Annotated in this window: 59 protein-coding genes and 1 riboswitch (1 of these 60 only partly in view); of the genes, 34 read left to right on the forward strand and 25 right to left on the reverse strand. The window is 62.8% G+C overall.

The window, feature by feature from the left end; translation table 11 throughout:
• Window positions 1-499, reverse strand: partial view of a cystathionine beta-lyase gene (locus AC1DYJ_RS24220; protein ID WP_477282240.1) — the 5' end (the start) only. Its footprint begins 674 nt before the window's first position; the window shows 499 of its 1,173 coding nt (coding positions 1-499); the start codon lies at window positions 497-499; its stop codon lies beyond the left edge, outside the window.
• A gap of 469 nt (window positions 500-968) precedes the next feature.
• Between AC1DYJ_RS24220 and AC1DYJ_RS24225 the strand changes: the two genes are divergently transcribed.
• From AC1DYJ_RS24225 to AC1DYJ_RS24245, 5 genes are all read left to right on the forward strand, one after another.
• Window positions 969-1,997, forward strand: a complete 1,029-nt coding sequence (locus AC1DYJ_RS24225; RefSeq protein WP_477282242.1) for an amino acid ABC transporter substrate-binding protein — start codon at window positions 969-971, stop codon at window positions 1,995-1,997.
• A gap of 63 nt (window positions 1,998-2,060) precedes the next feature.
• On the forward strand, window positions 2,061-3,248 hold the full coding sequence (locus AC1DYJ_RS24230; protein ID WP_477282243.1) for an amino acid ABC transporter permease: 1,188 nt from the start codon (window positions 2,061-2,063) through the stop codon (window positions 3,246-3,248).
• Window positions 3,249-3,252: 4 nt separating this feature from the next.
• Window positions 3,253-4,416, forward strand: a complete 1,164-nt coding sequence (locus AC1DYJ_RS24235; RefSeq protein WP_477282244.1) for an amino acid ABC transporter permease — start codon at window positions 3,253-3,255, stop codon at window positions 4,414-4,416.
• A gap of 24 nt (window positions 4,417-4,440) precedes the next feature.
• On the forward strand, window positions 4,441-5,244 hold the full coding sequence (locus AC1DYJ_RS24240; RefSeq protein ID WP_023671483.1) for an amino acid ABC transporter ATP-binding protein: 804 nt from the start codon (window positions 4,441-4,443) through the stop codon (window positions 5,242-5,244).
• 99 nt (window positions 5,245-5,343) lie between these two features.
• The gene (locus tag AC1DYJ_RS24245; RefSeq protein ID WP_477282245.1) at window positions 5,344-6,009 is read left to right on the forward strand and encodes a TIGR02117 family protein; all 666 of its coding nucleotides are present in this window, start codon (window positions 5,344-5,346) and stop codon (window positions 6,007-6,009) included.
• Between the two features lie 28 nt (window positions 6,010-6,037).
• Here AC1DYJ_RS24245 and AC1DYJ_RS24250 read toward each other — a convergent pair whose 3' ends face one another.
• Window positions 6,038-7,261, reverse strand: coding sequence for an FAD-dependent monooxygenase (locus AC1DYJ_RS24250; RefSeq protein WP_477282246.1), 1,224 nt, complete (start codon window positions 7,259-7,261; stop codon window positions 6,038-6,040).
• A 19-nt stretch (window positions 7,262-7,280) separates the two neighbouring features.
• The gene (locus tag AC1DYJ_RS24255) at window positions 7,281-7,526 is read right to left on the reverse strand and encodes a zinc-finger domain-containing protein (RefSeq protein ID WP_436259442.1); all 246 of its coding nucleotides are present in this window, start codon (window positions 7,524-7,526) and stop codon (window positions 7,281-7,283) included.
• A gap of 236 nt (window positions 7,527-7,762) precedes the next feature.
• Here AC1DYJ_RS24255 and AC1DYJ_RS24260 point away from each other — a divergent pair, with 236 nt between their 5' ends.
• From AC1DYJ_RS24260 to AC1DYJ_RS24270, 3 genes are all read left to right on the forward strand, one after another.
• Window positions 7,763-9,964 carry an RNA degradosome polyphosphate kinase gene (locus AC1DYJ_RS24260; RefSeq protein WP_477282247.1) on the forward strand — a complete coding sequence of 734 codons (2,202 nt, stop codon included), beginning with the start codon at window positions 7,763-7,765 and terminating at the stop codon, window positions 9,962-9,964.
• Window positions 9,964-11,496, forward strand: a complete 1,533-nt coding sequence (gene ppx / locus AC1DYJ_RS24265; protein WP_477282249.1) for an exopolyphosphatase — start codon at window positions 9,964-9,966, stop codon at window positions 11,494-11,496. The genes AC1DYJ_RS24260 and ppx overlap by 1 nt, the downstream gene beginning before the upstream one ends.
• Before the next feature lie 63 nt (window positions 11,497-11,559).
• On the forward strand, window positions 11,560-12,183 hold the full coding sequence (locus tag AC1DYJ_RS24270) for a hypothetical protein (protein WP_477282251.1): 624 nt from the start codon (window positions 11,560-11,562) through the stop codon (window positions 12,181-12,183).
• 20 nt (window positions 12,184-12,203) lie between these two features.
• Here the strand turns inward: AC1DYJ_RS24270 and AC1DYJ_RS24275 are convergent, their stop codons facing one another.
• From AC1DYJ_RS24275 to AC1DYJ_RS24300, 6 genes are all read right to left on the reverse strand, one after another.
• Entirely contained in the window at window positions 12,204-12,617 is a 414-nt protein-coding gene (locus AC1DYJ_RS24275; RefSeq protein ID WP_477282253.1) for a DoxX family protein, read from the reverse strand.
• A 139-nt stretch (window positions 12,618-12,756) separates the two neighbouring features.
• Window positions 12,757-13,179 carry a DoxX family protein gene (locus tag AC1DYJ_RS24280; protein ID WP_477282255.1) on the reverse strand — a complete coding sequence of 141 codons (423 nt, stop codon included), beginning with the start codon at window positions 13,177-13,179 and terminating at the stop codon, window positions 12,757-12,759.
• A gap of 230 nt (window positions 13,180-13,409) precedes the next feature.
• The gene (gene fumC, locus AC1DYJ_RS24285) at window positions 13,410-14,807 is read right to left on the reverse strand and encodes a class II fumarate hydratase (protein ID WP_477282257.1); all 1,398 of its coding nucleotides are present in this window, start codon (window positions 14,805-14,807) and stop codon (window positions 13,410-13,412) included.
• A gap of 123 nt (window positions 14,808-14,930) precedes the next feature.
• The gene (locus tag AC1DYJ_RS24290) at window positions 14,931-15,917 is read right to left on the reverse strand and encodes a glycosyltransferase family 10 domain-containing protein (RefSeq protein ID WP_477282259.1); all 987 of its coding nucleotides are present in this window, start codon (window positions 15,915-15,917) and stop codon (window positions 14,931-14,933) included.
• A 94-nt stretch (window positions 15,918-16,011) separates the two neighbouring features.
• Complete coding sequence (locus AC1DYJ_RS24295) at window positions 16,012-16,773, reverse strand: SDR family NAD(P)-dependent oxidoreductase (protein ID WP_477282261.1); 762 nt, start codon at window positions 16,771-16,773, stop codon at window positions 16,012-16,014.
• 112 nt (window positions 16,774-16,885) lie between these two features.
• Window positions 16,886-17,659, reverse strand: coding sequence for an NIPSNAP family protein (locus tag AC1DYJ_RS24300; RefSeq protein ID WP_477282263.1), 774 nt, complete (start codon window positions 17,657-17,659; stop codon window positions 16,886-16,888).
• A gap of 84 nt (window positions 17,660-17,743) precedes the next feature.
• On the opposite strand from AC1DYJ_RS24300, the gene AC1DYJ_RS24305 reads away from it, so the two are divergent.
• Complete coding sequence (locus tag AC1DYJ_RS24305; RefSeq protein ID WP_477282265.1) at window positions 17,744-18,382, forward strand: TetR/AcrR family transcriptional regulator; 639 nt, start codon at window positions 17,744-17,746, stop codon at window positions 18,380-18,382.
• Window positions 18,383-18,716: 334 nt separating this feature from the next.
• Here AC1DYJ_RS24305 and AC1DYJ_RS24310 read toward each other — a convergent pair whose 3' ends face one another.
• A complete protein-coding gene (locus AC1DYJ_RS24310; RefSeq protein WP_477282267.1) occupies window positions 18,717-19,310 on the reverse strand; it encodes a hypothetical protein in 594 nt (197 codons plus the stop codon).
• A 125-nt stretch (window positions 19,311-19,435) separates the two neighbouring features.
• On the opposite strand from AC1DYJ_RS24310, the gene AC1DYJ_RS24315 reads away from it, so the two are divergent.
• Entirely contained in the window at window positions 19,436-20,554 is a 1,119-nt protein-coding gene (locus tag AC1DYJ_RS24315; protein ID WP_477282269.1) for a metallophosphoesterase, read from the forward strand.
• A 64-nt stretch (window positions 20,555-20,618) separates the two neighbouring features.
• Here AC1DYJ_RS24315 and AC1DYJ_RS24320 read toward each other — a convergent pair whose 3' ends face one another.
• Window positions 20,619-20,798, reverse strand: a complete 180-nt coding sequence (locus tag AC1DYJ_RS24320) for a CsbD family protein (protein WP_477282271.1) — start codon at window positions 20,796-20,798, stop codon at window positions 20,619-20,621.
• 167 nt (window positions 20,799-20,965) lie between these two features.
• Between AC1DYJ_RS24320 and AC1DYJ_RS24325 the strand changes: the two genes are divergently transcribed.
• The 8 genes from AC1DYJ_RS24325 to AC1DYJ_RS24360 all read left to right on the forward strand — a co-directional run bounded on the left by AC1DYJ_RS24325 (window position 20,966) and on the right by AC1DYJ_RS24360 (window position 24,805).
• On the forward strand, window positions 20,966-21,619 hold the full coding sequence (locus AC1DYJ_RS24325) for a glutathione S-transferase family protein (protein WP_477282639.1): 654 nt from the start codon (window positions 20,966-20,968) through the stop codon (window positions 21,617-21,619).
• A gap of 23 nt (window positions 21,620-21,642) precedes the next feature.
• Window positions 21,643-21,972 (forward strand): YciI family protein, encoded by a 330-nt coding sequence (locus tag AC1DYJ_RS24330; protein ID WP_477282273.1) that lies wholly within the window; start codon window positions 21,643-21,645, stop codon window positions 21,970-21,972.
• Between the two features lie 473 nt (window positions 21,973-22,445).
• Window positions 22,446-22,655 (forward strand): cold-shock protein, encoded by a 210-nt coding sequence (locus tag AC1DYJ_RS24335; RefSeq protein ID WP_023671502.1) that lies wholly within the window; start codon window positions 22,446-22,448, stop codon window positions 22,653-22,655.
• Window positions 22,656-22,950: 295 nt separating this feature from the next.
• Window positions 22,951-23,175 carry a hypothetical protein gene (locus AC1DYJ_RS24340; protein WP_477282274.1) on the forward strand — a complete coding sequence of 75 codons (225 nt, stop codon included), beginning with the start codon at window positions 22,951-22,953 and terminating at the stop codon, window positions 23,173-23,175.
• Window positions 23,175-23,582, forward strand: coding sequence for a hypothetical protein (locus AC1DYJ_RS24345; protein WP_192252739.1), 408 nt, complete (start codon window positions 23,175-23,177; stop codon window positions 23,580-23,582). Before AC1DYJ_RS24340 ends, AC1DYJ_RS24345 begins: the two co-directional genes overlap by 1 nt.
• Window position 23,583: 1 nt before the next feature.
• Entirely contained in the window at window positions 23,584-23,745 is a 162-nt protein-coding gene (locus AC1DYJ_RS24350; protein WP_455859720.1) for a hypothetical protein, read from the forward strand.
• A 46-nt stretch (window positions 23,746-23,791) separates the two neighbouring features.
• Window positions 23,792-24,124, forward strand: a complete 333-nt coding sequence (locus tag AC1DYJ_RS24355; protein WP_477282641.1) for a YkgJ family cysteine cluster protein — start codon at window positions 23,792-23,794, stop codon at window positions 24,122-24,124.
• A gap of 69 nt (window positions 24,125-24,193) precedes the next feature.
• The gene (locus AC1DYJ_RS24360; protein WP_477282276.1) at window positions 24,194-24,805 is read left to right on the forward strand and encodes a LysE family translocator; all 612 of its coding nucleotides are present in this window, start codon (window positions 24,194-24,196) and stop codon (window positions 24,803-24,805) included.
• Between the two features lie 18 nt (window positions 24,806-24,823).
• Here AC1DYJ_RS24360 and AC1DYJ_RS24365 read toward each other — a convergent pair whose 3' ends face one another.
• The 3 genes from AC1DYJ_RS24365 to AC1DYJ_RS24375 are packed head-to-tail and all read right to left on the reverse strand — an operon-like array spanning window position 24,824 to window position 26,734.
• Window positions 24,824-25,210, reverse strand: a complete 387-nt coding sequence (locus AC1DYJ_RS24365; RefSeq protein WP_477282278.1) for a nuclear transport factor 2 family protein — start codon at window positions 25,208-25,210, stop codon at window positions 24,824-24,826.
• Between the two features lie 16 nt (window positions 25,211-25,226).
• The gene (locus AC1DYJ_RS24370) at window positions 25,227-25,676 is read right to left on the reverse strand and encodes an OsmC family peroxiredoxin (protein ID WP_477282280.1); all 450 of its coding nucleotides are present in this window, start codon (window positions 25,674-25,676) and stop codon (window positions 25,227-25,229) included.
• Window positions 25,673-26,734, reverse strand: a complete 1,062-nt coding sequence (locus AC1DYJ_RS24375; RefSeq protein ID WP_477282282.1) for a zinc-dependent alcohol dehydrogenase family protein — start codon at window positions 26,732-26,734, stop codon at window positions 25,673-25,675. Before AC1DYJ_RS24375 ends, AC1DYJ_RS24370 begins: the two co-directional genes overlap by 4 nt.
• Before the next feature lie 100 nt (window positions 26,735-26,834).
• Between AC1DYJ_RS24375 and AC1DYJ_RS24380 the strand changes: the two genes are divergently transcribed.
• Window positions 26,835-27,446 carry a TetR/AcrR family transcriptional regulator gene (locus tag AC1DYJ_RS24380; RefSeq protein ID WP_477282284.1) on the forward strand — a complete coding sequence of 204 codons (612 nt, stop codon included), beginning with the start codon at window positions 26,835-26,837 and terminating at the stop codon, window positions 27,444-27,446.
• A gap of 75 nt (window positions 27,447-27,521) precedes the next feature.
• Here AC1DYJ_RS24380 and groL read toward each other — a convergent pair whose 3' ends face one another.
• From groL to AC1DYJ_RS24395, 3 genes are all read right to left on the reverse strand, one after another.
• Window positions 27,522-29,177 carry a chaperonin GroEL gene (groL, locus tag AC1DYJ_RS24385; RefSeq protein WP_112564873.1) on the reverse strand — a complete coding sequence of 552 codons (1,656 nt, stop codon included), beginning with the start codon at window positions 29,175-29,177 and terminating at the stop codon, window positions 27,522-27,524.
• Between the two features lie 62 nt (window positions 29,178-29,239).
• Entirely contained in the window at window positions 29,240-29,536 is a 297-nt protein-coding gene (groES, locus tag AC1DYJ_RS24390; protein WP_006203049.1) for a co-chaperone GroES, read from the reverse strand.
• A 208-nt stretch (window positions 29,537-29,744) separates the two neighbouring features.
• A complete protein-coding gene (locus AC1DYJ_RS24395; protein WP_477282286.1) occupies window positions 29,745-30,542 on the reverse strand; it encodes a class I SAM-dependent methyltransferase in 798 nt (265 codons plus the stop codon).
• Window positions 30,543-30,625: 83 nt separating this feature from the next.
• On the opposite strand from AC1DYJ_RS24395, the gene AC1DYJ_RS24400 reads away from it, so the two are divergent.
• Window positions 30,626-31,483, forward strand: a complete 858-nt coding sequence (locus tag AC1DYJ_RS24400) for a hypothetical protein (protein ID WP_477282288.1) — start codon at window positions 30,626-30,628, stop codon at window positions 31,481-31,483.
• Between the two features lie 108 nt (window positions 31,484-31,591).
• Here the strand turns inward: AC1DYJ_RS24400 and AC1DYJ_RS24405 are convergent, their stop codons facing one another.
• Window positions 31,592-32,218, reverse strand: a complete 627-nt coding sequence (locus AC1DYJ_RS24405; RefSeq protein ID WP_477282290.1) for a TetR/AcrR family transcriptional regulator — start codon at window positions 32,216-32,218, stop codon at window positions 31,592-31,594.
• 159 nt (window positions 32,219-32,377) lie between these two features.
• On the opposite strand from AC1DYJ_RS24405, the gene AC1DYJ_RS24410 reads away from it, so the two are divergent.
• Both AC1DYJ_RS24410 and AC1DYJ_RS24415 read left to right on the forward strand, forming a co-directional pair.
• A complete protein-coding gene (locus tag AC1DYJ_RS24410; protein WP_477282292.1) occupies window positions 32,378-33,562 on the forward strand; it encodes an MFS transporter in 1,185 nt (394 codons plus the stop codon).
• A 112-nt stretch (window positions 33,563-33,674) separates the two neighbouring features.
• Window positions 33,675-34,610, forward strand: coding sequence for a bifunctional helix-turn-helix transcriptional regulator/GNAT family N-acetyltransferase (locus tag AC1DYJ_RS24415; protein WP_477282294.1), 936 nt, complete (start codon window positions 33,675-33,677; stop codon window positions 34,608-34,610).
• Window positions 34,611-34,614: 4 nt separating this feature from the next.
• Here AC1DYJ_RS24415 and AC1DYJ_RS24420 read toward each other — a convergent pair whose 3' ends face one another.
• Window positions 34,615-35,448: an AraC family transcriptional regulator gene (locus AC1DYJ_RS24420; protein WP_477282296.1), complete on the reverse strand. Its 834-nt coding sequence runs from the start codon at window positions 35,446-35,448 to the stop codon at window positions 34,615-34,617.
• 141 nt (window positions 35,449-35,589) lie between these two features.
• On the opposite strand from AC1DYJ_RS24420, the gene AC1DYJ_RS24425 reads away from it, so the two are divergent.
• On the forward strand, window positions 35,590-37,119 hold the full coding sequence (locus AC1DYJ_RS24425) for a winged helix-turn-helix domain-containing tetratricopeptide repeat protein (protein ID WP_477282298.1): 1,530 nt from the start codon (window positions 35,590-35,592) through the stop codon (window positions 37,117-37,119).
• Here the strand turns inward: AC1DYJ_RS24425 and AC1DYJ_RS24430 are convergent.
• From AC1DYJ_RS24430 to AC1DYJ_RS24440, 3 genes are all read right to left on the reverse strand, one after another.
• Window positions 37,095-37,427 carry a hypothetical protein gene (locus AC1DYJ_RS24430; protein WP_477282300.1) on the reverse strand — a complete coding sequence of 111 codons (333 nt, stop codon included), beginning with the start codon at window positions 37,425-37,427 and terminating at the stop codon, window positions 37,095-37,097. The genes AC1DYJ_RS24425 and AC1DYJ_RS24430 overlap by 25 nt on opposite strands.
• 25 nt (window positions 37,428-37,452) lie before the next feature.
• Window positions 37,453-37,860, reverse strand: a complete 408-nt coding sequence (locus AC1DYJ_RS24435; RefSeq protein ID WP_112622985.1) for a hypothetical protein — start codon at window positions 37,858-37,860, stop codon at window positions 37,453-37,455.
• A gap of 128 nt (window positions 37,861-37,988) precedes the next feature.
• Complete coding sequence (locus tag AC1DYJ_RS24440; protein WP_477426278.1) at window positions 37,989-39,563, reverse strand: FAD-dependent monooxygenase; 1,575 nt, start codon at window positions 39,561-39,563, stop codon at window positions 37,989-37,991.
• Between the two features lie 485 nt (window positions 39,564-40,048).
• A riboswitch (cobalamin riboswitch) is annotated at window positions 40,049-40,254 on the forward strand.
• Window positions 40,255-40,347: 93 nt separating this feature from the next.
• Between AC1DYJ_RS24440 and AC1DYJ_RS24445 the strand changes: the two genes are divergently transcribed.
• The 8 genes from AC1DYJ_RS24445 to AC1DYJ_RS24480 all read left to right on the forward strand — a co-directional run bounded on the left by AC1DYJ_RS24445 (window position 40,348) and on the right by AC1DYJ_RS24480 (window position 50,154).
• Complete coding sequence (locus AC1DYJ_RS24445; RefSeq protein ID WP_477282304.1) at window positions 40,348-40,737, forward strand: DUF1636 family protein; 390 nt, start codon at window positions 40,348-40,350, stop codon at window positions 40,735-40,737.
• Complete coding sequence (locus AC1DYJ_RS24450) at window positions 40,734-41,522, forward strand: ABC transporter ATP-binding protein (RefSeq protein ID WP_477282306.1); 789 nt, start codon at window positions 40,734-40,736, stop codon at window positions 41,520-41,522. The genes AC1DYJ_RS24445 and AC1DYJ_RS24450 overlap by 4 nt, the downstream gene beginning before the upstream one ends.
• 38 nt (window positions 41,523-41,560) lie before the next feature.
• Window positions 41,561-42,508, forward strand: a complete 948-nt coding sequence (locus AC1DYJ_RS24455; RefSeq protein WP_477282308.1) for an ABC transporter substrate-binding protein — start codon at window positions 41,561-41,563, stop codon at window positions 42,506-42,508.
• Between the two features lie 55 nt (window positions 42,509-42,563).
• Window positions 42,564-43,550: a FecCD family ABC transporter permease gene (locus AC1DYJ_RS24460; RefSeq protein WP_477282643.1), complete on the forward strand. Its 987-nt coding sequence runs from the start codon at window positions 42,564-42,566 to the stop codon at window positions 43,548-43,550.
• 112 nt (window positions 43,551-43,662) lie between these two features.
• Window positions 43,663-44,133: a MarR family winged helix-turn-helix transcriptional regulator gene (locus AC1DYJ_RS24465; RefSeq protein ID WP_477282310.1), complete on the forward strand. Its 471-nt coding sequence runs from the start codon at window positions 43,663-43,665 to the stop codon at window positions 44,131-44,133.
• On the forward strand, window positions 44,130-45,299 hold the full coding sequence (locus tag AC1DYJ_RS24470; RefSeq protein WP_477282312.1) for an HlyD family secretion protein: 1,170 nt from the start codon (window positions 44,130-44,132) through the stop codon (window positions 45,297-45,299). Before AC1DYJ_RS24465 ends, AC1DYJ_RS24470 begins: the two co-directional genes overlap by 4 nt.
• Window positions 45,300-45,641: 342 nt before the next feature.
• Entirely contained in the window at window positions 45,642-47,174 is a 1,533-nt protein-coding gene (locus AC1DYJ_RS24475; protein ID WP_477282314.1) for a DHA2 family efflux MFS transporter permease subunit, read from the forward strand.
• Between the two features lie 358 nt (window positions 47,175-47,532).
• Complete coding sequence (locus AC1DYJ_RS24480; protein ID WP_477282316.1) at window positions 47,533-50,154, forward strand: EAL domain-containing protein; 2,622 nt, start codon at window positions 47,533-47,535, stop codon at window positions 50,152-50,154.
• A gap of 28 nt (window positions 50,155-50,182) precedes the next feature.
• On the opposite strand, the gene AC1DYJ_RS24485 is transcribed toward AC1DYJ_RS24480, so the two are convergent.
• A complete protein-coding gene (locus AC1DYJ_RS24485) occupies window positions 50,183-50,617 on the reverse strand; it encodes a CAP domain-containing protein (protein ID WP_477282645.1) in 435 nt (144 codons plus the stop codon).
• A gap of 254 nt (window positions 50,618-50,871) precedes the next feature.
• Here AC1DYJ_RS24485 and AC1DYJ_RS24490 point away from each other — a divergent pair, with 254 nt between their 5' ends.
• Complete coding sequence (locus AC1DYJ_RS24490) at window positions 50,872-51,429, forward strand: GNAT family N-acetyltransferase (protein WP_477282318.1); 558 nt, start codon at window positions 50,872-50,874, stop codon at window positions 51,427-51,429.
• A gap of 61 nt (window positions 51,430-51,490) precedes the next feature.
• Complete coding sequence (locus tag AC1DYJ_RS24495; RefSeq protein WP_477282320.1) at window positions 51,491-51,889, forward strand: VOC family protein; 399 nt, start codon at window positions 51,491-51,493, stop codon at window positions 51,887-51,889.
• Between the two features lie 12 nt (window positions 51,890-51,901).
• On the opposite strand, the gene AC1DYJ_RS24500 is transcribed toward AC1DYJ_RS24495, so the two are convergent.
• On the reverse strand, window positions 51,902-52,267 hold the full coding sequence (locus AC1DYJ_RS24500) for a winged helix-turn-helix transcriptional regulator (RefSeq protein WP_477282322.1): 366 nt from the start codon (window positions 52,265-52,267) through the stop codon (window positions 51,902-51,904).
• Between the two features lie 108 nt (window positions 52,268-52,375).
• Between AC1DYJ_RS24500 and AC1DYJ_RS24505 the strand changes: the two genes are divergently transcribed.
• A complete protein-coding gene (locus tag AC1DYJ_RS24505) occupies window positions 52,376-53,080 on the forward strand; it encodes a glutathione S-transferase family protein (protein WP_477282324.1) in 705 nt (234 codons plus the stop codon).
• Between the two features lie 94 nt (window positions 53,081-53,174).
• Here AC1DYJ_RS24505 and AC1DYJ_RS24510 read toward each other — a convergent pair whose 3' ends face one another.
• Window positions 53,175-53,807, reverse strand: coding sequence for a LysE family translocator (locus AC1DYJ_RS24510; protein ID WP_477282326.1), 633 nt, complete (start codon window positions 53,805-53,807; stop codon window positions 53,175-53,177).
• Window positions 53,808-53,834 lie beyond the last annotated feature (27 nt).

A 53,834-nucleotide genomic window follows, 5' to 3' on the forward strand; every position in this document is an offset into this window, starting at 1 on the left:
CCGGTATGTCCTGCACCTCGAAAGTGTTGGAGGCTGGCGATTCCGTGAACACGACCTTGGTGTTGGGCCTGATCAGCTTGGCGATGCCGGCACCGGCATGCGGATCGTAATATTCGACCTCGACGCCCAGCCGCTTCAGCATCGTATCGGCGAAATTGCGGGTCGGGTGATAGACGGAATCGACGATCAAAACGTGGTCGCCTGCCGAGAGAAACGCCAGCAGCGGGATCGTTACCGCCGCCAGGCCCGACGGCACGATTATCGTGCCGGCCGAGCCTTCCAGGGCATCGATCGCATGCGCCAGCGCGTCGGTGGTCGGCGTGCCGCGTGTGCCGTAGGTGTATTTCTGACTGCGCGCCGCCATCGTCGCCGCATTGGGATAGAGCACGGTCGAGGCATGCACGATCGGCGGATTGACGAAGCCGAAATAGTCGTGCGGATCGTTGCCCGAATGGGCAAGCCGCGTGTTGATGCCCAGTTCGGTGCCGTCTGTCGCCATGGTTCGCCGCCTGTCAAAGGATGTTTGGAGATCAGCCATAAAGCGGCGGCAGAGCCCGCGCAACAGCCGTGGACCCGCCAAGCGGTGGGGTTTGCATAGGCCAAACCATCGCTTCGCGCCTCCGGCAAAGCATAGCTGTAGTGATGGCGGAGTTTGCCGGGAGCTATGGACTTGGTCGGCTGCTTCTTTGACTGATTTGTTTGCACGGGTTGCCGATTTCCTGGTGTCCCTGTGCGCATTTCAGGCATTCGCGGCAATTGGTTTTCAAAGCTGTCGTGAAACGGTCATTTCCCTTGACCTCACAGGAATAATCGCCTTCGATGCAGTTCGTGAATGGGAGGGGCCGGGCGTCGGTTACGACGCGGGGTTCCGGAATGCACCGGATGGGAGCCGGGTTCACGCGGGAAAAAAGATCAGGATTTGCCTGAGGATCAGGGTTTACCTGAAAACAGAAAAGGGTCTGTGGGTTATGAAACACATTGCAATTGGCATTCTCGGCGCCGCTGCGCTTGGATGGATGGCTTCGTCTGCGTCGGCGACCACGCTCGACACAGTCAAGGCGAAGGGCTTCATCCAGTGCGGTGTCTCGACTGGTCTGGCCGGTTTCTCGGCGCCTGATGACAAGGGTGAGTGGAAAGGCATCGATGCTGATTTCTGCCGCGCTGTCGCGGCTGCCGTCTTCGGCGACGGCACCAAGGTCAAGTTCACCCCGCTTAGCGCCAAGGAGCGCTTCACAGCGCTGCAGTCGGGCGAGATCGATATCCTGTCGCGCAACACCACCTGGACCATCAATCGCGATACGGCGCTTGGCCTGAACTTCATCGGCGTCACCTACTATGACGGCCAAGGCTTCATGATCAACGCCAAGAAGCTGCCGGGCGTCAATTCGGCGTTGCAGCTTTCGGGTGCGGCGGTCTGCGTGCAGAGCGGCACCACGACCGAGCTCAACCTCGCCGACTACTTCAAGGCGAACAAGATGGAGTACAATCCGGTCGTCTTCGAAAAGCTGGAAGAGGTCAACGCCGCCTATGACGCCGGCCGTTGCGACGTCTACACCACCGACCAGTCGGGTCTCTACGGCATTCGCCTGACGCTCAGCGCGCCGGCCGATCATGTCGTGCTGCCCGAAATCATCTCCAAGGAGCCGCTCGGTCCGGCCGTGCGCCAGGGTGACGACCAGTGGTACCACATCGTCAAGTGGACCTACTTCGCGCTGTTGCAGGCCGAGGAACTGGGCATCACCCAGGCCAATGTCGAAGAGATGAAGGCCTCGGACAGCCCTGAGATCAAGCGCGTGCTCGGCCAGGAAGCAGATACCAAGATCGGTACCGATCTCGGCGTCTCCAATGACTGGGTCGTCAACATCGTCAAGGCTGTCGGCAACTATGGCGAAATGTTCGAACGCAACGTCGGTTCGGGCAGCCCGCTGAAGATCGCGCGCGGCATCAACGCACTGTGGACCAAGGGCGGCCTGCAGTACGCTCCGCCGATCCGCTGATCGAAATGTGATCCGGAAGGCAGATTCTCTGCCTTCCGGTTTCTCTTTCCAGGGGACGGTCAAATGGCATCGCAGGAAGTTCTTCGCGAGGAGCCGAGCCGCGGTTCCTTCATCAACGATCCAAAAGTCCGCAGTTTTGTCTTCCAGACTGTGGTCGTCGTCCTGCTGGTGGGTGGCGTCTACTGGATCGTCAACAACGTCATCGACAATTTGACACGACTTCACATCGCATCGGGCTTCGGCTTTCTGAGAGGGCGCGCCGGCTTTGACATCAGCGACAGTGCGATCGCCTATACGTCCGATTCGACCTATGGCCGGGCCATCCTCGTCGGCATCATCAACACGCTGATCGTCGCCGCCGTCGGCATTGTCACAGCCAGCATCATCGGTTTCTTTGTCGGCATCGGCCGGCTGTCGCACAACTGGCTGATCCAGAAGATCTGCACGGTCTATGTCGAGGTTTTTCGCAACATCCCGCCGCTGCTGGTCATCTTCTTCTGGTATTCCGGCGTGCTGGCCGTGCTGCCGACACCGAAGGAAAGCATTCATCTGCCCTTCGGCTCCCTTCTAAATCAGCGCGGCGTCTACTTTCCGCGCGCTGTCTGGGGCGACGGCTCCTGGCTGATCTTCGTCGCTTTTCTGGTCGGCATCGCGATGGCGTGGTTCGTCGCCCGCATGGCGCGTCAGCGGCAGATGGCGACCGGCCAGCAATTCCCCGTGTTCTGGACATCGCTGGCGTTGATCGTCGGACTGCCACTGCTGGCATACGCGCTGGCCGGCTTCCCACTAAGCTTTGATTTTCCAAAACAATCGACCTTCAACCTGACCGGCGGCTTCGTGGTGAAGCCGGAGTTCCTGTCGCTCTATCTGGCTCTGTCTTTCTATACGGCAGCGTTCATCGCCGAGATCGTGCGCGCCGGCATTCGCGGCGTGGCAAGGGGCCAGAGCGAGGCCTCGGCAGCGCTCGGCCTGCGGTCGGGGCAGGCGTTGCGCCTGGTCGTGGTGCCGCAGGCGATGCGCATCGTCATCCCGCCGCTGGCGAGCCAATACCTCAACCTGACCAAGAACTCCTCGCTGGCCATCGCCATCGGCTATCCCGATCTGACGGCAACCGCTGGCACCGTGCTCAACCAAACCGGCCAGGCGATCGAGTGCGTGCTGATCATGATGACGGTCTACCTGTCGATCAGCCTGCTCACCTCGCTTTTCATGAACTGGTTCAACGCCAAGATGGCGCTGGTGGAGAGGTAGGGCCATGCAAGAACACGATATGTCTTGGGTCCGCACCGAAATGGTGCTGGCGCAGCCTGCCCCAGCAGGCGTAACCGGCATGGGCGCCTGGGTTCGCAAGAACCTGATCGGTTCGGTCAGCGATACTGTCATGACGATCATCGGTATCGCTTTGGTGGCGCTGATCGTGCCGCAAATTATCAACTGGGCTTTCATCAATGCCCAGTGGACTGGCCCTGACCGTACGGTCTGTCTCACGGCAGCGCAGGCGCAGGGCGGCATCCAGCCGGACGGCTGGTCCGGCGCCTGCTGGGCCTTCGTCAACGCCAAGTTCGGCCAAATCATGTTCGGCACCTACCCGATCGAGGAGCGTTGGCGGCCGATCGTGGTCGGCATATTGCTGGTCGTGCTGCTGGTGCCGATGCTGATGCCTAAGGCGCCGCGCAAGGGCCTCAACGCGGTCCTTCTGCTCGTCGTCTTGCCGATCGTGTCCTTCTTCCTGCTTTCCGGCGGGGCGTTCGGATTGCCTCACGTCGAGACACCGCGCTGGGGCGGTCTGCTGATAACGCTTAGCTTGTCCTTCGTGGCGATCGTCGTGTCACTGCCGCTCGGCATCGTGCTGGCGCTCGGCCGGCGCTCGAAGATGCCGATCGTCAAGATGCTGTGCGTGATTTTCATCGAGGCGGTACGCGGCGTGCCGTTGATCACCGTGCTGTTCATGGCCAGCGTCATGCTGCCGCTGTTCCTGCCGGCCGGCGTCACTTTCGACAAGTACCTGCGCGCGCTGATCGGCGTGTCCCTGTTCTCGGCCGCCTATATGGCCGAGGTGGTTCGCGGCGGGCTGCAGGCCATTCCGAAAGGCCAGTATGAAGGCGCCGACTCGCTCGGCCTTGGCTATTGGCAGAAGATGTATTTCGTCGTCATGCCGCAGGCGCTGAAGCTGGTCATTCCAGGCATCGTCAACACCTTCATCGGCATGTTCAAGGACTCCAGCCTGGTCTCGATCATTTCGATGTTCGACCTGCTGGGCATCGTCAAGCAGAACTTCTCCGACCCCAACTGGGCGACGCCGGTAACGGCCAAGTCCGGTCTCATCTTCGCAGCCTTCGTCTTCTGGCTGTTCTGCTTCGGCATGTCGCGCTATTCCATGTACACGGAACGCCGGCTCGACACCGGCCACAAACGCTAAACAAAAGAACAAGGGGAACCTGCCATGGTCATAGAAAACGCCGTCAGCGCCGAAGAGATCAAGGTCGATGCCAAGAAGATGCACATCTCGACCACCGATGTCGCCATCGACATCATCGGCATGCACAAATGGTATGGCGAGTTCCATGTGCTGAAGGACATCAACCTGAAGGTGATGCGCGGCGAGCGCATCGTCATCTGCGGCCCCTCGGGCTCCGGCAAATCGACCATGATCCGCTGCATCAACCGGCTGGAAGAGCACCAGAAGGGCAAGATCATCGTCGACGGCAAGGAGCTGACCAACGATCTCAAGAAGATAGACGAGGTGCGCCGTGAGGTCGGCATGGTGTTCCAGCACTTCAACCTGTTCCCGCATCTGACCATCCTGGAGAACTGCACGCTGGCGCCGATCTGGGTGCGCAAGACGCCGAAGAAACAGGCCGAGGAAATCGCCATGCATTTCCTCAAGCGCGTGAAAATCCCGGAACAGGCCAACAAATATCCGGGCCAGCTGTCGGGCGGCCAGCAGCAGCGCGTGGCGATCGCCCGTTCGCTGTGCATGAACCCGCGCATCATGCTGTTCGATGAGCCGACTTCGGCGCTTGATCCCGAAATGATCAAGGAAGTGCTGGAGACCATGGTGGGCCTTGCCGAGGAAGGCATGACCATGCTGTGCGTCACCCACGAGATGGGCTTTGCGCGAAAAGTCGCCAACCGGGTGATCTTCATGGATCAGGGCCAGATCGTGGAACAGAACACGCCGGCCGAGTTCTTCGACCACCCGCGCCATGAGCGCACGAAACTCTTCCTTTCGCAGATCCTGCACTGAGCATTTTTATGCAAACCAGAAAGAGCCCGGCCGCAATGCGGCCGGGCTTTTTTGCTATTTGGGTCCGGCGATGACGACGGGAGACCACAAGGCCGCCGCATGAGAAAAGCCCTGCGTTTCCTCGCCATGCTGGTTGTCGCGGTCGCGCTTGCCGCCGCGCTCGGGACGCTGGTGCCGCGCCCGCTCTGGCCGGCATCAGCAGCGGGCGAGGGCACGCGCCATATTCTGGTGCTGAAGAACCCGATCCACACCGACATCGCCATTCCGGTCGACGATGCCGTGCGCCAGCGTTTTCGTTTCCTGGTCGATGCCGGCATCCCTGCCGACGCTCCCGAGGTGCGCTACATCGTCTTCGGCTGGGGCGGCCGCGCCTTCTATCTGGAGACGCCGACCTGGTCTGAGCTGAAGGCGGTGCCGGTGCTCAAGGCGCTGACGCTGGACGCCTCGGTCATGCATGTCGATATCGCCGGGAACATCGCAGAGCCGCATCCCGCCGTCACCGGCTTCAACATCGATGAGCAGCGTTTTGCAGCACTGCTCGATTACATCGACGCGAGTTTCCAGCACGGGCCGAACGGTCCGGTTGTCATCGAGAACGCCGCATATTCCCGCTTCGACCGCTTCTTTGAGGCGAACGGCCATTTCAACGCGCTGGTTGGCTGCAACACCTGGACGGCTGCAGGCCTGCGCACCGCCGGTCTGCGCACCGGCTGGTGGAACCCGCTGCCGGCCTCGCTCGGCCTGTCGATGCGGCTTTACAACTAGATGAAAGCTTTCGGCACGCCGGCGACGTCTAGCGCCGGATGACTTTCTGCGGCTCCCATCCATAAAGCCAGTCGAGATCGGCGGCGAGCTTTTGGGGCGAGCGCATGGACAGGAACAGGTTGCGGGCGACAGCCACCGGGCCGGCGGCATGCCAGGCAAGGCGGTTGACGGCGCCGCGACGTGCGGCTTTGGCCACACGCGGCCGCCGCAGGTTTTCCCAGATTTGAAGACTGCCCGCCACATCGGCTGGGAAATCGGCGAAGACGTCAGCCAGCGTCACGGCATCCTCGATCGCCATGGCCGCACCTTGCGCCGCAAACGGCGTCATCGCATGCGCTGCATCGCCGATCAAAGCGATGCCCTGCGGGCTCGTCCACCGCTGTTGCACAACCGTATGGATCGGAAAGGCTGTCCACGGGCCGGCCAGCGCCACAAGCTTGGCCAGGCTGGGCGCAGTGCTACGGGTGGCGCCGACGAGGATGGCTGGGTCGGCATGGCCCGACCAGCCTTCGGCAATACGCTCGCCCTTGGTGAAGGCGGCGAGATTGAAGGCGCGGCCGTTGCTGACGGGATAGGCGACCATGTGGAAGCCGGGATGCAGGAACGTGGTGACGCAGTCCGCGGCGCCGATGGCGGCAAAAGCTTCGCCAGCGGCGCTCTCGGCTGCGATCGTTGCCCGCCAGGCGAGCTCGCCCGAGAAGCGGCTTTTGCCGAAGCCTGCGAGCTGCGCCCGGACCGACGACCAGACGCCATCGGCGCCGACCAGGAGCCGGCCGCTTGCCTCGATCGCGCGGCGATCCGCTTCGGCGGTCACGACAACACCTTGCGGATTGATGACGAGCCTGCTCACCCGTGCACCGGTGACGAGCTCAATCTCCGGACGTTCGGCCACCTGCGCCAGCAGGGCCGCCTGAAGGTCGGCGCGGTGGGCGACGAGATAGGGCGCCTGCCAACGCGCCTCGGCGGCTTGCCCAAGCGGCACCCGGGCCAGTTCGCGCAGCGTCTTGGCGTCCTTCAACACCACCGCTTCCGGCTGCAAGGCCGCCGGCAGCAGGCGGTCGAGCACGCCGAGTTTTCGAAGGATGCGTGTTGCATTGGGCGAAAGCTGGATACCGGCGCCGGCCGCTTCAAGGCGCTGCGCCTGTTCCAAAAGCTTTACGGGATAGCCGCGTTCGGCAAACGCAAGGGCAGCCGTCAGCCCGGCGATGCCAGCCCCGGCGATAATGACCTGCCGGGCCTGTGCGTCCTGCATCGGGCTTGTCGCGAAAGGCTCAGGCGGCCTGGTCGATATAGAGGCAGCCGGGTGGCTGGGTTTCCGTCGCCTTCAGCTTCGCCGAATAGCGGTAGAGCGTCGAGCAGTAGGGGCAGACCTTTTCATTGTCGTCGCCCATGTCGAGAAACACATGCGGGTGGTCGAAGGGCGGGTTGGCGCCGGTGCACATGAATTCCCTGACACCGATGTCGATCGCCGGATGGCCGGCATCGTTCTGGAAATGGGGAATGGAACCGCCTGCCATCGTCGTCTCCTTAACGCAGTCTCGTCTGCATCTGGATCATAACAGCTCTCTTTGCAAGATCGATGAAATGAAACTGTCGCAAAAGGCTGGCAGAGGATAAGTTGAGCCGGTTAAGCGCATGACCCCGGAAGCCGAGCGATTCCGCGACGGATCGTGCGTCACAAAGACATGTTAGAGCGTCCATGGCCATCTCGGCGATGCGGCGCTCCAAAAGGAACGGTTGCGGGCAGGAAATCATGAATGAACTGAAGCCGGTGTTGAGCGAATTCATCAATGTCGAGGTGGCGAGCCCCGAGGGCGGCAATCCCGACCGTTTCGTCAACCGCGAATTCTCCTGGCTGCAGTTCAACCGGCGCGTGCTCGAGGAATCGCAGAACGCGCACCACCCGCTGCTCGAGCGTGTCCGCTTCCTGTCGATCTCGGCCGCCAATCTCGACGAGTTCTTCATGGTCCGCGTCGCCGGCCTTGCCGGCCAGGTGCGCGAAGGCATTGCGCTGAAGAGCCCGGACGGGCGTACGCCCGAGCAGCAGCTCGAACAATTGCTGCGCGAGGTCGAGCGGCTGCAGGAGGACCAGCAGAACAGCCTGTCGGCGCTGATGCTGCTGCTCAACAAGGAAGGCATTGAGAGCATCACCCGCGACGCCCTGACCAAGGATGAGAAGGTCTGGCTGGAAGACCATTTCCAGGACCAGGTGTTCCCGGTGCTGACCCCGCTGTCGATCGATCCGGCGCATCCGTTCCCGTTCATTCCCAATCTCGGCTTCTCGATGGCGCTGCAATTGCGCCATCGCAAGAATGGCGAGGAGATGAGCGCGCTTCTGCGCCTGCCGGTGGCGCTGAAGCGCTTCATCCGTCTGCCCGACCGCAAGCAGAATGTCCGCTTCATTCCGCTCGAGGAGGCGGTCGGCCTCTATATCGGCAAGCTGTTCCCCGGCTACGAGGTCAAGGGTTCCGGCACCTTCCGCATCATCCGGGACAGCGATATCGAGGTCGAGGAGGAGTCGGAAGATCTCGTGCGCCTGTTCGAGACGGCGCTGAAGCGCCGCCGCCGCGGTTCGGTCATCCGCATCGAATTCGACAGACTGATGCCCGGCGAATTGCGCGAGTTCGTTGCCGGCGAACTTGGTGTCTCGTCGAGCCGCATCAGCGTTCTGACCGGCCCGCTGGCGCTCAGCCAGATTTCCGAGATCGTTGCCGTGCCGCGCGACGACCTCAAGTTCACGCCTTACAATCCGCGCTTTCCCGAGCGCATCCGCGAGCATGGCGGCGATTGCTTCGCGGCCATCCGCGAGAAAGACATCGTCGTCCACCACCCCTATGAATCCTTCGACGTCGTGGTCCAGTTCCTGCGCCAGGCGATGGCCGACCCGGAAGTGGTGGCGATCAAGCAGACGCTCTATCGCACCTCCAACGACAGTCCGATCGTGCGCGCGCTGGTCGACGCCGCCGAGGCCGGCAAGTCGGTGACAGCACTTGTCGAGCTCAAGGCGCGCTTCGACGAGGAAGCCAACATCCGCTGGGCGCGCGACCTCGAGCGCGCCGGCGTCCAGGTCGTGTTCGGCTTCCTCGAGTTGAAGACCCACGCGAAAATGTCGCTGGTGGTGCGGCGCGAGGACGGCAAGCTGCGCAACTACGTGCATCTGGGCACCGGCAACTACCATCCGGTCACCGCGCGCATCTACACCGACCTGTCCTTCTTCACCACCGATCCAACGATTGCGCGCGATGTCGCGCAGCTGTTCAACTTCATCACCGGCTATGCCGAGCCGACCGATGAGATGCGGATCGCCATTTCGCCGTTTACGCTGCGCAGCCGCATCCTGAAGCACATTGCCGACGAGATCGCCCATGCGCTGGCGGGCCGGCCGGCGCGCATCTGGATGAAGATGAACGCGCTCGTCGATCCGAACATCATCGACGCGCTCTATGATGCCAGCCGCGCCGGCGTCGAAATCGACCTCGTCGTACGCGGCATTTGCTGCCTGCGGCCGCAGGTGCCGGGCCTGTCGGAGAACATCAGGGTCAAGTCGATTGTCGGCCGCTTCCTCGAACACAGCCGCATCTACTGCTTCGGCAACGGCCATGGCTTGCCGTCGGACGAGGCGATCGTCTACATCTCCTCGGCCGACCTGATGCCGCGCAACCTCGATCGCCGCGTCGAGACCATGGTGCCGATCACCAATCCAACTGTGCATGAACAGATACTGGGGCAGATCATGCTGGGCAACATCATGGACAACCAGCAAAGTTTCGACGTATTGGCTGACGGGACCTCCCGGCGCGTGGTGCTGGAGGAGGGGGAAGAGCCGTTCAACGCGCAGGAATATTTCATGACCAATCCGAGCCTGTCCGGACGGGGTGACGCGCTGAAGTCGCATGCGCCCAAGCGCATCGCGCAGTTCAAGCGTCGCAAGAAAAACGCTGCAGCGTCCGGCTGATGATTTCAACTTCCCAGGGCCGGCTGCAGGATCGCCGACCGCTGTCCATCATCGACATCGGCTCGAACTCGATCCGCCTTGTCATCTATGAAGGGCTGGCGCGCTCGCCGACCGTGCTGTTCAACGAAAAGATGCTGGCCGGCCTCGGCCGCGGCATCGTTTCGACCGGCAAGCTCGATCCCGAGGCGGTGACCCGCTCGATGGAAGAGTTCCGCCGCTTCCGCGCGCTGTCGAACCAGGCCGGCGCGGAGCATATGTATGTGCTGGCAACGGCCGCGGCCCGCGAGGCGATCAACGGCCCCGACTTCATCCACCGCGCCGAGGATGTGCTCAAGACCGAGATCCGCGTGCTGACCGGCCGGCAGGAGGCGCATTATTCGGCGCTCGGCGTTATCTCCGGCTTCCACCCCGCCAACGGCATTGCCGGCGACCTTGGCGGCGGCAGCCTGGAACTCATCGACATCAATGGCGAGGCGATCGGCGACGGCATCACGCTGCCGCTGGGCGGCCTGCGGCTGCAGGATATGGCCAAGAATTCGCTCGCCCAGGCGGCCAAGATCGCCCGCGAGCAATTGGCGCGGGCCAGGCTTTTGAAGGGCGGGCAGGGCAGGCCGTTCTATTCCGTCGGCGGCACCTGGCGAAACCTTGCCCGGTTGCACATGGAAATGACCAACTATCCGCTTGGCGTCATGCACCACTACGAGATCGGTGTCGAAAGCGCCGCCAACTTTCTGCGGCAAGTCGCGAAAGGCGAGATCGAGAAGGTCAAGGGTATCGAAGGCGTCTCCAAGAACCGCCGCTCATTGCTGCCCTATGGCGCGGTCGTGCTGCAGGAGATCATGGCGGCGATGCAGCCGTCGAAGATCATCGTTTCGGCGCTCGGCGTGCGTGAAGGCTTCCTCTATTCGCTGCTCGACCAGGCCGAGCAGAAGGCCGATCCGCTGGTCTCCGCTTCGGAGGAACTGGCCCGGCTGCGCTCGCGTTCGGTCACCCATGCGCATGAGCTTGTCGAATGGACGGGTAAGACCTTTGCCGCCTTCGGCATCGACGAGACCGAGGACGAGGCGCGCTATCGTCATGCCGCCTGTCTGCTGGCTGATATAGGCTGGCGCGCGCACCCGGAATATCGCGGCAAGCAGTCGCTCAACATCATCGCCCACGCCTCCTTCATCGGCGTCGATCATCCCGGCCGCGCTTTTCTGGCGTTGGTCGGCCTGTTTCGCCATGAGGGTGTGCTCAACGATGCCGCCCCGGAAATTCGCGGCCTGGCGACGCCGCGCTATCTCGAACGCGCCCGCATCCTGGCGGCGGTGCTGCGCGTCGTCTATCTGCTCACGGCGGCCATGCCCGGCGTCATGCCAAGACTGAAATGGGAAAACCGCGGCAACGGCACGCTGGCGCTGGTGCTGCCGGCAGCACTTTCCGACCTCTACGGTGAGCGCCCGGCCGGACGTCTGGCGCAACTGGCGCGGATTACCAACCGCCGGCTTGTGCTGGCGGTCGAGGGCGGGCAGAGCGTGTCGGTGAAGTAGTTTTGGGTATGGTGCCTGGTTGGACGTGCCGAGCCGGATGATCCGGAACTGTGGAGGGGGACCATGAAATCCGGTAAAATCTTGCCCTTGCTGCTTTCCGTCCTGTCACTCCTGATTATTGATGGAGCCAAAGCGCAGACAGTTTCCAATGTGTCTCTTGTCGCAAAAGGTGCGTTTGAGCTCGACGGAAATTACCCAAAAGGTAGAGACGGCAAGGCGTTGCTCAATCTTCTTCCAGGTTTTTTGAAACCTGAGAATGGGCAAAAGATAAACTATTTTGTATTGGGAATGAGCGATGAAATGGTCAAATTTCAAAGCTCAATTTCAACAAACGCGTACGCGGACATCAACCCGTGTTCTGGTGCTGTCGATCGATCTCTCTCCGACATCGCCCAGCCGCTTGGCGGCTTTCTTGAGCCTGTCGTGGGTCGAAACGACCTGTTGCCTTACCTGAAGCGGTCAAGCGTGATCAAATCAGGCAACTACCTCTACATCGCGCTCGACAGCAATCTTCGTAGCTACTCCAAGGGCACAAACGAGTACGGGTATGAATGGCTGCCCCCTGCGGTTCAAAGCAAGCAAGTTTGCCTGACCATCAGCGTCGGTCGAATGGGGCACGGCGCCTTCCTCTCCCAACCGATAAACATCAGCAAGCTTGCCGAGTTCGTCTTTCTCGACAGCGAATGAACCGGGGTTGGGCGCCTCGCTCAGCTGCGGCCCGCAGCCATCCGCCCGTCGATCGACCAGGCGCCGGCACCAGCCACGGCCAGTGCCAAAAAACCGCCGGCGATGGCAATGTCCTTCATCAGCATCTGCTGGTGCAGGAAAGCCAGCATCGGATCGTCGCCGCCCTGGCCGTAGTGGCCAATGGAGCCTGCGGCGATGCAGAAGGCGGCAAGCAGCAACGCGACCACCGGCGTCTGAAAGCCGACCACGATCAACAGCCCGGCGATCAGCTCGAACAGCCCTGTGCCCCAGGCGGCAAGCGTCGGCAGCGGCAGGCCGAGATCGGCGAAATAGCCAGTCGTGCCGGCAATGTCGGCAAGCGCATGATAGCCGGACGGAATGAACAGGGCGGCGAGCAGCAGCCGGGAAAGCAGAATTAGTGCATTGCGGGGCATGGTCATTCTCCGTTGTCTGTCCGTCGGCTGTTCTGCCATCGATCCTAGCAGGGATGGGAGGCGGACGCGCTTGGACAGACAACGAAAAAGCGGCGCGGAAAATTCCGCGCCGCTCTTTTTCAGGCTTGGGAGGGAAAGCTCAGCCGCGCCTGGCGTCGATCGAGTAGGCGCCGGGGCCAGACGAAGCCAGCAGCAGAAAGCCGCCGGTGATGGCTACGTTCTTCAGGAAGTGGATCATCTGGTTCTGGTCGGCCCAGCCGGTGTGGGCCACAAGAGCCGTTGCGATGGTGAAGATGGCAAGCACCCAGGCGGCGATACGGGTCTGGAAACCAACGAGGATGGCAAGGCCGCCGACCAACTCGATCAGGCCGACGACAATAGCCGTTACGGTCGGCACCGGCAGACCCATGGCGCCGAAGTAACCGGCGGTGCCGGCAATGGCGGTGAGCTTGCCGAAGCCGGAAAGCAGGAAGATGGCGGCGAGCAGAATGCGGCCAAGCAGGATGGTGGTGGAGCTGTTGGACGCGGTGCCGGCGCCGGCGGTGGAAGTGTTGATGGACATGGTGGCTCTCCGAAATGGGTTGATGCCCTGTCAGATAGACCAAGCCAACTGTTCACCAAAGCCGTCAGTTCGGCGACGCATTGTTCACAGAGCGTACATTTCCGTGATCGGTCGAAAGGCGCAAAATTCCTGTCGGATCAGCCTTCAACGGCAGTACATTTTCCCACCGCCAAATTCCTGACGGCTGGTCGACGCATTCCCCCAGGGAATCGCGACGCGCCTGGAGTTGCTTATCCCGGATGCGTCATGTCCTCGGGCCGCACCAGCCGGTCATAGTCGGCCGCGCTGACCAGCCCGGTCGCCAGGGCTTCCTCGCGCAAGGTCGTGCCTTTCTTGTGCGCGGTCTTGGCGATCTTGGCGGCATTGTCGTAGCCGATGGTCGGGGCGAGTGCGGTTACCAGCATCAACGAGCGGTCGAGCGCCGCCTTGATGTTGTCCTCACGCGCCTCGATGCCGACGACGCAATTGTCGGTGAAGGAGATCGAGGCATCGGAGAGCAACTGCACCGACTGCAGGAAATTGTAGGCCATCAGCGGGTTGTAGACGTTGAGCTCGAAATGGCCCTGGCTGCCGGCGAAGGTCAGCGAGGCATTGTTGCCGAACACCTGCACGCAGACCTGCGTCATCGCCTCGCACTGCGTCGGGTTGACCTTGCCCGGCATGATCGAGGAGCCCGGCTCGTTTTCCGGCAGCGACAGTTCGCCAAGGCCCGAGCGCGGGCCGGAGCCGAGGAAACGGATGTCGTTGGCGATCTTGAACAGCGCCGCGGCGGCCGCGTTGATGGCGCCGTGTGAGAACACCATGGAATCATGCGCGGCAAGCGCCTCGAACTTGTTCGGCGCGGTGACGAAGGCGATGCCGGTGATGTCAGCAATACGCGCCGCCACCTTCTCGGCAAAGCCCACTGGCGCGTTGAGGCCGGTGCCGACGGCGGTGCCGCCCTGGGCCAGTTCCTGCAGGCCGGGCAGCGTCATCTCGATGCGCTTGATCGAGGACGCCACCTGCGCGGCATAGCCCGAAAATTCCTGGCCCAGGGTGAGGGGGGTGGCATCCTGCGTGTGGGTGCGGCCGATCTTGATGATGTGGGCGAAGGCCTTGGTCTTGGCCTCGAGCGCCGCATGCAGATGCTTCAGCGCCGGCAACAGGTCATGCACAATGCGCTCGGCGCAGGCGATGTGCATGGCCGTCGGATAGGTGTCATTCGACGACTGGCTCATATTGACGTGGTCGTTGGGATGAACCGGCTTCTTCGAGCCCATGACGCCGCCCAACAATTCGATCGCCCGGTTGGAGATCACCTCATTGGCGTTCATGTTGGACTGCGTGCCCGAGCCGGTCTGCCAGACCACCAGCGGAAAATGGTCATTGAGCTTGCCGTCGATGACCTCTTGCGCCGCCTCGACGACCGCCTTGCCGATGGCCGGATCGAGCCGCTTCAGCTCCATATTGGCTTCCGCCGCCGCCCGCTTGACGATGCCCAGCGCGCGTACGATCGAGGCGGGCTGCTTTTCCCAACCGATCTTGAAATTGCCGAGCGAACGCTGCGCCTGCGCGCCCCAATAACGGTCGGCGGCGACCTCGATGGGGCCGAACGTGTCGGTTTCGGTTCTGGTCTTGGCAGCGGTCACTTGTCTCTCCGACGATCGAATTCGGCAACGGCGTATCGCGTTGCACAATGGCCTTCAAGCAGAGATTGCAGTGGTCAAGGATACAAATCGGTTGAAGCGCCCTGAACGCCGAGCTGGCAGCTGTCAGCTCGGAATCTTTTTCCGCCAACGGCGCAGCCTGGTTCGCAGATAGGACCTATAGCCGAATGGAAGTGTCCGCCGTCCGGACGGCTGATACGACCGCTCCTCCAGCCGTCTGTGCACGAGGCCCATCAGTCTGCAACGGGCCGGAGTTTCGAGCATTCGCATGCGTTTGACGAGGCTGTCGGGCAATGGCTTTGAGCGCCAGGCGAAGTAGGCCTCGTACTCTTGCGGTGTTTCGATCAGGTGCTGGAGATAGGCTGCGAGTTCCCTGGCGCTGGCGAAGGCACTGGCGTCGATATAGGAATTTGGCGGCACGAACTCATCCACGTTCGGAGCGCCGAGATAGATCGGCACCGTGCCGGCCAGGAGCGCGTCATAGATTTTTTCGGTGACATAGTCGGCCTCGATCGCGTTCTCCATCGCGAAGCAGAATTTGTGCCGCGCGATCGTCTCGATCTTGGTTTGCGGCCCGAGATCGGGGCCTTCGACAGATCGATTGTTGAGATAACGGCCATAGGAATCGATCTTGATGTGGCGCGCCAGTTCGGTCGCCAGATCGACCCGCCTGCTGGAATTCGTGCCGGCTGATTGGAAGAGTGCGACAGGTGCTTCTTCTGTTTTGGGCATGATTGGTTTCGTCAGCACGCCCTTCCACCACGGAGAGGGCGGCAGATAGGGCGTCCAGACATCGGACCGTGATTCATGCGTCATCGTGATGTCGAAGTGCTGCAAGAACTTCGGATCGGCGACGCGTTTATAGTTCTGACCGCATTCCATCGACCAGGCCACCCAATATTGGCCGGGATATTTGTAGGCATCGCCGATTTCGCGAAAGTCCGGAAGATGGAAGACGACCGCCGTTGCCTCGGATGCCTGGCGTTTGTCCAGCGTCCACCTCCCGGGCATTCCGCACTGTATTGACGCTAGGTCGACGGGTTTGCCGAAGACCGTCGTGTAGAAAAGAATGAGGGGATCGTTTGACGGCATGGCGCCATGAGTGTCTGAAATATTGCTCGATGCCTAGACAGACGCGGGATTGAAAGTCTGGTCAAGCGCTGCTTGGTCGAGACAGCCACGAGGGTCACCCCGCCGTATACCCGCCATCGATCGCAAAAATGCCGCCGCTGGTCCACGCCGCCTCATCGCTGGCGAGATAGACGGCGATGCCGGCAAGGTCCCTGGTCTGGCCGATGCGGCCGAGGGGGTAGCTGCGCTCGACATAGGCCTTGAGGTCGGCTTGCGCAGCCGCCGGCAGGTTTTCGATCGACTTGCGCCGCATGGCGGTGTCGACCGTGCCGGGCGCGATCGCATTGACCCTGATGCCGCGCGGGCCAAGCTCGAAGGCCAGCGACTTGGTCAGCGAGTTCAGCGCGCCCTTCGACAGGGAATAGAGGCTCGATGGCCGCTTCGGGATCATCTTGTTGGCGAAGTAGGACGAGATGTTGATGACCGAGGGTTTGTCCCCGAAATGCGGCAGCAGCCGCTGGGTAAGGAAGAACGCCGCCGTCACATTGAGGGCGAAGGATTGCTGGAACTGGTCCTCGGTGACGGTCTCGAACGGCACCAAATAGGCGACGCCGGCATTGTTGACGAGGATGTCGAGCGGGCCGGTTGCTTTCACGCGCTCGACCACGGCATCGATACCGGAAGAGGTCGAAAGATCGGCCGACTGGGTCACGACGCTGCCTGCGGCCGCCAGTTTCCGGCGCGCCGCTTCGAGCTTTCCGGTGTCGCGGCCGACGATCAGAACTTCGGCGCCTTCGCGCAAGAAGGCTTCCGATATGGCAAGGCCAATGCCATCCGAACCGCCGGTGACCAGTGCCCGTTTGCCGGAAAGTCTCATCCAGCGCTCCTGCTGTTGCCTAGCGTCAGGAAAGCAATGCCGATCGGCGAGGGCGGTCAAGCCGCCGGCCTATCGCTCAGTATGAACTTCAACTGGCTGCGTGCCGATCCGGTTAGCGCAGCAAAGATTGCGACGTCGGCGACAGGCGCAAGGTTTCGGTCGGTCTGGTCAGATCGGCCGCTTGCTGAAACGCCTGCCACCGGGGCGAAGCGGCAAGCGCTGCGTCATGGCTCGCATGCGCTTCGACACTGTCGAAACCCGTGACGGCGATAAAGACGTTTTCGCCCAGGCGCACGGGCAGGCGGGGAAAGCTGTTTTCGGCGTGTTCGGTGATGAAGGCGCCGAGCAATCTCCCGCCGGCGGTGGCAAGGATCGGAACGGCATCTGTTTCGAAGCGGCCGATGAAATCGGCCTCAGCACCCAGCCGCAGATGGTGAATCCGGATGACAACAATCCTGGTCAAGCGATTGTCTGCGCTCGGCTTTCCTTCCTCTGGCAAAGCACCTCGCTGCGCGCCCGACAGGTCGAAGCCGGCGCCTGGCCATGCCGGCTTCAAGAGCAGCACATCGTCGGAATCGATCATCGTCGCATTGGCGGCGTCGCGGTGTGCCGCCCACACCGGCCCGTCATAGAAGGCAGTCAGCGCATTCTTCCGCGCGGCCATGTCGTCAAAACCGCGCAGCCAGACGAACATGTCGGGCCGGTCGAGGTCGCGAAACTGGCCGATGATGGTCATCCCGGCGTCTTCCTGGCCTTCGATGAAGTGGCCGTCGAAGATGTCGATCAGCGTCTCGCGCCGGCCGGGTTTCAGCGTGTATTGCCGCAACTCGACGACCGGCGAGGCGAGCGGACCGGCCGTTGCAGGCACATTCAGGGGCATGGTCATTGGTGTCGTCTCCAAAACAGGATGATCATCCGGTTTATAAAACAGACCGGTTGTCCTGTTTTGTCAATCTGCTATCGTCCGCAAATGTCAGCAGAGATTGCCGGGCGCTCGAAAGGGCCGCCGCGAAAACGCACCAACGATCCCGAAGGCCTGCGCAACAAGGTGCTCGATGTCGCCGAAGCGTCGTTCCAGGCGCGCGGCTACAATGCCTCCAGCTTCGCTGCCCTGATGGCTAACGCCGGCGTCAGCGGCGGCGCGCTGCATCACCATTTCCCGACCAAGAAGGCGCTGGCGTTGGCCGTCATCGAGGAGCGGGTGGCCGCGGCCCTCGACGAGACCTGGATCGCGCCGGTGCAGGCCGCAGGCTCGGCGCGCGAAGGCGTCCGTGCGGTCTTCGAAGCGGTGGCGGCCGAGCTTGAGCAGCAGGGCTTTGTACGCGGCTGCCCGCTCAACAATCTGGCGCATGAATTGTCGCTCGCCGACCCGGATTTCCGCGCCGCTTTGGCCGGCATCTTTGCCGGATGGCGCCAGGCGATCGCCGACAAGATCAGGGCCGATCAGCAGGCGGGGAGGGAGCAGGGCACCGACCCCGAACGCTTTGCGGCGCTCGCCATCGCTGCCTATTCCGGCGCCATGTCGATGGCCAAGACGGCGCAGGACGCCAGCGTGTTGCGCGATTGCCTGGCGGCACTGGAACCGAGCGGATATAACAGGGCCGTCTAGTTACTGAGGTTCTCAGCGTCCAGGGCAAGCGCATGCGAGACCTCTGACGCCGACGGATACAAAGTAGCGTTCGGATAGATCGCGTCACCTGGTCCGGCAGACCAAACCAGATGTACGATTGCGAAACAGCCATCCGTCAGACGTACCAGAACGTCATCGGCAGCCCTGTTTTGTCCAATGACGAATCCTTTTCGACCCCACAGCGGATGCAGCGACGAAATCTCCAACTGATACTGGCGCTGCAGGGCAGCTCTCAGCTTGTCATCCTGAACCTCATACCATGGCTCGCGGTATTCTATTGCCACAGTAAACCTCGCCTCAACGGACTGACTGGCTACTCCGCCAGCGGTTTGATCGTCTCGTAACCGTTCACCGATTCCGAGCTGGTGCCTTCGTCGTAGCGCCGGGCGAGGGCGGCTTGCAGGTCGGGCGCATAGAGCGCGGTGAATGTGTCCAGCGTCTCGCCGGCGCCGTTCTTGAAAGTCTCCGTGACGGCCAGAACATTGTATTTGCAGCCGCCGACACTGAACGTCTCCTTGCCCTTGACGACCAGGCTCAATGTCTTGGTGCTCTTCGGCTGTCTGCTCGGCGACAGCTCGACGAATTCAATCGTGCTTTTTGCCCCGGTCTTCAGCGGAAACAGTTTTCGCAGATCCGAAAACGGGATCGAGGCCACCCGGCCGGTATCGCTGTCGCGAAGCACTTCGACCAGGCCGCGGAACAGGTATTGCGTCTGCGGCGATTGCGATTCGTAGGCGTTGGTGACGGAGACCATGTCGCCGGCCACCGGCCGAAACTCGCTGCGGACGCCGGGCATTTCCAGCACGAAGCCGGCTTTGGCGGATTTCGCGTCGACGCAATCGGCGGCATGCGCCGCACTTGCCGACAACAACACAACCACAATCATACCGATCGATGCGGTTTTCATGCTTCCCCCTCTGCTCAGTCTGCCATGCGCCAATATTAGCAAGAAATGCCGGAACTATGGTGCACTATTGATTGCCAATCGTGGCAACTGGACGGCGGGGCATCGGCTGTGCTGAAACTCAGGCCATGAATCGCATCTCGACCAGGCGCAATTTCCTCGCACAGGCAGCCGGCCTTGCCACGGCTGGCCTGCTGCCGCGCGCCGCCTTTGGCCAGACCGGAAAGCGCATCCAGCCCATCGACGCCACTTTCCTCTTCATCGCCGACGTTCACGCCTGTCGCATGGCGAGCGGCTTGAGCCCCAATTGCCTGCAGGAAGGCAAGACCGACGCCGCCCTGTTGCGCAACGTCGCGGCCCTCAATGGCTTGGCCGACCGGCAATGGCCGGCCGAGATCGGCGGCGTTGCCACTGGCCTGCGTTCGGCCGGCGGCCGCATCGGCGCGCCGCTCGGCCTTGTCGTCGGCGGCGACATCACCGACGATGGCGGCGGCCAGATCACCGAGCCCAGCGAAGGCACGCAGCTTTTGCAGTTCAGCCAGCGCTATCAACAGGGCGTCGGCCAGGACCGTGTGCACATGCCGGTCTATGTCGGGCTCGGCAATCATGATCTCGACCAGAACGGCTCGCCGCCGCATGTCGACTGGTACCGGCGTGAATTGCGCGACTATGTCGAGGTCAACCACCGCCCCGGCGTGTTCTTCAAGCCACCGGTGCCGGCCACCGAATACGATGTCGACACCGACTGCTACTCCTGGGACTGGGGCGGCCTGCATCTCGTCCAGACGCATCGATTTGCCGGCGACACCGGCCACGGCGCGGTGAGCAGCCTGCCATGGCTGAAGCAGGATCTGGCGACCTACGCCGCGGACGGCCGTCCCGTCATCCTTTTCCAGCACTATGGTTGGGATACTTTTTCGGTCGAGCGCTGGGACCCGGCAAAGCGCACCTATGACGATGAGGGCTCAGGCCCGCCACATTGGTGGAGCGAGGCCGACCGGCAGGCGCTGCTGGGGGCGCTGAAGGGCTACAACGTCATCGCCATCTTCCACGGCCACCAGCACGAAGTGCCGATGATCTACAACAGCGATGGCCTCGACCTGTTCAAACCCAAGGCCGCCTATATGGGTGGCTTCGCGCTGGCCAGGGTAACCGGCGAGGCCATGGATGTGGTGCTGGGCGAGGCCACCGGCGATCATGGCGAGGTAAAGTTCACCAACGCCTTCAGCAAGAAACTGACCTTCTGACACCTCCCACGAAAAAGGCGGCCTTGAGCCGCCTTCTTCATTGCCTGCAAAAACCATGAACGGGTCAGAGCGCTTTCTTTATCTTGTCCTTCACGTCGCCATAGCCCTTCTGCACTTTGCCGGCGATCTTGTCGGCCGTGCCTTCGGCTTGGGTCTGACTGTTGCCGGTCGCCTTGCCGGCCGCCTCCTTGATCGAGCCCTTGACCTGCTTGGCTACGCCAGCAACCTGATCCTTGTTCACCATCTTTGCATCTCCTGGGATTTCATTTCGCCAGAGGCAAACGGAGCCGGCTGGCTTAGGTTCCGATGAGAACGCAAATCATCGTCGCATTGGTCGCTTATCTGGTCGCCGAAGCGCTTTGCCGCCATGATATCGAATGGCTAGTGTTGCGAAAATTTTGGGAGACCGTCTTGGCCGAATTCACGCTCATCATCGCCAACAAATGCTTTTCGTCCTGGTCGCTGAGGCCATGGGTGGCGATGAAGCATCTGGAGATACCGTTCGAGGAAGGGTTTGTGCGCCTGCGCACGCCAGACACTTTTGCCAACCTAGCCAAAGTGTCGCCGACCGGCCTGGTGCCGGTGTTGAATCACAATGGCAGGATTGTCTGGGAAACCCTTGCCATCCTTGAATATCTGGCCGACCTGTTTCCCGAGAAAAAACTCTGGCCCGATGATATCGGCGCTCGCGCCTTGGCGCGGTCGGTGGCGACCGAGATGCATTCCGGCTTTCGCGAGGTGCGCTATGGCTGGCCGATGAATCTGCGCCGGCCAAAGGGGCACAAGCCGCTCGACGCCGAAGGCGAACTGCAGCGGGCTCGCATCGAGGTGATCTGGCGCCAGTGCCGGGAACAATATGGCAAGGGCGGCCCGTTCCTGTTCGGCCATTTCACCGCGGCAGATGCAATGTACGTGCCGGTCGTCACCCGCTTCGACACCTATGGCGGCGAACTGGCGCCGGATACACGCGCCTATGTCGACGCGGTGCTGGCAACGCCAGCGATGCGACACTGGTATGCGGAAGCGGCGAAGGAGACGTGGCCGGAGCCCGGCCCGGACGAATAGGACAGCATTTCGGGGTATAACCGATGGCCAACAATGACGGCGTGGCAGAGACCAAAGCGCCCAAAATCTTCCACTGCCGGCTGATCCCGCCTCGGCCGGACTTTGCCTTCACCATGACGGAGGAAGAGCGGGAGTTGATGGGCCGGCATGCCGACTATCTCAGAGGCAAGCTGCGCGAAGGCACCATGATTTTGGCCGGCCCGGTCGCCGACCCGGCTGGACCATGGGGTCTGCTGATCCTGCGTGCCGGCAGCGAAGCCGAGGCGAGGGCGGTGACCGACGGCGATCCGGTGTCGAGTTCGGGCCGCGGTTTCCACTACGAGATCCTGCCGATGATCAGCGCGATGCTGTAGGCCGCCAGAGCAATACCAGGAAAAGTGTGAGCGGTTTTCCCAGGAAATTGCGTCAAACAAAGAGATAATCCGCACACAAAAGAACGCCTCTCGCACCGTTTAATGTGCGGGAGGCGTCCTGTTCCCAGCATTCTGAGATTGCTCTCTGTACTGCTGACACCATAATAATGCGCCGGCTTGGGATTGGTTCCGGCCTTCTACATTTTTTTACGCCTGCCTCACGCTGCGCCGGCTCGCCAGTTGAGGCGCCATCCTTCAGCATCTCCAGGTTGAATTCTGGCTGCAGGAAAACCAGAAATTGACTCGGTGCCAAAAGAAGTCTACAAGACATATGTCGATATTTGTTTGACCGACTTTTGTTATCCGCGCACAGCATGCGCGCCTTTGACGAACTTCCCCATCAAAAATCGAGACAAACGCTGTTGTGCAGTCGCACAATGGTGAACGAATATTTGCCAGGGAAAGGGTTCTTCATGGCCACCGGCACAGTGAAATGGTTCAACGCCACCAAAGGTTTTGGTTTTATTCAGCCTGACGACGGCTCCGCCGACGTTTTCGTCCACATCTCGGCCGTAGAGCGCGCCGGCATGCGTGACATCGTCGAGGGTCAGAAGCTCGGCTACGAGATGACCCGCGACAACAAGTCGGGCAAGATGTCCGCCGACCAGTTGAAGGCGGCCTGATCAAGAAATTCAGCCTTCCGGTGACCACGGATGTACTGGCACCGATGACAGGCTGAGAAGAGTGCCTTGCGCATCCAGCTGGATGCGCGGCGCTTCCATGGAAGGTCAGGCGGTGCCTGGCCTTTTTCATTTTGCGTGTCATGCCGCTAAAAGTGCGCTGCACGCCGGCCGGAACGTGCTAAGGGACGCTCCAGCAATCTGAACCGCCCATATTGCCCCGATGCCGTATTGCTTTGGTCGTGACCAACGACCGGTCTCGCTCTATCGGCACCAGGCTCCCGACAGGAGAACGTTTTTGACCACTCAATCGAAGACCGCCGAACAGGCCGGCTCGCTGTTCAGCAAGACGCAGACCCAGTCGATGTCGCTCAACCGCATTCTGTCCGAGCGTGATGCCGTCAGCGAGGCACGGGAAGCCAAGACCGCGCGCTTGCGCGAACTGCGCAAGGAAAAGGAAGCCGACGAGATGGCAGCGGCCGCGGCACTTGCGGCTTCGCCGAAGCGGGCAGGCAAACGTTGATGGCCACCAAGCGCGTACCGCCTACACCGATCGATGCCGATTCGACGATTGCGTCGATGGTCGAAGGCCTGGACAAGCCGGTCGAATATGTCCGCCGCGTGCTGGAAAAGCTCGAGCGCTGCAAGCGCGCGCATGGCGATGCCCAGGTGCGCGTCGGCGTGCGCGGGCGCGCCGAAGCCCCGAACTACCTGATCGAATATGTCCGCGAGGACAAAAAGACCTTGGAGCGGGTGACCTACCAGGACGCCGCCTATAGCGGCAGCACCCATCGCGAACTGGCGGCGCACCATATTGCGGAAGCCAGGAACTGGTCGCCCGAGGAAATGAACATCACGGCGGTCTCGGCGCTGATCGGCCGCTTGCGCAATCCGCGCGCACCATCATCGCGTTTTTCCGACGAGGACTGACATGGCCATAAAGTTTTCCGCCAAGGACCAGCCGGCAGCGCCGGCTGCCGCTGCAAAACCTGCCAAGCCCGCTGCCGCGCCGAAGGCTGCTGAACCGTCCGCGACCGATCTGTTCGAAGCGCCAGCCGCCACGCCATCGCGCAAGGCAGGCAAGAAGAAATAGCGCCTTGCCGCACCCGGCCGATCGCAATCTCGCTGGGCTGGCCGCTTTGGCCGCCAGGGACGTTTCGTCACCGGACGAGGGCGCTGAGCCGGTTTTCGACTGCCAGAGCTGCGGCGCCTGCTGTTCCTATTCGGCCGAATGGCCACGCTTCTCGATGGAAGACGATGCGCAGCTCGACCGGATTCCGGAAGAATTCGTGGCGGCCGACCTGTCCGGCATGCGTTGCGAGGGCGTGCGCTGTACGGCGCTGACCGGCGAGATCGGCAAGCACACAGCTTGCAGCATTTATGAGATCCGCCCCGACGTCTGCCGCGCCTGCATGCCCGGCGGCGATGATTGCCTGATGGCGCGCAAGGCGCACGGGATGCCGACGATCTAGCCGATCGCCCCGCTTGCCTCGCCTCACGCCACCCGATAGCTTCCAGCCGGGCAGGGCGTTGGAGGATCCATGAGCATCGAATTCCTGTTGACGTCGCTAATCGTCGTGGCTTCGCCCGGCACCGGCGTTCTCTATACGCTGAGCGCCGGGCTTTCGCGCGGGGTGCGCGCCTCGATCATTGCCGCTTTCGGCTGCACGCTCGGCATCATCCCGCATATGGCGGCCGCCATCACCGGCCTGGCGGCGCTGCTGCACACCAGCGCTGTCGCCTTCGAGACCCTGAAATATCTCGGCGTTGCCTATCTCCTGTACATGGCGTGGAACACGCTGAAGGAGAAGGGCGGTTTGAGCGTCGACGAAAACGCAGCACCCCGTTCAGCCGCCAAGGTCATCACCTCCGGCATTCTGATCAACATCCTCAACCCAAAGCTGTCGATCTTCTTCTTTGCCTTCCTGCCGCAATTCGTCAGCACCACCGAACCGAACGCTTTCGCCAAGATGCTCGAACTCTCGAGCGTCTTCATGCTTTTGACCTTCGTCGTGTTCGTCGGCTACGGCATCTTTGCCGCCTCGATCCGCAGCCACGTCGTGTCGCGGCCGATGGTGCTGACCTGGATGCGCCGCACCTTCGCCGGCGCCTTCGTCATGCTTGGCGCCAAGCTGGCGCTGGCTGACCGGTAGGAAAGATGCGGCGCGGCGCTATCCCTTCACGTAGCCCATCGCCTCGACGATCCGCCCATCCGCGACGCGCATCAGATTGACGCCGCGGATGGAGTTGCCGCCGGCCATGAAATAGCGCCAGCGGATGGTTGCCCGTTCGCCGGCGACAAACGTTTCCTCGAGGTCGAAGCGCGTGTCGGGCTGGGTGGCGATCGCCGACCACAGGGCAACGCATGCCTCTTTGCCGGCATGGCGAGCGCCGTCCGGCGCCGGCACCGTATTTTCGATGACGCAGTCCTCGGCGACCAGGTCGCCGAGCGCCGATGGATCGTGCAACTGGAACACATCGTTGAAACGCCGCATGATTTCGGCCGTCTGCCTGGAGCGGTCGTCCGGCTGAATGGTCGTGATGCTGTTGTGGCTCATCTCACATCTCCTGGTTTCATTTTGCCGTGGCAGTGGTGGCGACGAGCTCGGCCTTGAGCGCGATGGTCGCAACGCCGGCCAAAGCGCGAGAGACGAGGCAGGTCGTCTTCGCCGTCTCCGCCATGCGCTGGAATTCGGCAGGTTCGAGGCCCGGGATGTCGGCTAGCGTTTCGAGATCGATGCGGGTGATCGTCGGCCCGGCCGCGGTCGCACCGAGATGGACCTTGGCGACGGTGCGAATGCTGCGGGCAACATGGCCGTCCTGGCCGAGGATGAAGGTCAGCGCCATTGAGAAGCAGCCGGCATGGGCCGCCGCTATCAGCTCTTCCGGGTTGGTGCCCGGGCCGTTTTCAAAGCGCGACGGAAAGGAATAGGCGCCTTCAAAGACGCCGCTGCCGAGCCGCAGTCGGCCCGCGCCTTCCTTCAGTGTCCCTTGCCATTCTGCGAAAGCTTCACGGATTGTCATGGTCGTTCTCCTTCGTTTGGGGTTGACAATGATGAGCGGGCAAACGGGTCAGGCCCTTCTATGACGACCTTCCCGAACACGTCGCCTTGCTGGAAATAGCGGTAGGCTTCAGCGGCCTCGGCAAAGGGGAGGACCTTGTCGATGACGGGCTTCAGGCGATGCTGCGAGACGGCGCGCAGCATCGTCTCGAGATTGCTGCGGCTGCCGACGAACAGGCGGCTGATGGTGACGAGGCTGCGCTGATAAAGCGCTGCCGGCATCTCGATCGATCTGCCTTTGGCGTCCTGCAGCGTCAGCAGCACGATGTGCCCGTAAAGCGTGCTGGCGATCAGCGACTGCGCGAAGGTGACCGGGCCGCCGGTTTCAACGACGAGGTCGATGCCGCCCGTCTGTTCACGTACCCAGCCGCCCCATTCCGGCGTGTCGGTGCTGGAGACAACCAGGTCGGCGCCCAGCGCTCGCAACCTGTCGGCCTTCTCGGCGCGCGACGTGACAGCCACGACGCGGCAGCCTGCGAGCTTGGCGAACTGCATCGCAAACAGCGCAACGCCACCCGAACCGATGACCAGAACCCATTGACCGGGTTTGAGAATTCCGGGACCCGTCACTGCGTTCCAGGCCGTCACGCCGGCGCAGGTCAGCGTCGCCGCCTCATGCCAGCTCAGATGATCGGGCAACCGCACCGCCCATTGCTCGTCGAGCACGGCATATTCGGACAGCATGCCGTCCAGCGTGCAGCCGAGCTGGTCGATCAGCCCGGCATTGATGCGGCCATCGATCCAGCGGGCGAAGTAGCTGCCGGTGACGCGGTCGCCGACGGCAAAGCGGCTGACCTGATCGCCAATCGAGACGACCTCACCAGCGCCGTCGCTCAGCGGCACGATGCCTTGGCGCGGCGGCAGCGGATATGTACCGCCAAGGATCATCGTGTCGCGGCGGTTGAGCGAGGTGGCGCGAACGCGGATCACAATCTCATGCGGTTTTGGTTCTGGCCGCGCCTCGTCGCGCATCGCCAGGGATTCGGCCCCGCCAGACCCTTCGAGACGGTAGCTGCGCATATCGCTCTCCTCAAAGTATGTAGACTGATCTACATATTATGTAGACCGGTTGTCATATTTTCTGCAAGGCCTATAATGGCCACTCCTGACAGAGGCTGACATGGCAAACGATACCCGCACCCGCATACTCGAGACGACGGCGCTGCTGCTCAGGCAGCGCGGCTATCACGGCACTTCGCTCAACGACATCTTGAGCGCCAGTGCTGCACCGCGCGGCTCGCTCTACTTCCATTTTCCCGGTGGCAAGGACCAGCTGGTCATCGAGGTGACGCGCGACAGCGTCGCCGACGTGACGAAAAGGCTGGGCGAGGCGCTCGCCGCCGAGAGCGACCCGGCGGTCGCCGTCCACCACATCTATCAGTCGGTCGGGCGCATGCTGGAGGACAACCAGTTTTCGCTGGGCTGTCCGATTGCGCCCGTCGTGCTGGATTCACCTACCGACGTACCGGAACTGGCGGAACTCTGCCGGTCGGCCTTCGAACAATGGATCGGTCTGCTGCGACAGGCTTTCGTCAGGGCAGGGGTGCCCGAGCGCCGCGCGCATGCCCTGGCGCTGCTGGTCGAATCGTCGCTGGAAGGGCTGATGGTGATCGCCCGCGCCACCCGCGACCGCGCCCCGCTATTGGCGGTGGCCGACGAGGTCGCCGCGCTGATCGAGGCCGCCCTGCCGGCTGGAGGAGAAACGCGGCGGCACGTCGATGCAACCGCCTGAGGCCTGACGGCTCGACCTGAAACAAAAAGGGCGCCTTTCGGCGCCCTTTCTGTATGTGAAGGATGGTAGCTTGGATTAGAAATCCATGCCGCCCATGCCGCCCATGCCGCCGCCGCCCATGCCGCCAGGCATGCCGCCGCCAGCCGACTCCTTCTTCGGAGCCTCCGCGATCATGGCTTCGGTGGTGACGAGCAGGCCGGCGACCGAAGCCGCGTCCTGGAGAGCCGTGCGAACGACCTTGACCGGGTCGACGATGCCCATGGCGATCATGTCGCCATACTCGCCGGTCTGGGCGTTGTAGCCGTAGGTCGCGCCCTTGTTGTCGAGGATCTTGCCAGCAACGATCGAAGCTTCAGCACCTGCGTTCGAAGCGATCTGGCGGGCCGGAGCCTGCAGCGCACGACGAACGATGTTGATGCCAGCAGCCTGGTCGGCATTGGCGCCGGCAGCCTTGATGTTGGCCGAAGCGCGCAGCAGAGCGACGCCGCCGCCTGCAACGATGCCTTCTTCCACGGCCGCGCGGGTCGCGTTGAGGGCGTCATCGACGCGGTCCTTCTTTTCCTTGACTTCGACTTCCGTCGCGCCGCCGACGCGGATCACCGCAACGCCGCCGGCGAGCTTCGCCAGACGTTCCTGCAGCTTCTCCTTGTCGTAGTCCGACGTGGTCTCTTCGATCTGCTGCTTGATCTGGGCAACGCGGCCCTGGATCTCGGCCTTCTTGCCGGCGCCGTCGACGATGGTGGTGTTCTCCTTTGAGATCGACACCTTCTTGGCGCGGCCGAGCATGTTGAGGCCGACGTTCTCGAGCTTGATGCCGAGGTCTTCGGAGATGACCTGGCCACCGGTGAGGATGGCGATGTCTTCCAGCATGGCCTTGCGGCGATCACCGAAGCCCGGCGCCTTGACGGCGGCGATCTTCAGGCCACCGCGCAGCTTGTTGACGACCAGCGTGGCCAGAGCCTCGCCTTCGACGTCTTCCGAGATGATGAGCAGCGGCTTGGAGGTCTGCACGACGGCTTCGAGAACCGGCAGCATGGCCTGGAGGTTGGAGAGCTTCTTCTCGTGCAGGAGGATGTAGACGTCCTCGAGCTCGGCAACCATCTTGTCGGCGTTGGTGACGAAGTAGGGCGAGAGGTAGCCGCGGTCGAACTGCATGCCTTCGACGACTTCCAGCTCGGTCTCGGCGGTCTTGGCTTCCTCAACCGTGATGACGCCTTCATTGCCGACCTTCTGCATCGCTTCGGCGATCATGGCGCCGACCGACTCGTCGCCATTGGCCGAGATCGTGCCGACCTGCGCAACTTCCTCGGAGGTCTTGATCTTCTTGGCAGCCTTGCCGAGAGCCGCGACGACTTCGGTCACGGCCAGATCGATGCCGCGCTTCAGGTCCATCGGGTTCATGCCGGCGGCAACGGCCTTGTGGCCTTCCTGAACGATCGACTGCGCCAGAACGGTCGCGGTCGTGGTGCCGTCGCCGGCGATGTCGTTGGTCTTCGAAGCAACTTCGCGGACCATCTGCGCGCCCATGTTTTCGAACTTGTCTTCAAGCTCGATTTCCTTGGCGACGGTGACGCCGTCCTTGGTGATGCGCGGGGCGCCGAACGACTTGTCGATGACGACGTTGCGGCCCTTGGGGCCGAGCGTGACCTTCACCGCGTCGGCGAGGATGTTGACGCCGCGCAGCATGCGCTCGCGGGCGTCACGGGAGAATTTTACGTCTTTAGCAGCCATTTTTAGCTCCTGGCAGGGGCTCGGGAAGAGCCCGAAAATTCAGTTGATGAGGAGGCCGATAATCAGCCGATGATGCCCATAATGTCGGATTCCTTCATGATCAGAAGGTCTTCGCCATTGAGCTTGACTTCGGTGCCCGACCACTTGCCGAACAGGATGCGGTCGCCAGCCTTGACGTCCAGGGGGACCAGCTTGCCAGCTTCGTCGCGGGCGCCGGAGCCGACAGCGATGATCTCGCCTTCCTGCGGCTTTTCCTTTGCCGTATCCGGGATGATGATCCCGCCGGCGGTCTTGGATTCGGATTCGACCCGACGTACGACCACGCGGTCATGAAGCGGGCGGAACTTCGACTTTGCCATTTTTTCTTCCTCGAATGAGAACGGTGAGAACAGTTCCTCCATCCGGCGATGCCGGACATGAGTTAGCACTCACCAAGGGAGAGTGCTAACGTGGCGGTGAGATAGGCCTGTGGCTTGCGAGAGTCAAGGCGCGCGGGAAGGGGCAATTGCGCGAAATTTTTCCAATGCTGCCACGCTATAGTGGAAAATCCGGGTCGCCGCCCAAACCCTACCGACGACGCGGCGATTCAAGCACCAGAAGCGGACAGCGTTCAGCCAGCCCATAGATCCCTGTCGGCGCGAGGCGGACACTGTCAAAAAACCGGCTCGCCTCTTCGACCAGCGTCGCCGCCGGGGCGAAGCTGTAGACCGTCTGCGAATTCGCGTAGACGTCGATCGTGCCGATGACCGGCATAGCCCATCCGGTCGTGGCGGCTAGGACGTCCCGGTCGGCAAACATCGCATTGAAGGCGTCGAGGATCGCCCGCACCGGAATGGCGCGGTCGGGATCGCTGCCGGCACACGACATGGCAATGCGCCATTTGAGTTCGTGGAAGGTCGCAACGCCGCCGGAAAGCGCCAGCGCCCGAACCTCCTGCGGATCGTCCGGCACCTCAGGGCTTGCATAGGTCCGCAATGCCGCCCGCGCACCGGGCCGCAGCACACGCGCGATCTCGGCAAGCAGGGCCTGGCGTGCGACCGGGGACCCCAGCGCCGACAGGCAGCCGTCACCGATCACTGCCCCGGCGCTTTCGTCGCCTAGCGGCAGCTCCAGCCAGTTGCCGATCACCGCCCTGCGCGAAGCGGTATCGCCCGGCCAGATGCCCGCTATCATGGCAGGGGACTCGTCGACCGCGAGCATGGTCCGGCCGAGACCGGCAAGTTCCGGCGTAACCCCAAGCAGCACCACATCGACCGATTGCAGGCCGAGTTCGCGCTCATAGGCTGCGACGGCTTCCGGCGGCGGACAAAGCGGCGCCCCGAGAAGCCGCCAGTGGCGGCGAATTGCGTCCCAATGCCCAGTCATGCGGAACGGTTTTGCGAATGGCTGGACATATTTCCTTCCAGGCTGTTGGTTGCCTTGCGAATTACCGCATCCATGGAGAGGTCGTGGCCCGCATTGCCGTCATAACGCATGAATATGACCCCTTCCAGAGCCGCCACGGCCTCCTGTTGCGCCAGGACAGTCCCTACATGCTGTTCGACATCCTGGCGGAGCTGAAACGGCGCGGCCACTCCGTGCGGATCCAGCGCGGGCCCTCGGCAAATCATGACGCCGATATTGCCGTCCTGCACGTCGACGCGACAGTGACGCCGCCGGACTATGTCGACTATGCCGGCGGATTTCCCTTTTGTCTCAACCTCGGTGCAACCGACATTTCCAAGCGCTGCATCAGCGGTGCGATCCTCGAGGAGGGGGCCGGCTGGGACGGCCAGGTCATCGTCAAGAGCAACCTCAATCATTGGGGAACGCCTGAGGAGCAGATCAATCGAAAGTCCGTTCGCGCCGGCAAGGCCGCGCCTTTTCCGGGCGCGCAGACTTTCGATCGCTATGAGGTCCATGCCTCGCTGGCCGATGTGGCGCCGGAGATTTTCAGGCGTGCCGACCTGATTGTTGAAAAATTCATTCCCGAAATCGAACCCGACGGCTTTGCGGCGCGGTTCTGGATATTCTGCGGCGACCGGGAGCGCTGCACCCGCTACGTCTCGCCGCAGCGTCTGGTCAAGGGCGACGACACCATCCGCCGCGAGCCGGTTCCGGTTCCCGACGAGCTGCGCGCCCTGCGTCGGAAGCTCGGCTTCGACTACGGCAAGTTCGACTTTGTCGTGCATGAGGGCAGGGCGGTGCTGCTCGATGCCAACAAGACCCCCGGCCGCGCCAGGAATCTGTCGAAGATCGTCGCCGCCGGCACCGCCAACCTCGCTGACGGCTTCGAAAACCTTATCCGCCGGGCGGGACAGGGCTGAATTGGGCGCTAGAGCGTTTCACCGTTTCACAGAAACGGCGACCGCTCTATCTCTTTGTTTTTACGCAATTCCGGACGGAAAACCGCATGCACTTTTCCTGGAATTGCTCTAGACGAACAACCGCAGCTGCGTGTGGATGATCGACCGGTAGTCCTCGATCGTATGGCGGCTTTCCGTTTCGTCCTGGGTCAGCGCCATGCGCACGACGCCGCCGGCAAGCTGGAAGATCAGGAAGACCATCCGTCCGAACTCTTGGCGCCGTTCGGCCGCGAGAAACGGCCCGACATGATCGCAGAACATCGCCGCCTGGCGCCGGGTTTCGGCGATATCGAGATTCTGCAGCGCCTTGTCGGCCTGGATGGCGTTCTGCAGGTCCTGGATGGCTGGGTCGCCGGCAACGCGTTCATAGTAATCGTCGAGCAGCCGGTCGGCGGCTGCGATGACGTCGCTCAGCCCGCCAATGTCGGCAACGATGACGGCAAGGCGCGCGCGGCTCACTTCCGAGAAGCGTTCGTAGAGCATCGCCAGGATCGCCGACTTGTTGGGGAAGTAGTGATAGACGGTGGCGATCGGCCCGCCGGCCAGCGCGCCGACTTCCTTCATGGTGACGGCGTCGATGCCCTTTTCGCCGATCAGCCGCATCGTCGTCGCCAGAATGGCGTCGATGCGCTCGCGGCTGCGCTCCTGCTTCGGCCTGCGCCTCGGTTCGGTCGCCGTTCTCACTGCTTCACTCATGCCGCCACCCTCTCGACCGTCAAGATCATCCGATCCCCAGCCTTGCCAATGCCGAGTCCCACTAATGATTGACAAACGAATATGATCGAGTATCAGTTTCTAAATGCTGACAGATTGTCAGTTTTTTTGCCGCAGGGCAAGGGACGTTGGGAGGCGCCTGTGAGTTCAATCGGGAAGGTCGATGCCGGGAACGGTGACTGGCTGGTCGGCAACCCGACGGGGGCGCAGCTTGCCTCGGCATTGTGGATCGGTTCGGTCGGCCTGCTCATTCTCGGGCTCCAGCCGGTCCTGCTTGGCGCGCTCTACACCGAAGGACATGTCAGCGGCGACGAACTCGCTCTGGTCGCCACGGCGGAGATGATCGCCATCGGCATCGGCTCGGCGGTCATCGCGATGCTGCTCTCCGCGCGCAATATGCGCTGGAAGAGTGCGGTCCTTCTGGTCCTGCTTGCGTTGGCGAACTGGGCGACCGCCTATGCGCTGACCTCGACGTCGCTGATTGGCGCCCGTGCCGTGGCCGGTCTCGCCGAGGGTGGGCTGGTGGCGGTCGCCACCGAGCTGATCGCCCGCTCACGCCGGGCCGAGCGCATCGGCGGCTATTTCGTCACCATCCAGACCCTGGCGCAATGCGCGCTTGCGCTGCTGCTGGCGCTTTACGTGATTCCGGCCGCCGGATCGGCGGGCGGCTTCATCGTCCTTGCCGTCGTCTGCGTCGCATCGCTGGCGGTCGCCTTCATTGTCCCGGACAGCTATGCCGACCTGCCCAAGGAGGAACAGTTCAGCAATGTGCTGACCGTTCCTTCGCTCACCGCTTTGCTGTGCGTCTTCTGCTACTTCATGTTCTTCGGCTCGGTCTGGGCTTTTCTCGAGCCGCTCGGCGCACAATACGGCATCGATGGCCGCACCGTCGGCCTGATCGTGTCGGCCAGCCTGGCATTGCAGGTCCTGGGCGCGATGACGGCAACTGTCTTCGAGGCGCGCATCGACTACCGCATCGCCATCGTGGCGATCGGCGTGGTCGCCGTGGCCTGTTCCGCGGTGCTCGCCGGCAGCCCTGGCTTGGCGATTTTCTGGGTCGCCGCTCTGATCATGGGCTTCATCCTTCTGTTCATCGTGCCCTATCAGATCCGGCTGGGGATCACCGCCGACGAGACGCGCACGGCTGTCCTTCTGGTGCCGGCTGCCCAGCTTTTCGGTCTGGCCATCGGGCCGATCGCGGCATCGCTGCTGATCGACGGCAAGGATTTTCGGCCGGTGCCGGAATTCGCCGCCGCCAGTGCCGCGGCCAGCGTGGTCATGCTTGGCCTGTTCATACTGGTCGCGCGCCGCCGCGCCATCGCCTGACCGAAACCACTCTTCCCCAAGACACGATGGCGTGAGCGTCCAGCCAGTCGTTACGGAGATACTTGACTAAGTCAAATAAATGATTGATCGTGTTGAGGCAGGAGGCTGGCCCATGACGATCCATCATCAACCCGGCAAGGAACGCATCGACGCGGTGCGGGCTTTCAACCGCTTCTACACCCGCCAGATCGGCCTGCTCGACGAGGGCCTCTTGAAAAGCGCCTTCTCGCTGACCGAGGCGCGGGTGCTCTATGAACTGGCGCATCGCGACGGCCTGACCGCCACCGATCTCATTCGCGATCTCGGCCTCGACGCCGGCTATGTCAGCCGGCTCCTGAAGAAGTTCGAACACTTGCGGCTGATTTCGAGGTCGACACTGGTGTCGGACGCAAGGCAATCGTCGATCGTGCTGACGCCGGCGGGGCAGCAGGCCTTCGCGCCGCTGAACAAGGATTCGCACGACCAGGTCGCGGCCTTGCTGGAGCGGCTTCCCGCTGCCGAACAGGACCGGCTGGTCAAGGCCATGCAGACGGTGCAGCAGCTCCTGGGCGAGAGCCCGGAGCCCAAAGTCCCCTATATGCTGCGGCCCTTGCAGGTCGGCGACATCGGCTGGGTCGTGCGTCGCCAGGGACAGATCTACGCCCAGGACTATGGCTGGGACGAAACCTATGAGGCGCTGGTCGCCGAAATCCTTGGCGCCTTCGTCAAATCCTTCGATGCAAAATGGGAGCGCAGCTGGATCGCCGAGCGGCTAGGCGAGGTGGTCGGCTCGGTCTTCATCGTGCGCAAGTCGGACGAGGTGGCAAAACTGCGCCTGCTCTATGTCGAGCCTTCGGCGCGCGGCCTCGGCATCGGCAAGCGGCTGGTCGAGGAGTGCATCGGCTTTGCCCGCGCCAAGGGGTACAAGACGCTGACGCTATGGACCAACGACATCCTCACAGCCGCCCGTCACATCTATGAAAATGCCGGCTTCAAGCTGTCCGACGAGGAGCGCCACCATGCCTTCGGCAAGGATCTCGTCGGCCAGAACTGGAACCTGGAGCTTTAGCGCCTCACGCGCGAACCGGGATCCAGATCTCCAGCCCGCCATTGCCGCTGCGCGGATCGAACTCCGGGCCGTAGCGTTCGAATTCGGGGCCGTCCGCGATCTCGTGGCCGGAGGCCGGCAGCCATTTGTTCCAGATCGTGTTGACGGTGCGGCGGATGGTCGAGATGTGCTCGGCATGGGTGAAGACGGCGTATTTCTGCGCCGGCACCCGCACTCGGGAAAGCTCCTTCGGCAGGTCGGAGAAATCCAGCACTTCGACGCCGGCGATGTAATCGAAATTGCCGGCATCGTCGCCGTTGACGCAGACGCCATAGGCGACGTCGCCGGTCTCGCTCGGAATGTTGCCGATATAGGGACCGAAGCGCTGCCACTGCATTGGAATGGCGGCGCTGGATTCGCAGCTGTAGCGCTCGCCAAGCCCGGCGATGAGGAACGGCCGGCCAGCCTCGAAGCGTGGCGGCGGCAGTGAGGAGAGAAAGGACTGGTCCATCAGGATCGGCTCCACGAGGTCGAGATTTTCTAAGCTGCCCTGCGCGCGCACCAGTTCCGGCGTGGTGCCGAACTGGTCGCGGAAGGCACGGGTGAAGGCCTCGTGCGAGGCGTAGCCGGCATCGAGCGCAACCGCGAGAATGTCGGGCGCACCGGCGGCGAGCTTACGCGCTGCTTCGGTCAGCCGGCGCGCGCGCATATAGCCCATCACCGAACGGCCGGTGGCGGCGCCGAAGGCGCGCGTCACATGAAAGCGCGACACGCCGCTGCTGTGCGCGACATCGTCGAGCGAGATCGCTTCCGGCAGATGGCTTTCGACAAACCACAGCGCTTTCTCGGTCGGGTTCATGGCTCTCCTTTTCACATCGGCGGGGTGACACTATCCATCGCGCCGCCCGACAGTTTGATCGAAATTGCGCACTGGGCAATAATGCAGCATGCCGTGTCGATGAGGGAATCGAAACGACACGATCCGGGGAGGGGTGTCCCGATGACAGCGACGGCTGCCGATCAGCTTTTCCGCTTTGGCGGGTTCACGCTCGACCTCGCCATGGGCACGCTGCGCGGCCTCAACGAGCCGCTGTTCCTGCGCCCCAAGGCTTACGCGCTGCTGTCACATCTCGCCCGCAACATGGGCCGCGTCGTGCCGAAATCAGAACTGATGGATGTGGTGTGGCCGGGCGTCTACGTCACCGAGGATTCGCTCACCCAGTCGGTGCGAGAGATACGCAAGGTGCTGGGCGAGGAGATGGTGCGCACTGTGTCCAAGCGCGGCTACATGCTGGCCGCGGAGGCTGAAGCCCCGCCTGAGATCGGCGCGCAGCCGGTCGTGGCCGTGGTGCGCTTCCGCAACGAAAGCGGCGATCCGGCCGACGAGGCGATGGTCGACGGCTTCGCTGAAGACCTCATCAATGGCGTTGCCCGCTTCGGCACGGTCACCGTGCTTGCGCGGAACTCCAGCTTTTCCTTCGCTTCCTTCGGGCGTTCCGAATGGCCTGAGATTCGCGCCCGCATCGGCGCCGACTATCTGGTCGAAGGCTCGCTGCGCCGCCAGGGCGAGCATGTCGTGGTGGCCGTCAGCCTCGTCGACATCGCCACCGCCCGCCAGCTCTGGGGCGACCGTTTCCAGTCGCAAGGCGACGGCCTGTTCGCCATCGAGCGCGAGATCGTCGAGCAGATCGTCAGCCGCCTGGTCACCCGCGTCACCAATGCGGGCCTCGAACAGGCCTCGCGCAAACCGGTGACCAGCCTTGCCGCTTACGAGCTTCTGCTGCGTGGCTTTGCGATGCTGCGCGATCCGGCCCAGACCGACCAGCGCAGTGCCGAAATTCTGTTCGAGGCGGCGATCGCCAAGGATCCAGGCTACGGCCTCGCCTATACCTATCTCGCCCTGGTGCGGGCATTGGATGGAGAATTCGGTCGCGCCAGCGAAGCCGTGCTGGAAAATGCGCGCGATCTTTCCGAAAAGGGCTTGGCCCTATCGCCGGACCAGCCGACCGGGCATCGCGTGCAATCATTGATAAGGCTCTATATGCGCGAGCATGAAGCCGCCGAACAGCACATGCGCATCGCGTTGCAGCTCAACCCCTATGATGCCGACTGCATCGAGCAGATGGGCATGCTGCTCACCATGCGCGGCCGGCCGCTCGAAGCGCTGACCTGGCTGGCGCGCGGCATCCGCATCGATCCCTTGCACCCGCACTGGTACCAGTTCGACCGCGCGCTGGCGCTCTACATGATGGGGGAATACCGGCAGGCGGCCGATGCGCTGGAACTGGCGACGCGTCCGGCGCCCTGGATCCGCACTAGGCTGGCGGCCTGCTATGCCCAACTGGGCGAAATGGAGAAGGCACGGCGGCAGATCGCCCTCATCGAGGAAGGCGATCCGTTTTCGCCGGTCGATTATGCGCTGCGCGGCGTGCCGTTCGAGAACAAGGTCGATGCCGAGCATCTCGCCGAAGGCGTCAGACTTGCCCTCGGCGAAATCCTGCCGGGTCAATCAACGACCACGACGATGTAGCGACCCTGATAGGTCCGATAATAGGTGGCGCCGCAACGCCAGACGTCGAAGCCGTTGACCTTGGTGCGCACGCAGCCCGCCGGCAGCCTGGCGACCCAGGCCGTGGTGTGGCGCAACACGCGCCATGCGGTGGTGCGGCGGGCGACGCCGGCGGCGCTGCGCGGTGTCCACGGCGCACCGACACGGGCCTGCGCCTCGCCGACCAGCGAGAGCGCCGGCACGGTGGCGCCGGCGATCTCGACGACGCCGAGCGCAACGGCCATCACGGCAGCGAGCGAGCGGATTTTCTTCACCGATTTCAAAGGCATTTTCGTTTCTCCAGATGTTGAAAGTCTAATGGGAAGCAGCAAGCCGGGCCGAGCCCGCCAGTGCCGCCAGGTGAGCAACCACGAACAGGACGTGCGCCGCGGTTGTGACGTAGCCGACGACGAGCACGTCGGCGGCGATGAAGAACTGCCAGAACGCAAGGTTCGCGGTTCCAAGCAGCGCATGCACGGCAACCAGGAAGGCGTGCCAGGTGCGGGAGTAGGCGATGCGCCAGAGCGTCACGCCGATGATCAGGGCCAGCCCATGCGCCTCGATGAAGCCGATGCCGGTGCCCGGAGCATTGCCAAGCAGAACAGCCTCGGCACCGGTGCCGAAGAACGAGCCGGCAATGTCGGTGGCGAGCCCGCCGGCCGATGCCAGGATCAGAAAGCCGGCATTGAAGCGGACAAGCAGATTTCCAAAGAAGGGGTCCATGGGTCGGTTTCCTTTCGGTTGAGTAGGGTTCACAGCGGCGCAAGCGCGCGCACGGCGAAAGCCGATGGTGAAAAGAGGGGATGGTTGGGATTGATCAGCGCCGACGACCAGGTCGGCGCGCCAAGCAATCAGGCCAGGCTGTGCATGGTGCCTGTGATGCGATAGGGCGCGCGCTCGGCCAGCCTTGGTTTTATCGCCAGTCCGGCGAGGTAGCGCTGGAAGGCGGCCGCCTCCTGAACGGGCGAAGCCAGTGCGACATGGCCGTCAGGCCTCACCAGATAGGCGCCGTCGCGCTGCAGGCCGGCGGCTTCCGCAGTGTCCGACCAGGCGAAGACATGGACCGGAATGCCGGTCGATGCGAGCATCGCCCGGAACTCGCCATTGGCCTCGCCATAGACATGCACCTGCCAGTCGAGCGCGCGCAGTGGTTCGAAATTGTCGCCATTCGCCGCCGGGACATAGGGCAGGCGGTCGCCGCCCTCGATCGTGCCGGCCTTGCCGCTGCTGATCGCGCTTGCGCGGTATTGAATGCGGGTCTGCGAAATCAGCCCGAAAAACCTGCGCGATCCAAAAGCAGTGCCGAGCGCCGCGCGCAAAACCTTCGGCATCAGATAGCGGCGGAACAGGCCGACCAGCCGCGAGCGGCTGGTGGCGACCCGAAACGCTTGGTCGGTGCTGTCGATCAGCTTGCGGGCAAAGGCGATGCGCTCCGGCTCGTAGCTGTCGAGCAGGCGCTGATCGGCACGGCCCTGCACCACGGCGGCGAGTTTCCAGGCGAGGTTGACCGCGTCACCCATGCCGGTGTTCATGCCCTGGCCGCCGGCCGGGCTGTGGATATGGCCGGCATCGCCGGCGAGGAAGACGCGGCCGACGCGGAAGCGGTCGGCGACGCGGTGATGGACGCGGTAGGTCGAGAACCAGTTGACCCTGTCGATCGCCACGCCGGTGTCGCGCTCGACATCGGCGCGGATCGCTTCGAAGGTGATCGTCTCGTCGGCCTCATGCGCCTTTGGCACGATGCCGATCAGGCGCAACGAGCCTGACTGCCGCACAGGCATGACGATGGCAAAGCCATAGGCGCTGATGACCGTGTCCATGCCGTTGCGGGTGACGTCGCCGCGGCCGTCGACGTCGGCGACATAGAAGGCCTGCTCGTAAGTACCGCCGGGAAAGCCGATGTTAAGCCCGTGGCGCACCGCGCTGCGGGCGCCATCGCAGCCCGCGAGATAGGCGGCGCTGACCGTCTCGTCCGTACCATTCTTGCGCAAGGTGGCGACGACCGCATTGCCCTTGTCCTCGAAGGCGACAAGCTCGGTGTTGCGCTCGACCTGAACGCCGGCGCGCTCCAGATGCGCAATCAGCACGCGCTCGTGAACATCCTGCGGCAGGGCGAAGGCGAACGGGTAAGGGCTGATGCCGCGGCCGAAATCGGCCAGCGGCAGTTTTGCGGCAATGCCGGCCGGCGTGTGCACGGTCAGCTGTTCGATCTTCACGCCAGCGGCGATCACGTCGTCGACGATGCCGATCTGGCGGTGGAATTCCAGCGTGCGGGCCTGGACGGCCAGCGCCCGCGATGTCTCGCCGGGACCGGCGTCTTTGTCGAAGAGGCGGACCGGAACACCGAGACGGGTGAGCCAAAGCGCAAGCGTCAGGCCGGTCGGACCGGCGCCGGCAATAAGGACTTTTGGTTGAGCCGTGCTCATTTTGTTTCTCCCTCAAGAGTGCGGACTTTTTCATGTTCGCGCAAGCGGCTGTCGCCGAAACGGCGGCAACGATCCTGGCTGGGAGAGGGGGCGTTTTTGGCGCAAATCGAAGTCAGTCCGCCCGTTTCACCAGCACGCTTTCATTCGGCGTTTCGGCGGCTGAAATCCCGATCGGTTTCTGAAAATTTTCCGATGTTTTGGCGACCGGCCTTGACGAAGGCGGCTTGTTGACGGGGCGGCTTCGCTCCGAAGCCTGGGACCAGATGGCGAAGCCGCGGCTCAGCAGGCCGCCGCCGAAACGTCTGTCTTGCGGACCCGCATGGATCCGCGAGCCAAAAAGGTCGCAGCACGTTCGGCGCTCGCAACAGCGCGGCGGCTTGACAGGGCAGCGGGATACCCTTTAGTTGTTATGATATTACATAACCAACCGATGCAAAGTGGAGCAACCGTCACAGAAATTCATTGCGGCGCGACCGATGGAAAACTACGCTGCGCCTCGTGATGGTCCCCGCGCCGAAAGGTCAGGGGTGAAAAGGGAACACGGTGAAATCCGCAAGGGTCGAAGCCGTGGCTGCCCCCGCAACTGTAAGCGGCGAGCAAAATCCGACAAGCCACTGGCCGGCAAGGCTGGGAAGGCAGGATGGCGCTAGGACCCGCGAGCCAGGAGACCTGCCATCTCAATGAGTTGACCGGACGGGGTGTGCCGGGAGGAGACGTGGACGTCGGTCTTGTCGGCCGGCTGCCCGACCTGCCTTCCGTCGCCTATTGAGAAAGTGACGGAACGTTGGACGCCGACATCCACCGCATCATCGTGTGCACGCTCTGCCGCGATCTCGTGACCGGGGTCAGATCGGGCGAGGGCCTCTGCGCGGATCTGCGCGCCCGACTCGCGGCTCACTATGAACCGGCGGTTGCCCAGGGCTTTTCGGTTGTGGGCGTGGCCTGCATGGCAGGCTGCTCGCGGCCGCTGACGGTCGGCTTCCAGGCGCCCGGCAAGGCCGCCTATGTCTTCGGCTCCATCGACGCGCGGGCCGATGCCGGCCACCTCGTGCGGTTTGCAAAACTCTATGCCTCGCTCGCCGACGGCTGGTGCAATTCCGGGCAGCGCCCGGCCAGGCTGGCGGGCAAGACACTCGCCCGCATTCCGGGTTGTCCGACAACAGGCAAACCATGACCGCGCCGCTTCTCGAAGCCCATAGACTGACCGCGACCACTAACGACCGGTTGCTGGTGGATGGCGTCAGCCTCTCGGTGGCGGCGGGCGATCGCCTTGCCATCATCGGCCCCAATGGCGCCGGCAAGACGACGCTGTTGCGCATGCTGTGTGGCACGCTGCGGCCGAGCGCGGGCGAGGTGGCATTTCTCGGCCGCCGCCTGGACAGGATTTCAACCGCCGAGCGCGCGCTGCACATGGCCGTCGTCGGCCAGACGGACCAGCCGGATCCCCGGCTCGGCGTGATCGATTATGTCGAGCTCGGCCGGGTTCCGCATGCCGGCCTGCGACGCCCGCACGAAGACCGCGACATCGTCGTCGACGCCCTGCGCCGGACCGGGCTCTTGCCGCTCGCCGGCCGTACCATCGGCTCGCTGTCGGGCGGCGAACGCCAGCGCGCGCAATTGGCCCGCGCCATCGCCCAGCAGCCGCGCATCCTGTTCCTCGACGAGCCGACCAATCACCTCGATCCACGCGCCCGCGGCGAGCTGCTCGACCTGGTCGCCGGCTTCGGCATGACGGTGGTGGCCGTGCTGCACGATCTGTCGCTGGTCGCACCCTTCGCCACTCGGGTCGCCGTGATGAACGAGGCGCGCCTGCACGCCCTGGCCGGGCCGCGCGAGGCGCTGACCCAGCACCTCATCCGCGACATCTTCGGTATCGACGTCCTGTGGCTGCGCCATCCCACAGAAGACCGCGAACTCACCGTCTTCGAAGTTCCCAACCGTGTCTCGTCGCCATTCTGAACCAACCCATTGCAAAATCATCCAAGGAGCACCGCCCCGTGAAACGCCTCGTTCTGTCGCTTGCCGCCTCGCTGTTTGCCTCCGCCGCCTTTGCCTTCCCGGTGACCGTCGACAGTTGCGGCAAGAAGCTGACCTTCGACGCGCCGCCCAAGCGCGCCGTCATCCACGATCTCAACATGGCCGAGATGGCGTTTGCGCTAAAACTGCAGCCTTCGATCGTCGGCCTGACCGGCATTACCGGCTGGTACAAGGTCGGCCCGGAATTCAAGGCCGAGCAGGGCTCGATCCCGGAACTGGCGCCAAAATATCCGACCATGGAAAACCTCGTCGCGGTCCAGCCCGATTTCTTCTTCGCCGGCTGGTACTATGGCATGGACCCTGGCGGCGCGGTGACGCCAGACACACTCGCCCCGCACGGCATCAAGACGCTGGTGCTGACCGAAAGCTGCGTCCACCTCGACAAGAACCGACCTGCCGCCTCGATGGACCTGCTCTATGGTGACGTCGAAAAGCTGGGCAGGATTTTTGGCAAGGAGGCTGACGCCGAGAAACTTGTCACCGGCTGGAAGGCGCAGCTCACCGCCATCACCGCCAAGGTCGGCGACCACAAGGGTACGCGGGTGTTTCTCTATGACTCCGGCGAAGACAAGCCGTTCACCGCCGGCAAGTTCGCCATCCCCAGCGCCATGATCACTGCCGCCGGCGGCGAAAACATCATGGCCGACATGAACACCAGCTGGGGCAACACCGATTGGGAAACAGTGGCGTCGCGCAACCCGCAATTCCTCATCCTGCTCGATTACCAGGATGGCGGCGGCTACAAGAAATTGCTCGACTTCCTGAAAGCGCACCCGGCGATGAAGGAGACCGATGCGGTCAAGAACGAGCGCTTCGTCGCGCTGCGCTATGCCGAGCTGACGCCCGGGCCGGCCAACATCGAGGCCATCGAAAAGATCGCCAAGGCGATGCATCCGGAAGCGTTCTGAGCGACATGCTTCAGCCGGAAATCTGAGCTTGCCGCACAAGACATTCGTACCGGTCATGCTGGCGGGAGCGGTGGCAGTCGCCGCTCTCGCTTTGCTGTCGATCGCCTATGGTTCGACGCTGATCCCGCTGGCCGATGTCGTTGCAGCGCTTGGCCGTGCCATCGGGCTTGGCGGGCACGACGTGTCCGGCCCGGTCGGCAAGATCGTCGTCGATCTCCGTCTGCCGCGCGCGATCCTGGCGATCTGTGTCGGCGCCGGTCTCGGCATCGTCGGCGCGTTGCTGCAGACGGTGACCCGCAACGACCTGGCCGATCCGTTCCTGTTCGGCCTGTCGTCGGGAGCAGCCGCTGGTGCGGTTTCCGTCATCACTGTCTTCGGCGACAGTTTTGGCATCTGGACCTTGCCGGTCGCGGCCTTCACCGGCGGCATCCTGGCCACCGGCGTTGTGCTGGTGCTGGTGGCGCGGGTCAAGGGGCAGGGCCCCGAGCGGCTGATCCTTGCCGGCCTCGCCGTCTCCTTCCTGTTCACCGCGCTCACCAACTATCTGGTCTTCGCCGGCGACCAGCGCGCAGCCCATTCCGTGCTGTTCTGGACGATGGGCGGCCTTGGCCTGGCGCGCTGGGACAACATCTGGCTCGGCGCACTGGGCGCAGGCACCATCCTTGCCTATGCGCTGTGGAACCACCGCCGGCTCGATGCATTCCTGGCCGGCGAAAATGCCGCCGAGAGCCTTGGCGTTCCGGTGGCGCGGATGCGCCGGACGACCTTTCTCGTCGCCGCGTTCTCGACGGCAATTCTTGTCTCGGTCGCCGGCGTCATCGGCTTCGTCGGCCTGATGATCCCGCATCTGTCGCGACCCTTTGCCGGTCCCCTGCATTTGCGCCTGGTCGCCAGCTGCGCCGTGCTCGGAGCCGTGCTGCTTCTGGCAAGCGATCTCTTGGCGCGCACCTTGCTGCCGCCGCAGGAATTGCCGATCGGCATCATCACCAGTTCGGTCGGCGCCTTCTTCGTGGTCGCGATGGTCATTCGCAATCGTCATTGATGGCGTCGGCAGCACTGACAGCGATCGCATTTTCGGGCTGCCATCCCCGTTTGCCGGCTCTGGCGCAACGCGGCATCTTGAATAGTAAGCACGCTTATAATATATATCACTCATGGTTTCCGACGGCATAGATAGACTGGGCTTTTTGATCCACGACGTACAGCGCCTGCTGCGCAAGCGCTTCGAGACGCGCGCCAGTGGGCTTGGCCTGTCCTCGGCGCAATGGCGGTTGATGGTCCGCGTCGCCAAGGAAGAAGGCATCAGCCAGGCGCGGCTTGCCGAACTGCTGGAAATCGAGCCGATCAGCGTTTCGCGCCTCGTTGACCGGATGGAGGAGGGTGGCTGGATCGAGCGCCGCTCCGATGCCGCCGATCGCCGCGTTCGCATGATCTTTCCGACCGCCAAGGCGAGCGCCGCCTATGCCGAGGTCAAGAGCCTGGCTGGCGAAGTCTATGAGGAATCGCTGGTCGGCGTTTCGCCGGAAGATCGGCGCGTTCTGATCCGGGCGCTGGACACCATCGTGCAGAACCTTGCGGATGGCGAGACGTCGTCTCTGAAGAGTACGGAAGGGGCAGCGGCATGAATGCGGCAGCCAAGATAGACGAGAATGTGACCAAGCTCGAAGCGCCGGCGCAGCCGGCCGGCGCTCCTGTCGCGGTGGCTCCGCCGGTGCAGCCCGCGTCGGCCCCGAAAAAGCCGCGCCGTCTCGGCCGCTTGCTTCTGATGGTCGTCCTGCCGGCGGCGTTGGCCATTGGCGGCGGCTATGTCTGGGTGACCGGCGGCCGCTATCAGGAGACCGAGAACGCCAATTTGCAGCAGGCCAAGGTGTCGATCGCCTCGGATACGGCCGGGCGCATCGTTCAGGTCGACATCTCAGACAACCAGCTGGTCAAGCAGGGTGATGTGCTGTTTGCCATCGATCCCGAGCCCTACCGGATCGCATTGGCCCAGGCCGACGCGGCGGTTGCGGTCGCACGCGTCGGCATCGAACAGTTGCGCGCTGCCTACAGCCAGGCGATGGCGCAGGAAAAGTCCGACGCCAGCCAAGTCGACTACGCGCAGTCGCAGTATGACCGCGCCGCCGACCTTGCCCAGAAGGGCATCAATGCCAAATCGTCGCTGGATCAGGCCAAGAACGATCTCGACAAGGCCAGGCAGCAGCTGGCGGTAGCCGAGCAGGGCATCATCAGCGCCAAGGCCGCACTCGCCGGCAATCCCGATATCGAGACCGACAAGCACCCGACGGTGATGGCCGCACTCGCCGCGCGCGACAAGGCCGCCTACGATCTGGCGCAGACCACGGTGAAGGCGCCGGCCGATGGCGTCGTCAGCCAGGCCTCGTCCTTCAAGGTTGGTCAGTATGTCGGTTCCGGCACGCCGTTGTTTGCGCTGGTCGAGACCGGCGACACCTGGATCGACGCCAACTTCAAGGAAACCCAGCTCACCCACATGAAAACAGGCCAGAAGGCCGAGATCGTGGTCGACACCTATCCGGGCCGCACTTTCGAGGCGACGGTCAAGGCGATCGGCGCCGGCACCGGCGCGGAATTCTCGCTGCTGCCGGCCCAGAACGCCACCGGCAACTGGGTGAAAGTCACGCAGCGCATTCCCGTGCGCCTGGAACTCACCGATGCCGACGCCAAAATGGCGCTGCGCACCGGCATGAGCGCCTCGGTCACGGTGGACACCGGCGTTGCCCGCGGGTTGCCGGCCATCTTCGGCCACGCCGCCGCGGGCGAGGCACAATAGACTGTGAATGGACCGTGATCCTGAAAAGCGGGATCACGGCCGGGCAGAATGCTCGCTCAGGCGAGATGGGGTGACAGGATTGGTCCGATGGCAGGTTGCGCGACGGGTGGGGTTGGACCGGGCCGCATCGCGGCCTGACCACAGCCTGGCCATCGCGACGCCGATCCTTCGGTCCTTGGATTTCCGGGCGGCAAGCGCCTGATGTGTTGAGACCTTCGGTCGATGTAACCCCCACATCGATAGATCGCGTCCCACCGCGATGAGGGTCTCTTCACCAGAGAAGGCCTCGCCGCCCGGAAACCTAGTGTACACGTTTTTGTTACCTGTCGGAAGTTCCGCATCATGAGCACGCCAGAACCGTTCAAGGAAGTGCCGCATCGCGGCCTGATCACCGTGGCGTTGATGCTGGCGACGATCATGCAGGCGCTCGACACCACCATCGCCAATGTCGCGCTGCCGACCATGACCGGCGATCTCGGCGCCTCGCCCGACAACATCAACTGGGTGCTGACCTCCTACATCGTTGCCGCCGCCATCATGACGCCGGTGACCGGCTGGCTGGCCGACCGCTTCGGCCGCAAGGAACTGTTTTTGGCGGCGGTGGTCGGCTTCACCGTGTTCTCGATGCTGTGCGGCATCGCCTGGAGCCTGGAATCGATTGTGTTTTTCCGGCTGATGCAGGGCGTGTTCGGCGCTGCGATCGTGCCGCTGTCACAGACCTTCCTGCTCGACATCAACCCAAGGGAACGCCACGGCCAGGCGATGGCCATCTGGGGCGCCGGCATCATGCTGGGGCCGATCCTAGGCCCGACGCTCGGTGGCTGGCTGACCGAGAATTTCAACTGGCGCTGGGTGTTCTTCATCAATTTGCCGGTCGGCATCATCGCCTTTCTCGGCATGGCCGCCTATTTGCCGGCGGTTGCCCGGCGGGTGCGCAGCTTCGATTTCTTCGGCTTCGCCATGTTATCCCTCGGTGTCGGCGCGCTACAGCTGCTGCTTGATCGCGGCGGTGAGGTCGACTGGTTTTCCTCGGTTGAGATCTGGATCGAGCTTGCCCTTTCGATCACCGGCTTCTGGGTGTTCATCATCCACACGGTGACGGCGGAACGTCCTTTCATCGACCCCAAGATTTTCCTCGACCGCAATTTCGTCACCGGGCTGGCCTTCATCTTCGTCATGGGCGTGCTGATCCTGGCTTCGATGTCGCTGTTGCCGCCGATGCTGTCGACCATCTTCGGCTATCCGACCATCACCATCGGTGTTGTGCTGGGGCCGCGCGGTGTCGGCACGATGATTTCGATGCTTGTCGTCGGGCGGCTCATGAGCAAGATCGACGCCAGGATTCTCGTCGTCATCGGCTTTCTGCTCACGGCGCAATCGCTCTACACCATGGCCGGCTTCACACCGCAGATGGACAATTGGCTGATCCTCAGCTCTGGCGTCATCCAGGGTCTGGGCATGGGCATGGTGTTCGTGCCGCTCTCGACGGTGGCCTTCGCCACGCTCGACGTGCGCTTCCGCACCGATGCCACGGCGCTGTTCAGCCTGGTGCGCAATCTCGGATCCTCGATCGGCGTGTCGGTGGTGACGGTTCTCCTGGTGCGCAACACGCAGGTCAATCACACCGAGCTGTCGGCTTTCATCAACCCGTTCAACCCAAATCTGTGGGCGGCCTCGCCAGCCGCGGCAAGCGGCGATCCGATGGCGCTTTCGCAGATGGATCGCATGGTCAACATCCAGGCGATGATGATCTCCTACGTCAACGACTTCAAAATACTGATGATGATGACGCTGATTGCCATCCCGTTTGTGTTTCTGCTGCGCAAGCCGAAGACGGCCCCGGCTGCAGGCGCGCCGGCGGCGCATATGGAGTGAGACGCGCGTCGGTATTTGCCGATATCAGATGACGTAGTCGCGGACGCGCCTGCGAAATATGTAAGGTCGGGCGATCGTCGAGATGATCGCAAAATTCTCCATATATCAAATAATGTCGATTCTATTGCGCCAATAGCGATTTGAAAACGACGGTTGGTTTCAGGTAATCCGGAACCTTCGCCTCTGATTTTGGTTCGGCTTATCTGCTATTAGTACATAAGTAACACTATCAACCGACTGTCGCGTGACAAAAAAGTGATTTTTGCGTTGTTTCAGACCCAACCCGGAGACGGTCTGTTTGGCTACGAAATCGTCCAGGAAATCCGCCGAAACGACTCAGTCCGTTGGCTTGGCCGCATTGGCAAAGCTGGCCGACGTTTCCTATGGGTCGCTGGAGCATGAGCTGCGGGCGACGATCGCCGCACTTGAGCAGCAGGCGCTGCGCTTCGAGACGGTGATCGAAAACGTTTCGCAAGGCATCTGCTTTTTCGATCGCGATGAGCGGCTGATCCTGAGCAATCGCCGTTATGCGGAAATCTACCGCCTCGCACCCGAGCAGTTGCGGCCAGGTCTGACGCTGAGCGAAATCGTCGAGCGCCGCGCTGTTGCCGGAACGGCGGCGATGGCCACCGACGCCTATCTGGCGAAGGCGAGATCGGTCAATTCAGGCAAGGCGCCAAGGACCTGGACCGCCAAACTCCCTGACGGCCGGACCATCCAGATTTACAACCAGTCAATGCCCGACGGCAGCTGGGTAGCCACGCATGAGGACATTACCGATCTCAGCGCCAATCGACAGATCGTCGATGAGCGCATCTCGTTGCAGGCACTGATCGACTGGGTGCCGAACTATCTCTGGGTCAAGGATACGCAAAGCCGCTTCATCGTCGCCAACAGCGCCCTTGCGACGGACAGTGGCCACGACAAGACCGCCGACATGATCGGCTTGACCGATTTCGATATCCATCCCCCGGAGGTTGCGCAGAAATTCCGGCGGATCGAACAGTCGGTGCTCGAAAGCGGACAACCCTTGGTCGACGAGGAAGAGTTCGTCGTCAACGCGTCGGGCACCGGAAAATGGCTCTCCTCGACCAAGGTGCCGTTGCGCAATGCTCAAAACGAAATTTTCGGTCTGGTTGGCATCGCCCGCGACATCACGGCCCGCAAGCAGGCGGATGTGCTGCGCAGCGGACAGGCAAACATCCTGGAGATGATTGCGACGAGCGCTCCGCTCGAAAATGTGCTCGACAGCCTCATGCGTCTGGTCGAGTCCCAACTCAAGGGGATATTCGGTTCCGTCCTGCTGCTCGACAAGGACGGCGTGCATTTGCGGCACGGTGCTGCGCCGAGCCTGGCCAAAGCCTATATGAGCGCCATCGATGGGGCTGCCATCGGCCCCAAAACAGGGTCGTGCGGAACCGCCGCCTACCGGCGCGAACCGGTCATCGTCGCCGACATCCTGCAGCATCCACTCTGGGAGGACTACCGCGAACTCGCGGCGCCCTATGGCTATCGGTCGTGCTGGTCGACCCCGATCCTGTCGCATCAGGGCGTCGTGCTGGGCGTCTTTGCCATGTATTCGATGAGCGTGCGCGAGCCGACCGATGTCGAGACCCGCCTGATCGAATTCACCACCCACATTGCCGGTATCGCGATCGAGCGCAAACGGGCTGAAGACCAGATCCACTTCATGGCCAACCATGACGCGCTGACCGGGCTGCCCAATCGCGCTTTGCTGGAGGACCGGCTTTCCCAGGCGGTCCTCTACGCACAGCGATACAATCGCTGGGTGACGGTGGTGGTCATCGATCTCGACAATTTCAAACTGGTGAACGATACGTTCGGCCACAATGACGGCGACGAGCTCCTCAAGACTGTCGCCAGCCGTTTGGTTGGGTGCGTGAAGGCGACCGACACCGTCGTGCGGCTTGGCGGCGATGAATTCGTCATCGTCCTGTTCGATCAACCCACCAATGTCGATGTCATCTCGGAAACCCTGCAGACGATCAGGGATGCGATCGCCGAGCCGGTTCCTTTCGCCGAGCATCGCCTGCGGATGACGGCCAGCATCGGCATCGCAAGTTACCCGAAGGACGGGACGGACCCGGATACGCTGCTGGCCAACGCCGATGCTGCCATGTATCGCGCGAAAGAATTCGGCAGCGACAATTTCCAATTCTATGCTCCCGAGTTCAACTCCAGGGCGCACGAAAAATTCCTGCTTCAGGAGGAGTTGCGAAACGCACTCAGCCATTCGCAATTCGCTCTGCACTATCAGCCGCAGGTGGATCTGCGATCGGGGCAGGTCTTTGCGGTCGAAGCATTGATACGCTGGAACCATCCGACGCGCGGCCTGGTTTCGCCGCTGATGTTCATCCCGTCGGCCGAGGAGACCGGGCTGATCGTGCCGATCGGCGACTGGATCCTGCACGAAGCCTGCCGGCAAAACAAAGCCTGGCAGCGCGCCGGTCTTCCGCCTGTCACCGTCTGCGTCAATGTATCGGCGCGGCAGTTCAGGGAGAAGAACCTGATCGACCGCGTCGTCAACGCATTGAAGGAAAGCGGCCTGGAGGCCAGGTATCTCGAACTGGAAGTGACCGAAAGTCTGATCATGCAGGATTTCGAGCTGGCGGTCGCAACGATGAACGGACTGCAAAAACTCGGCGTGCAGATCTCGATCGACGATTTTGGAACCGGCTATTCCAGCCTCAGCGCGCTCAAGACCTTTCCGGTGCAGCGGCTGAAGATCGACAAGTCCTTTGTCGACGACCTCGCGACCGACGAGAACGATCAGGCGGTTACCAGTGCTGTCATCTCATTGGGTCAGAAGCTGAACATGAGGGTCCTAGCCGAAGGCGTCGAGACGGAAGACCAGGTCGCCTTCCTGCGCCAGAACAATTGCAACGAAATGCAGGGCAATTATTTCAGCAAACCGCTGTCGGCCCAAGGTATCGGCGAGCTCATCGCGCGCAAACGTTGAGCGCCCTGCTGGCCATTATTTCTGGCCCCTATTTTCCGAGCACCAGGCTCCAGTAACGGATAGCGCTGTCGCGCCCGTCGCGCACATAGGCAAGACCGAAGCGGCTGAAATCCGGATCGAGCATGTTGCGGCGGTGGCCGGCCGAATGCATCCATATGTCGAACAGTTTCTGCTGGTCGAACCGGCCCTCGGCGATGTTCTCGGCGGCGGCGCCCCGCACGCCATTGTCCTTCATCCGCGACGCGAAATCCTTGCCCCAGCCTGTCGTGTGGCTCATGCGTTCGCGCGAGGCCATATAGCCGGCCTGCTGGAGAGCGGCCTGCTCGAGCTGTGCGTCCGGCACCAGCGCCGGCAGCCCGGCCGAGGCGCGGATGCCGGCCAGCGTTGCGGTGGCGGAGGACGAGACACCGGCGCCTTCGCCGGTCGGCCCCGAAACGGTGCTGCAAGCGGCGAGCCCGGCCATGGCTGCAAGGCCGATCAGCAGCAAGCGTCGGTTTGGTTTTGGGCTGATCTCGCCGGAACGGGATTGCGAGAGCGGATGATTGGCGATGTCGATTGATGTCATGCCCGTCTGACTTAGCGGCGATCATGGCTTTTGCCGGGCAGGGCGAGCAAAAACCGGGTGCTTGGCGAATCCGCCGGTTGTACTAGGTTGAGTAAAAGCATGCTCCGGATCGTCCGGAACCGCTGAAATGCTCGCGTGAGCCGAGGAACCCGATGCCAGCATCTGCCCGTGTCTTTCCGGTTTTGTCCACCAGCCGCTTGCTGTTGCGCGCACCCACCCCCAGGGACGCCGAGGCCTTCGGCGAGATATTGTCGATCCCGGATGTCGCCCGCTTTTCGAATTGGCCGGATACCCCGACCAAGGCTCAATTGAAACGGGTGATGAACTGGATGACCAAGGCGCATCCCGCAGGCAAAGGATGCGGCTGGATCATAGAGGATGTCGCCTCGAAGCGGGTGGCGGGCGCGATCCGCTACAATTGGTTCGCCAGGAAATCGAAGTGCGGCGAGATTGACTACGAACTGCATCCGGATTTCTGGGGCAAAGGCCTGATGAGCGAGGCGGCCCTTGCGGTGGCGGCATGCGGCCATCAGGTTTTCGGCCTCAACCGCATCGAAGCGTGGACCCTTCCCGGCAACACCGGGTCGGATCGGGTGCTTGAGAAAGCAGGCTTCCGCTATGAAGGGACGCTGCGGCAGAAGGGTTGGTTCAAGGGCAGTTTCCACGATTTCCGCATGTTTGGCCGGCTGGCCGGTGATCAGCCCGGCTAGATTGGATAAGATTGCCGGGCCGTTTCAATCGTGCCCGTCGATGACGAGGGTTTTCTCGAGCATGCTTCACCACATTTCGTTCGGCGTTTCGAACATCGAGCGAGCTGCGGCCTTCTATGACGCGGTGCTGGCGCCGCTTGGTTATGTCCGCGTCTGGGAAGATCTCAACTCGGGAGATCCCGACCAGGCCGTCGGCTACGGCCCTTCCGGTGGCGGTGACAAGCTGGCGATAAAGCTTCGCCCGAAGGGGCAGCGCCCGCCCGGTCCCGGCTTCCACCTGGCCTTCGCCGCTCCGGATCGCGAAAGCATCGCCCGATTTCATGCCGCCGCGCTTGCCCATGGCGGTCGCGACAACGGTGCGCCCGGCCTGCGGCCCAACTACGGCCCGCACTACTATGCCGCCTTCGTCGTCGACCCGGACGGCCATCACATCGAGGCGGTTTTTAACTCCCCGGAGTAATCGTGGTTGCGACTAGGCAGCCGTGCCGAGATCGGCTTCATGGGTCAGGGAAACCTGGCCCATCCGATCGTGTTCGGTATGGTCCCACCAGGCGCCAAGCGCATCGATCAACGGTACAAGCGCGCGGCCGGGCGCCGTGAGGTCGTAGTCGACGCGCAGCGGATAGCCCGCATACGCCGTGCGCCGCACAATCCCGGCTTCCTCCAGCTTGCGCAGCTCCAGCGCCAGAATGCGATGTGACACCGTTGGGTTGTCGCGCCTCAGCTCGCTGAAGCGCTTGGTGCCGTCTTTGAGATAGTAGAGCAACAAGGTCGGCCAGCGACCGCTGAGCACCCGCATGGTCTCTTCGATCGGACAGCGTGAGACGACGTCTTTCATGGGCGAGCCCTGGTTACAGAATTGTGCGTAATTTACATGGGGCGACCAGCGTTTAGGGTCAAGTTTCGCTGCGCGGCGTGATCCCCTAAATCATGGAAGAAAAAACAAATGGAACCTATCCTCCTTTATGGCTTCCCGGCGGGAAGTTCGATGGGGCTCGTCGCTGCCTTTGAACGCGTCGGGCAACCCTATCGCCTGTGTCGTGTCGACATGCTGGCCGAGATGAAGAACGACGCCTATGCCAGCATCAACGGCCGTCAGGAAACACCGGTCTTGATCACCGACGAAGGCAAAGTGCTCACCGAGACCATGGCCATCGCCGCCTGGCTCGAAGCCCGCGACACGCAACGCCGCATCAGCTTCGACCCGCACTCATCGGAGGCCGACCGGATGCACCAGCTGATGGCCTTCGTGAACACCGGTTTCACCGCTGCCTTCAGCCCGCTCTGGGTGGCATTGGAGATGGCAGCGGATGAGCCGGCGCTGAAGGCGACCTTGCGCGAGTTTGGCCGCAAAGCGGTCACCGAGCGCCATGACCGTCTTGAAGCGATGATTGTCGACACGGACTTTCTCGTTGGCGATCGGCTGACACTGGCCGATACCACGCTGATCGGCGTGGCGCGCTGGGCGGAGTTCCACCAGGCAGTTGACGGAGCTGCCTATCCCAAGCTGGCGGCGTTGCGCCGCCGCATCGAAGCCGATCCGGCCGTGCGGTACGCCCTTGCGATCGAGGATGGCGAAAAGCCGGCTGGTTCGGGTGCTTGCCTCGGCCAGATCCCGTTGGCCGAGGTGATCGATCGCTTCGCAGCCTGACGCGCATCAGGCACTGCCGCGCGGCGCCACCGGCATGGCGCCGCGCGGAGCAGCAAAGTCAGACGGCTCATGGAGCTGCGTCCGCAGACAGCACTCAGCGTTGCGCGTCGGTCGCCATCTTCACGGCCAATGCCATGAGCACCGTGCCCATCATCCAGCGCTGGATGACCATCCATAGCGGCCGCCCGGCGAGGAAGGTGGCGATTGAACCGGCCGTTACCGCGATGATGGCATTGACGGTCAGGCTGATCGAAATCTGCGTGGCGCCGAGCACCAGAAGCTGCGACAGCACATGACCTTTGCCGAGCGTGATGAACTGCGGCAACAGCGACAGATAGAGCACCGCCACCTTGGGGTTGAGCAGATTGGTCATCAGGCCCATGGCGAACAGCTTGCGCGGCCTGTCCTTCGGCAGTTCGCGCACCTGGAACGGCGAGCGTCCGCCGGGCCGCACCGCTTGCCAGGCGAGCCACAACAGATAGAGCGCGCCGGCAATGCGCAGCGCGTCATAGGCAAACGGCACAGCAAGCAGCAGCGCGGTGATGCCCAATGCTGCCGATACGACATAGAACAGAAAGCCGACCGCCACGCCGCCGAGCGAGATCAGCCCGGCCTTCGGTCCTTGCGACAGCGAACGCGAGATCAGGTAAATCATGTTCGGCCCGGGCGTCAGCACCATGCCGAGGCAGACCAGCGCGAAGGCGAGATGGTTGGCGGTTTCGGGCACGGGCAATCTCCGGGAAGCGGTGACGGT

It is taken from the genome of Mesorhizobium sp. P2_B11, assembly GCF_056404855.1.

What these genes read in the sequence shown, in the direction of transcription:
- AC1DYJ_RS24225 (WP_477282242.1), top strand. Translation starts at nt 969, where the DNA reads ATGAAACACATTGCAATTGGCATTCTCGGCGCCGCTGCGCTTGGATGG.
- AC1DYJ_RS24230 (WP_477282243.1), top strand. Translation starts at nt 2,061, where the DNA reads ATGGCATCGCAGGAAGTTCTTCGCGAGGAGCCGAGCCGCGGTTCCTTC.
- AC1DYJ_RS24235 (WP_477282244.1), top strand. Translation starts at nt 3,253, where the DNA reads ATGCAAGAACACGATATGTCTTGGGTCCGCACCGAAATGGTGCTGGCG.
- AC1DYJ_RS24240 (WP_023671483.1), top strand. Translation starts at nt 4,441, where the DNA reads ATGGTCATAGAAAACGCCGTCAGCGCCGAAGAGATCAAGGTCGATGCC.
- AC1DYJ_RS24245 (WP_477282245.1), top strand. Translation starts at nt 5,344, where the DNA reads ATGAGAAAAGCCCTGCGTTTCCTCGCCATGCTGGTTGTCGCGGTCGCG.
- AC1DYJ_RS24250 (WP_477282246.1), bottom strand. Translation starts at nt 7,261, where the DNA reads ATGCAGGACGCACAGGCCCGGCAGGTCATTATCGCCGGGGCTGGCATC.
- AC1DYJ_RS24255 (WP_436259442.1), bottom strand. Translation starts at nt 7,526, where the DNA reads ATGGCAGGCGGTTCCATTCCCCATTTCCAGAACGATGCCGGCCATCCG.
- AC1DYJ_RS24260 (WP_477282247.1), top strand. Translation starts at nt 7,763, where the DNA reads ATGAATGAACTGAAGCCGGTGTTGAGCGAATTCATCAATGTCGAGGTG.
- ppx (WP_477282249.1), top strand. Translation starts at nt 9,964, where the DNA reads ATGATTTCAACTTCCCAGGGCCGGCTGCAGGATCGCCGACCGCTGTCC.
- AC1DYJ_RS24270 (WP_477282251.1), top strand. Translation starts at nt 11,560, where the DNA reads ATGAAATCCGGTAAAATCTTGCCCTTGCTGCTTTCCGTCCTGTCACTC.
- AC1DYJ_RS24275 (WP_477282253.1), bottom strand. Translation starts at nt 12,617, where the DNA reads ATGCCCCGCAATGCACTAATTCTGCTTTCCCGGCTGCTGCTCGCCGCC.
- AC1DYJ_RS24280 (WP_477282255.1), bottom strand. Translation starts at nt 13,179, where the DNA reads ATGTCCATCAACACTTCCACCGCCGGCGCCGGCACCGCGTCCAACAGC.
- AC1DYJ_RS24290 (WP_477282259.1), bottom strand. Translation starts at nt 15,917, where the DNA reads ATGCCGTCAAACGATCCCCTCATTCTTTTCTACACGACGGTCTTCGGC.
- AC1DYJ_RS24295 (WP_477282261.1), bottom strand. Translation starts at nt 16,773, where the DNA reads ATGAGACTTTCCGGCAAACGGGCACTGGTCACCGGCGGTTCGGATGGC.
- AC1DYJ_RS24300 (WP_477282263.1), bottom strand. Translation starts at nt 17,659, where the DNA reads ATGACCATGCCCCTGAATGTGCCTGCAACGGCCGGTCCGCTCGCCTCG.
- AC1DYJ_RS24305 (WP_477282265.1), top strand. Translation starts at nt 17,744, where the DNA reads ATGTCAGCAGAGATTGCCGGGCGCTCGAAAGGGCCGCCGCGAAAACGC.
- AC1DYJ_RS24310 (WP_477282267.1), bottom strand. Translation starts at nt 19,310, where the DNA reads ATGAAAACCGCATCGATCGGTATGATTGTGGTTGTGTTGTTGTCGGCA.
- AC1DYJ_RS24315 (WP_477282269.1), top strand. Translation starts at nt 19,436, where the DNA reads ATGAATCGCATCTCGACCAGGCGCAATTTCCTCGCACAGGCAGCCGGC.
- AC1DYJ_RS24320 (WP_477282271.1), bottom strand. Translation starts at nt 20,798, where the DNA reads ATGGTGAACAAGGATCAGGTTGCTGGCGTAGCCAAGCAGGTCAAGGGC.
- AC1DYJ_RS24330 (WP_477282273.1), top strand. Translation starts at nt 21,643, where the DNA reads ATGGCCAACAATGACGGCGTGGCAGAGACCAAAGCGCCCAAAATCTTC.
- AC1DYJ_RS24335 (WP_023671502.1), top strand. Translation starts at nt 22,446, where the DNA reads ATGGCCACCGGCACAGTGAAATGGTTCAACGCCACCAAAGGTTTTGGT.
- AC1DYJ_RS24345 (WP_192252739.1), top strand. Translation starts at nt 23,175, where the DNA reads ATGGCCACCAAGCGCGTACCGCCTACACCGATCGATGCCGATTCGACG.
- AC1DYJ_RS24350 (WP_455859720.1), top strand. Translation starts at nt 23,584, where the DNA reads ATGGCCATAAAGTTTTCCGCCAAGGACCAGCCGGCAGCGCCGGCTGCC.
- AC1DYJ_RS24360 (WP_477282276.1), top strand. Translation starts at nt 24,194, where the DNA reads ATGAGCATCGAATTCCTGTTGACGTCGCTAATCGTCGTGGCTTCGCCC.
- AC1DYJ_RS24365 (WP_477282278.1), bottom strand. Translation starts at nt 25,210, where the DNA reads ATGAGCCACAACAGCATCACGACCATTCAGCCGGACGACCGCTCCAGG.
- AC1DYJ_RS24370 (WP_477282280.1), bottom strand. Translation starts at nt 25,676, where the DNA reads ATGACAATCCGTGAAGCTTTCGCAGAATGGCAAGGGACACTGAAGGAA.
- AC1DYJ_RS24375 (WP_477282282.1), bottom strand. Translation starts at nt 26,734, where the DNA reads ATGCGCAGCTACCGTCTCGAAGGGTCTGGCGGGGCCGAATCCCTGGCG.
- AC1DYJ_RS24380 (WP_477282284.1), top strand. Translation starts at nt 26,835, where the DNA reads ATGGCAAACGATACCCGCACCCGCATACTCGAGACGACGGCGCTGCTG.
- groL (WP_112564873.1), bottom strand. Translation starts at nt 29,177, where the DNA reads ATGGCTGCTAAAGACGTAAAATTCTCCCGTGACGCCCGCGAGCGCATG.
- groES (WP_006203049.1), bottom strand. Translation starts at nt 29,536, where the DNA reads ATGGCAAAGTCGAAGTTCCGCCCGCTTCATGACCGCGTGGTCGTACGT.
- AC1DYJ_RS24395 (WP_477282286.1), bottom strand. Translation starts at nt 30,542, where the DNA reads ATGACTGGGCATTGGGACGCAATTCGCCGCCACTGGCGGCTTCTCGGG.
- AC1DYJ_RS24405 (WP_477282290.1), bottom strand. Translation starts at nt 32,218, where the DNA reads ATGAGTGAAGCAGTGAGAACGGCGACCGAACCGAGGCGCAGGCCGAAG.
- AC1DYJ_RS24415 (WP_477282294.1), top strand. Translation starts at nt 33,675, where the DNA reads ATGACGATCCATCATCAACCCGGCAAGGAACGCATCGACGCGGTGCGG.
- AC1DYJ_RS24420 (WP_477282296.1), bottom strand. Translation starts at nt 35,448, where the DNA reads ATGAACCCGACCGAGAAAGCGCTGTGGTTTGTCGAAAGCCATCTGCCG.
- AC1DYJ_RS24425 (WP_477282298.1), top strand. Translation starts at nt 35,590, where the DNA reads ATGACAGCGACGGCTGCCGATCAGCTTTTCCGCTTTGGCGGGTTCACG.
- AC1DYJ_RS24430 (WP_477282300.1), bottom strand. Translation starts at nt 37,427, where the DNA reads ATGCCTTTGAAATCGGTGAAGAAAATCCGCTCGCTCGCTGCCGTGATG.
- AC1DYJ_RS24435 (WP_112622985.1), bottom strand. Translation starts at nt 37,860, where the DNA reads ATGGACCCCTTCTTTGGAAATCTGCTTGTCCGCTTCAATGCCGGCTTT.
- AC1DYJ_RS24440 (WP_477426278.1), bottom strand. Translation starts at nt 39,563, where the DNA reads ATGAGCACGGCTCAACCAAAAGTCCTTATTGCCGGCGCCGGTCCGACC.
- AC1DYJ_RS24450 (WP_477282306.1), top strand. Translation starts at nt 40,734, where the DNA reads ATGACCGCGCCGCTTCTCGAAGCCCATAGACTGACCGCGACCACTAAC.
- AC1DYJ_RS24460 (WP_477282643.1), top strand. Translation starts at nt 42,564, where the DNA reads ATGCTGGCGGGAGCGGTGGCAGTCGCCGCTCTCGCTTTGCTGTCGATC.
- AC1DYJ_RS24465 (WP_477282310.1), top strand. Translation starts at nt 43,663, where the DNA reads ATGGTTTCCGACGGCATAGATAGACTGGGCTTTTTGATCCACGACGTA.
- AC1DYJ_RS24470 (WP_477282312.1), top strand. Translation starts at nt 44,130, where the DNA reads ATGAATGCGGCAGCCAAGATAGACGAGAATGTGACCAAGCTCGAAGCG.
- AC1DYJ_RS24475 (WP_477282314.1), top strand. Translation starts at nt 45,642, where the DNA reads ATGAGCACGCCAGAACCGTTCAAGGAAGTGCCGCATCGCGGCCTGATC.
- AC1DYJ_RS24485 (WP_477282645.1), bottom strand. Translation starts at nt 50,617, where the DNA reads ATGGCCGGGCTCGCCGCTTGCAGCACCGTTTCGGGGCCGACCGGCGAA.
- AC1DYJ_RS24490 (WP_477282318.1), top strand. Translation starts at nt 50,872, where the DNA reads ATGCCAGCATCTGCCCGTGTCTTTCCGGTTTTGTCCACCAGCCGCTTG.
- AC1DYJ_RS24495 (WP_477282320.1), top strand. Translation starts at nt 51,491, where the DNA reads ATGCTTCACCACATTTCGTTCGGCGTTTCGAACATCGAGCGAGCTGCG.
- AC1DYJ_RS24500 (WP_477282322.1), bottom strand. Translation starts at nt 52,267, where the DNA reads ATGAAAGACGTCGTCTCACGCTGTCCGATCGAAGAGACCATGCGGGTG.
- AC1DYJ_RS24505 (WP_477282324.1), top strand. Translation starts at nt 52,376, where the DNA reads ATGGAACCTATCCTCCTTTATGGCTTCCCGGCGGGAAGTTCGATGGGG.